Origin of the sequence: Streptomyces sp. NPDC058877, from assembly GCF_042742855.1 — a bacterium.
Taxonomy (GTDB): domain Bacteria; phylum Actinomycetota; class Actinomycetes; order Streptomycetales; family Streptomycetaceae; genus Streptomyces.
On record NZ_JBHYMF010000038.1, the window covers coordinates 1 to 49,749 of the forward strand.

41 protein-coding genes are annotated in these 49,749 nt (G+C 70.4%); 16 read left to right on the forward strand and 25 right to left on the reverse strand.

The genetic code is table 11. From position 1 onward, the window contains the following. Positions 1–91: 91 nt before the first annotated feature. From ACFW2Y_RS11985 to ACFW2Y_RS12040, 12 genes are all read right to left on the reverse strand, one after another. Positions 92–988 (reverse strand): alpha/beta hydrolase, encoded by an 897-nt coding sequence (locus ACFW2Y_RS11985; protein ID WP_384876821.1) that lies wholly within the window; start codon positions 986–988, stop codon positions 92–94. Further along, entirely contained in the window at positions 985–1,740 is a 756-nt protein-coding gene (locus ACFW2Y_RS11990) for an indole-3-glycerol-phosphate synthase (RefSeq protein WP_384876822.1), read from the reverse strand. The genes ACFW2Y_RS11985 and ACFW2Y_RS11990 overlap by 4 nt, the downstream gene beginning before the upstream one ends. A gap of 42 nt (positions 1,741–1,782) precedes the next feature. Next, complete coding sequence (locus ACFW2Y_RS11995; RefSeq protein ID WP_384876824.1) at positions 1,783–2,625, reverse strand: N-(5'-phosphoribosyl)anthranilate isomerase; 843 nt, start codon at positions 2,623–2,625, stop codon at positions 1,783–1,785. After that, positions 2,622–3,767: an acyl-CoA dehydrogenase family protein gene (locus ACFW2Y_RS12000; protein ID WP_384876898.1), complete on the reverse strand. Its 1,146-nt coding sequence runs from the start codon at positions 3,765–3,767 to the stop codon at positions 2,622–2,624. Before ACFW2Y_RS12000 ends, ACFW2Y_RS11995 begins: the two co-directional genes overlap by 4 nt. 92 nt (positions 3,768–3,859) lie before the next feature. Continuing rightward, positions 3,860–4,234: an ectoine synthase gene (locus tag ACFW2Y_RS12005; RefSeq protein WP_384876826.1), complete on the reverse strand. Its 375-nt coding sequence runs from the start codon at positions 4,232–4,234 to the stop codon at positions 3,860–3,862. Between the two features lie 59 nt (positions 4,235–4,293). Continuing rightward, on the reverse strand, positions 4,294–5,175 hold the full coding sequence (trpA, locus tag ACFW2Y_RS12010; RefSeq protein WP_384876828.1) for a tryptophan synthase subunit alpha: 882 nt from the start codon (positions 5,173–5,175) through the stop codon (positions 4,294–4,296). Then, the gene (locus ACFW2Y_RS12015; RefSeq protein ID WP_384876830.1) at positions 5,168–6,241 is read right to left on the reverse strand and encodes a hypothetical protein; all 1,074 of its coding nucleotides are present in this window, start codon (positions 6,239–6,241) and stop codon (positions 5,168–5,170) included. The genes trpA and ACFW2Y_RS12015 overlap by 8 nt, the downstream gene beginning before the upstream one ends. A gap of 151 nt (positions 6,242–6,392) precedes the next feature. Beyond that, the gene (locus ACFW2Y_RS12020) at positions 6,393–6,656 is read right to left on the reverse strand and encodes an acyl carrier protein (RefSeq protein WP_384876832.1); all 264 of its coding nucleotides are present in this window, start codon (positions 6,654–6,656) and stop codon (positions 6,393–6,395) included. Further along, positions 6,653–8,239, reverse strand: coding sequence for an AMP-binding protein (locus tag ACFW2Y_RS12025; RefSeq protein ID WP_384876834.1), 1,587 nt, complete (start codon positions 8,237–8,239; stop codon positions 6,653–6,655). The genes ACFW2Y_RS12020 and ACFW2Y_RS12025 overlap by 4 nt, the downstream gene beginning before the upstream one ends. Next, complete coding sequence (locus ACFW2Y_RS12030) at positions 8,236–9,099, reverse strand: MaoC/PaaZ C-terminal domain-containing protein (RefSeq protein ID WP_384876836.1); 864 nt, start codon at positions 9,097–9,099, stop codon at positions 8,236–8,238. The genes ACFW2Y_RS12025 and ACFW2Y_RS12030 overlap by 4 nt, the downstream gene beginning before the upstream one ends. After that, on the reverse strand, positions 9,096–10,352 hold the full coding sequence (locus ACFW2Y_RS12035) for a beta-ketoacyl-[acyl-carrier-protein] synthase family protein (RefSeq protein ID WP_384876838.1): 1,257 nt from the start codon (positions 10,350–10,352) through the stop codon (positions 9,096–9,098). Before ACFW2Y_RS12035 ends, ACFW2Y_RS12030 begins: the two co-directional genes overlap by 4 nt. Positions 10,353–10,389: 37 nt before the next feature. Beyond that, the gene (locus ACFW2Y_RS12040) at positions 10,390–11,601 is read right to left on the reverse strand and encodes an aminotransferase class I/II-fold pyridoxal phosphate-dependent enzyme (protein WP_384876840.1); all 1,212 of its coding nucleotides are present in this window, start codon (positions 11,599–11,601) and stop codon (positions 10,390–10,392) included. Positions 11,602–11,882: 281 nt separating this feature from the next. On the opposite strand from ACFW2Y_RS12040, the gene ACFW2Y_RS12045 reads away from it, so the two are divergent. Then, a complete protein-coding gene (locus ACFW2Y_RS12045; RefSeq protein WP_384876842.1) occupies positions 11,883–12,776 on the forward strand; it encodes a BTAD domain-containing putative transcriptional regulator in 894 nt (297 codons plus the stop codon). A 162-nt stretch (positions 12,777–12,938) separates the two neighbouring features. On the opposite strand, the gene ACFW2Y_RS12050 is transcribed toward ACFW2Y_RS12045, so the two are convergent. The 3 genes from ACFW2Y_RS12050 to ACFW2Y_RS12060 are packed head-to-tail and all read right to left on the reverse strand — an operon-like array spanning position 12,939 to position 14,938. Beyond that, entirely contained in the window at positions 12,939–13,691 is a 753-nt protein-coding gene (locus ACFW2Y_RS12050) for an SDR family NAD(P)-dependent oxidoreductase (RefSeq protein WP_384876844.1), read from the reverse strand. Next, positions 13,688–14,674, reverse strand: a complete 987-nt coding sequence (locus ACFW2Y_RS12055) for a 3-oxoacyl-ACP synthase III family protein (protein WP_384876846.1) — start codon at positions 14,672–14,674, stop codon at positions 13,688–13,690. The genes ACFW2Y_RS12050 and ACFW2Y_RS12055 overlap by 4 nt, the downstream gene beginning before the upstream one ends. Before the next feature lie 9 nt (positions 14,675–14,683). Further along, positions 14,684–14,938, reverse strand: coding sequence for a hypothetical protein (locus tag ACFW2Y_RS12060; RefSeq protein ID WP_384876848.1), 255 nt, complete (start codon positions 14,936–14,938; stop codon positions 14,684–14,686). Positions 14,939–15,329: 391 nt separating this feature from the next. Here ACFW2Y_RS12060 and ACFW2Y_RS12065 point away from each other — a divergent pair, with 391 nt between their 5' ends. The 6 genes from ACFW2Y_RS12065 to ACFW2Y_RS12090 all read left to right on the forward strand — a co-directional run bounded on the left by ACFW2Y_RS12065 (position 15,330) and on the right by ACFW2Y_RS12090 (position 21,733). Beyond that, complete coding sequence (locus tag ACFW2Y_RS12065) at positions 15,330–16,229, forward strand: class I SAM-dependent methyltransferase (RefSeq protein ID WP_384876849.1); 900 nt, start codon at positions 15,330–15,332, stop codon at positions 16,227–16,229. An 11-nt stretch (positions 16,230–16,240) separates the two neighbouring features. Beyond that, the gene (locus ACFW2Y_RS12070) at positions 16,241–17,806 is read left to right on the forward strand and encodes a flavin-containing monooxygenase (protein ID WP_384876851.1); all 1,566 of its coding nucleotides are present in this window, start codon (positions 16,241–16,243) and stop codon (positions 17,804–17,806) included. A gap of 267 nt (positions 17,807–18,073) precedes the next feature. After that, a complete protein-coding gene (locus ACFW2Y_RS12075; protein ID WP_384876853.1) occupies positions 18,074–19,591 on the forward strand; it encodes an FAD-binding protein in 1,518 nt (505 codons plus the stop codon). A gap of 92 nt (positions 19,592–19,683) precedes the next feature. Continuing rightward, the gene (locus tag ACFW2Y_RS12080) at positions 19,684–20,160 is read left to right on the forward strand and encodes an SRPBCC family protein (RefSeq protein ID WP_384876855.1); all 477 of its coding nucleotides are present in this window, start codon (positions 19,684–19,686) and stop codon (positions 20,158–20,160) included. Further along, on the forward strand, positions 20,157–20,999 hold the full coding sequence (locus tag ACFW2Y_RS12085; RefSeq protein ID WP_384876857.1) for an alpha/beta fold hydrolase: 843 nt from the start codon (positions 20,157–20,159) through the stop codon (positions 20,997–20,999). The genes ACFW2Y_RS12080 and ACFW2Y_RS12085 overlap by 4 nt, the downstream gene beginning before the upstream one ends. Further along, positions 20,996–21,733 (forward strand): 4'-phosphopantetheinyl transferase, encoded by a 738-nt coding sequence (locus ACFW2Y_RS12090; RefSeq protein WP_384876859.1) that lies wholly within the window; start codon positions 20,996–20,998, stop codon positions 21,731–21,733. The genes ACFW2Y_RS12085 and ACFW2Y_RS12090 overlap by 4 nt, the downstream gene beginning before the upstream one ends. A 39-nt stretch (positions 21,734–21,772) precedes the next feature. Here ACFW2Y_RS12090 and ACFW2Y_RS12095 read toward each other — a convergent pair whose 3' ends face one another. From ACFW2Y_RS12095 to ACFW2Y_RS12120, 6 genes are all read right to left on the reverse strand, one after another. Further along, positions 21,773–22,768: an AraC family transcriptional regulator gene (locus tag ACFW2Y_RS12095; RefSeq protein ID WP_384876861.1), complete on the reverse strand. Its 996-nt coding sequence runs from the start codon at positions 22,766–22,768 to the stop codon at positions 21,773–21,775. Positions 22,769–22,868: 100 nt separating this feature from the next. Next, positions 22,869–23,375 carry a DUF1772 domain-containing protein gene (locus ACFW2Y_RS12100; RefSeq protein WP_384876863.1) on the reverse strand — a complete coding sequence of 169 codons (507 nt, stop codon included), beginning with the start codon at positions 23,373–23,375 and terminating at the stop codon, positions 22,869–22,871. Next, on the reverse strand, positions 23,372–24,010 hold the full coding sequence (locus tag ACFW2Y_RS12105; RefSeq protein ID WP_384876865.1) for a hemerythrin domain-containing protein: 639 nt from the start codon (positions 24,008–24,010) through the stop codon (positions 23,372–23,374). The genes ACFW2Y_RS12100 and ACFW2Y_RS12105 overlap by 4 nt, the downstream gene beginning before the upstream one ends. 237 nt (positions 24,011–24,247) lie before the next feature. Further along, positions 24,248–25,084: an NAD(P)H-binding protein gene (locus ACFW2Y_RS12110; RefSeq protein ID WP_384876867.1), complete on the reverse strand. Its 837-nt coding sequence runs from the start codon at positions 25,082–25,084 to the stop codon at positions 24,248–24,250. A gap of 234 nt (positions 25,085–25,318) precedes the next feature. Next, positions 25,319–26,137 carry an SDR family NAD(P)-dependent oxidoreductase gene (locus ACFW2Y_RS12115; RefSeq protein WP_384876869.1) on the reverse strand — a complete coding sequence of 273 codons (819 nt, stop codon included), beginning with the start codon at positions 26,135–26,137 and terminating at the stop codon, positions 25,319–25,321. Between the two features lie 432 nt (positions 26,138–26,569). Then, positions 26,570–27,817 (reverse strand): cytochrome P450, encoded by a 1,248-nt coding sequence (locus ACFW2Y_RS12120; protein ID WP_384876870.1) that lies wholly within the window; start codon positions 27,815–27,817, stop codon positions 26,570–26,572. Positions 27,818–28,660: 843 nt separating this feature from the next. Here ACFW2Y_RS12120 and ACFW2Y_RS12125 point away from each other — a divergent pair. After that, on the forward strand, positions 28,661–29,431 hold the full coding sequence (locus ACFW2Y_RS12125) for an SDR family NAD(P)-dependent oxidoreductase (protein WP_384876872.1): 771 nt from the start codon (positions 28,661–28,663) through the stop codon (positions 29,429–29,431). Between the two features lie 170 nt (positions 29,432–29,601). Here ACFW2Y_RS12125 and ACFW2Y_RS12130 read toward each other — a convergent pair whose 3' ends face one another. The 3 genes from ACFW2Y_RS12130 to ACFW2Y_RS12140 form a co-directional block, all read right to left on the reverse strand. Next, a complete protein-coding gene (locus tag ACFW2Y_RS12130) occupies positions 29,602–30,609 on the reverse strand; it encodes a hypothetical protein (RefSeq protein WP_384876874.1) in 1,008 nt (335 codons plus the stop codon). 288 nt (positions 30,610–30,897) lie between these two features. Further along, positions 30,898–31,788 carry an aldo/keto reductase gene (locus ACFW2Y_RS12135; RefSeq protein WP_384876876.1) on the reverse strand — a complete coding sequence of 297 codons (891 nt, stop codon included), beginning with the start codon at positions 31,786–31,788 and terminating at the stop codon, positions 30,898–30,900. A gap of 509 nt (positions 31,789–32,297) precedes the next feature. After that, positions 32,298–33,002 (reverse strand): nitroreductase family protein, encoded by a 705-nt coding sequence (locus ACFW2Y_RS12140; RefSeq protein WP_384876878.1) that lies wholly within the window; start codon positions 33,000–33,002, stop codon positions 32,298–32,300. Positions 33,003–33,838: 836 nt separating this feature from the next. On the opposite strand from ACFW2Y_RS12140, the gene ACFW2Y_RS12145 reads away from it, so the two are divergent. From ACFW2Y_RS12145 to ACFW2Y_RS12175, 7 genes are all read left to right on the forward strand, one after another. Further along, positions 33,839–34,378 carry a 2'-5' RNA ligase family protein gene (locus ACFW2Y_RS12145; RefSeq protein ID WP_384876880.1) on the forward strand — a complete coding sequence of 180 codons (540 nt, stop codon included), beginning with the start codon at positions 33,839–33,841 and terminating at the stop codon, positions 34,376–34,378. Between the two features lie 100 nt (positions 34,379–34,478). Further along, positions 34,479–34,949: a hypothetical protein gene (locus ACFW2Y_RS12150; RefSeq protein WP_384876882.1), complete on the forward strand. Its 471-nt coding sequence runs from the start codon at positions 34,479–34,481 to the stop codon at positions 34,947–34,949. A 224-nt stretch (positions 34,950–35,173) separates the two neighbouring features. After that, positions 35,174–36,517, forward strand: coding sequence for an endonuclease domain-containing protein (locus ACFW2Y_RS12155; protein WP_384876884.1), 1,344 nt, complete (start codon positions 35,174–35,176; stop codon positions 36,515–36,517). 407 nt (positions 36,518–36,924) lie between these two features. Next, a complete protein-coding gene (locus tag ACFW2Y_RS12160; protein WP_384876886.1) occupies positions 36,925–37,272 on the forward strand; it encodes a hypothetical protein in 348 nt (115 codons plus the stop codon). A gap of 716 nt (positions 37,273–37,988) precedes the next feature. After that, a complete protein-coding gene (locus tag ACFW2Y_RS12165; protein ID WP_384876888.1) occupies positions 37,989–44,174 on the forward strand; it encodes a DNRLRE domain-containing protein in 6,186 nt (2,061 codons plus the stop codon). Positions 44,175–44,242: 68 nt separating this feature from the next. Then, positions 44,243–44,428 carry a hypothetical protein gene (locus ACFW2Y_RS12170; protein WP_384876890.1) on the forward strand — a complete coding sequence of 62 codons (186 nt, stop codon included), beginning with the start codon at positions 44,243–44,245 and terminating at the stop codon, positions 44,426–44,428. A 299-nt stretch (positions 44,429–44,727) separates the two neighbouring features. Beyond that, positions 44,728–44,892 (forward strand): hypothetical protein, encoded by a 165-nt coding sequence (locus ACFW2Y_RS12175; RefSeq protein ID WP_384876892.1) that lies wholly within the window; start codon positions 44,728–44,730, stop codon positions 44,890–44,892. A gap of 770 nt (positions 44,893–45,662) precedes the next feature. Here the strand turns inward: ACFW2Y_RS12175 and ACFW2Y_RS12180 are convergent. Then, positions 45,663–47,936, reverse strand: a complete 2,274-nt coding sequence (locus tag ACFW2Y_RS12180; protein WP_384876894.1) for an MMPL family transporter — start codon at positions 47,934–47,936, stop codon at positions 45,663–45,665. 312 nt (positions 47,937–48,248) lie between these two features. Between ACFW2Y_RS12180 and ACFW2Y_RS12185 the strand changes: the two genes are divergently transcribed. Beyond that, on the forward strand, positions 48,249–49,583 hold the full coding sequence (locus tag ACFW2Y_RS12185; protein WP_384876896.1) for a sensor histidine kinase: 1,335 nt from the start codon (positions 48,249–48,251) through the stop codon (positions 49,581–49,583). The last annotated feature ends 166 nt before the right edge of the window (positions 49,584–49,749 follow it).

Below are 49,749 nucleotides of genomic sequence, written 5' to 3' on the forward strand. Positions count from 1 at the left end.
CCGACCACTGCTCATCAGAAAGATCCCCACGCCCCACACCATGATCATCGCGGAATGGGAGCCAGAACCGGACCCCGACCTAAAACACGGCCTAGTAGCCAGGTGCCACCCCCGCGGCCGAGGCCAAGCACTCCTCCACGAAGGCCAAGACCCGCAGGTGATAAACGGCAGCGGTGCGCCCCAGGCTCACGTTGTGGCCCGCCGCCCGCAGATGCTCCACCGTCACCGAAGGCGCAGCGCTCAACAGCGAAGCCATCGTCCCCAACGTCTTTTCATCCCTGCACCACCAAGCCTCGTGCTCGGCAAAGGTGAACCGCACCGGAAGACGCACCCGCGGCGCCAACTCCTCGTACTGCACGGGCCACCACACGGTTTCCCCCGACTCGCGCACCGGAGTCTCACACAGCAGTGCTCGACTGGCCCGGAAGGTCCCCGGCGGATACAGCTGCAGCGGACCCCAGTTCAACCGGCTGGCGCCGCTCCCCAACGTCGAGGGGAAGTGCAGGGCGCCGGGATCGTAGCGGTAGCCGGTGCCGGAGGTGTCCAGACCCAGCAGCGGCACGTCACCACGATCGCCGGCCGCGGCGTGCAAGGCGGCCTTGCCGCCGTCGGAATGCCCCAGGAGGAACACCCCGGCACCGATGTCGTGCGTGCGCGCGTGTTCCTTCACGACCGCGTGCACGACCTCGGCCTGCTCGGCAAGGGGCAGCCCCTCGGGAAACGCCTGCGCGGAGGCGCCGTAACCGGGCCGGTCCACCGCCAAGACCGCATGGCCCTGAGCGGTGGCCAGATCGAGGAAGGAGTTCCAGTACGCAGCCCGCATCCCACGCCCGTGGACCGCCAAGACCGTACAGCGCGGGGCGACCCGGCCACCAGCAGGCGCCCAGATCGCCGAGAGCCCCACCCCACCGGCATCGACGTCCACCACGTGCGGGGCGTCGGCCCGCTGGACACCACCGGCACCGGCCACGCCCACCGGCGACCTCATCGAACCTCCCTTCCCGCACGCGCCGAGGCCATCTCGGCCACCCAGGTCGAAGGCGAACCCGAACGAAGCAGGGAAGCCCCCACCAGCAGCCCGCCGAACCCCGCGTCCAACAGTCGCGCCGCGCTGGCCGGACCGTCGATGGCGCTCGCACTGACCGGACACCGCGTTCCGGTGGCCCGCACCGCCGCCAGCAGACCCATGCTCCGCCCCAGATCACCCCGGTCGCGCTCACGCGCCTTGATGTCCTTGTTGTTGACGGCGATCACACACCGCTCGGGTTGCGAGATCCGCTCCAACTCGGCTTCCTCGGTCACCTCCACGAACGGGGTCAACCCCACCGACAACGCCTCCGTCACCAAGGTGTGCATCGACGAGGCGGGCAACAGGGCCGCCGTCAACAACACCGCCGAAGCACCCCACTCCTTGGCCGTGCGGATCTGGTCCTTGCGCGTGATGAAGTCCTTTTGCAACAACGGCAGATCGGTCATCGACGCCACGTCCCGCAACAACGCGGGCGAACCGCCGAACCACCGGCCGGTCACCACCGAAATGCACGGCGCACCCGCCGACTCGTACGCCGCCACGATCGCGGCCGGGGTACGCCCGCCCAGCAGGTCATAACCGTGGGCATCACGACGCTTGACCTCCATCACCACCGGGGTCGGCGAGGCCGACAAGGCATCCAAAAAAGAGGGTGGGGCACAGCAACCCGCAGTGCCGTGACTGTCACGGACGGGCTCGGAGGTGGTCATGACGACAACTCCCTCTCACGTATCGGGTCTCAAAAGTGCATGTCAACAACCGGGATGCGCCACGGACGGCGGGGAGCCCCCAAGGGCCACGGCATCAAAGGACGCCGGCGCACCACCAGAGACCCGGGTGCTCCCCAGCGCCGTGGCGCCCTCGAAAACCGTCGCCGGGCCGCGATCACCGCCCGTCTTCCACCCACGGACCAAAGCGGCGATCCGCGCGGAGTCAAAGCCCCCGCCCTGCGGGGCGCGGGCAGCGGTGTCCACGTCGATGCCCCGAAAACCCGGATGCCGCACCACCTCGTCGTACCTCGCCCGCGCCGTCGCCGTCAGCCCTCCCGCCAGCACGAACGGCCGGGACAAGCGCGGCAGCAAAGCAACGACGTCCACCGGATCCAGCAACTGCCCGGTGCTGCCGATCCGACCGTCGTCGGTGGCGGCGTCCAACAAGAACAGATCGGTACCGGCCCGCGCATACGCCCCGATCAGCGGACGCTCCACACACCTACCGCCCGCACCCACGTGCAGCACCTTCACGATGCCCACCGACCGCGGCAAAGCACGACGCAACTCACCCACCACAGAAGGAGGTTGATAGGCATGCAACTGCACCCACCCGACGTCGGCCTGCCGCGCGATGCTCACCAGCACGGCCGGATCGGCCAAGAACGTCACCCAGGCCGGCAACAGACCGGCTTGCCGCACCACCGCCGAAAGGCCCAAGAACGCCTGCCGGTCCAGCTCGCGAGGACCACCGGGCACACCGTGCCAAAGCCCCACGCAGTCCGCCCCGGCCGCTGCCGCGACCTCGACGTCCCACGCACCGGTGGCCCCGCACACCTTCAACAAGACCTGCGGCGAGGAAGGCCCCGACGGCGCGCCGCTCACTTGCCCAGCCCCATGGCCGAGGCGATGCGGTTGTACTGGATCTCGTTCGTACCGGAGTAGATGGTGCCGCCCACCGCGTTGCGCACCTCCTGCTCCAAACCGTACTCGGCCATGTAACCGTGCCCGCCGAAGATCTGAACGGCGGCGACACTGCTGGCCAAATTTCCCTGACTGGTCATCAGCTTGGCGATGGCGAGGTCAACGGTGACGTCCTCACCCGCCTGCAACTTGGCTCCCGTGTCGTAGAGCCACTTGCGGGCGGTCTCCCACTGGATCTTCATGTCGACGATCTTGTTCGCGATCGTCTGGTACGACCCGATCGCCTTCCCGAAGGACTGCCGCGTGCGGGCGAAGTCGACACAACGCTCCAGCCGGTGCTGCATCTCCCCGACGTTGACGATGAAGGAGAGCAAGATCTCCCGCTTCATCACGTAGTCCAAGACCAACAACCCGCCCCCGACCCGGCCCAGCACCGCCGAACGCGGCACCCGCACGTCATCGAGGAAGACCTCGCTCAGCGGCGCGGTCCGCAGCCCCATCTTCTTCAAGGGACGCCCACAACTCAGCCCCGCGGTGGCACGATCCACCAAGAACGCCGTCGTGCCCAGCGGCCCGCCCTCGGGATGGGTACGGGCATAGACCACCACCACATCGGCCACCGGCCCGTTGCTGACGAAAACCTTGCTGCCGTTGAGCACGAAGTCCTCGCCGTCCCGAACCGCCCGGGTGGACATCGCCATCGCATCCGACCCGCCGTCGGCCTCGGTGATCGCATGGGCACCGATCACCTCACCGGAACAGATCCCCGGCAACCACCGCTCCTTCTGCTGCGCAGTACCAAAACGCTGCAGCGGTATGCCGGTGGAGCACAGGGAGGTGGTGGCACAAAAACTCAACCCCGCATCCCGGTTGTGCTCGCCCAACCCCTCCCACACGTACATCGTGGTCAGCAGCGACTGCCCCAGCCCCCCGTACTCCTCCTCGAAGGGCAGCGCCAGCAGCCCGGTCTGCTGCACGAGCTTCCACTTGTCCCGAGGGAAGACGGACTGCTCGTCGAGGGCGATGTGGTCTGCGCTCAGCGCCTCGCCCCACCGGGCCAGCCCCTCACGCAGTTCGATCTGGTCGGCGTTCCAACGGATCACGATGGACCTCTTCGCATGGGTGATCGGGTCGGGCACGCGGCGGGGACGCCCCCCGCCGCGCACAACCGGGTTACGGCACGGCCGGTGCCGGGTCAGTAGGCAGAAGAACGCGCCGCGTCCAGGTCGTGCACCTCGTCCCCGCGCAGGGCCGGCGAGAACACACAGACCAGCCGCAGGTCCTCGTGCGGACTGGCCACGAGGAAATGCGCATCGTGCCGGTCCAGCGCGTACATCCGACCCGGCACGATCTCGTGCGAGGTGCCGTCCAGCTCGATGACCTGGCCCGACCCGGCGATGCAGTAGCAGGCCTCCAGATGGTTGACGTACTCCAAACGGGACTTGGTACCGGCGGAGACGACGGTGTCGGTGAGGGTGTAGCCCAGGCCGTCCTCGGCCAGCAGGAAGCGACGGCTGAGGCCATTGCCCCACTCGACGGTCTTCACGGACTCGATGTCGCGAACGATCATGGCACTCTCCCGTGTGTGCGATGGTGTGTGGGGTTGGGGATGTGGCGGGTGGAGCAGTCTCACTGCGGCACGGACCCCACGACAGAAGGGGGCCGTACGGAGCGGACGAACAAGCGGAAGGCGTCGATCACATCGCCCCCGCGGTCCTGCGCGGCCTCCACGGCGGCGACGGCAGCCGAACCGATGATCGCGGCATCGGCACCAGCAGCCCCCACGGCAGCCACGTCCTTGGCGGTGCTGACCCCGAAGCCAACGGCGATCGGGGACGTCGTGTGCGGCCGAAGCCCGGCAACCGTCCGCGCCAAAGCGGCATGGCCGGCCCCCGGAGCGGTGCCGCTGCGCCCGTAGTGGGCGACCAGATACAGATAGGCGGACGCCTGAGCAGCGGCCTGCTCCTGGGTGCTCGAAGCACTCTGGGCATAGCAGGTGGTGACCACCGGCAACCCGACCTGCGCGGCCGACCCCAGATGCTCCTCCCGCAGCCGCGGCGGCAGCGCGTGCACGAGCAGCCCGTCCACTCCGGCAGCGGCGACGTCCCCGGTGACGGCAGCCAGCTCACGGTCGGCCAGCGAGTAGCGCCAGTCGGCCAGCAGGGCGATCCGCGTGCGGGCCAACCGCGGCCGCACATCGGCGACGAAGCCGAGGACCTCCTCCAGCCCCACCCCGCCCCGCTCCAAGGCCCGCCGGGCCGACCGCCGCACGACCGGCCCGTCGGTGACCGAGTCCGGGAACGGGACGGCCAACTCCAGGCAGTCCACCCCCTCCTCGTCCAACATGAACACCAGCTCGCGCAACACCGCCAGCGGCGGATCACCCGCATTGAGGAACAGCGCCAGACCGGGCACCCCCCCGGCGCGCCGCGAAGCAAAGAACGGCGCCGGCGCCGCCACCGGCCCCGAGGCGGCAACACGACCCGCCGCCGGCACCACGGGCCTAGCCACGGGCCGTCACCCCCGCCAGCGCCGAACGGCGCTCCCGGCCGGCCGCAGCAAGCCGGTCGACCAGCTCCACCGCGGCCCCCGACCGCACCGCGCCCGTGGCCAACGCGACCGCGGACAGCCAGTCACGACGGGTGTCACCGGCCACCACGAGCGCCGCGGCGCCCAGGCACACCGTACGGGTGGCCACCTCGCCAGCCGTACCGGCGAGCACCGAACGAAAGTGCCCGACCGCCTCTGCCGCCTTTCCGGCGGGCCGCAGGTCGGCCAGACAACCGTCACCGGGCACCAGCTCACCGGGCCGAATGCTGCGCACCACCGCGCCCCCCGCCCCGTGCACGCCGTGACCGTGGACGGTGTTCGTCGCGAACGGCAGCAGCTCATCGGCCCCGGTGTCGTTGGCGACCAGCCAGATCCGCCGCCCGAGGGTGGACGCGGCCAACTCCCGCAAGGTGTCCAGCGGAGCAGCCGTCGACACACCGGTGACCTGCGCCGAGACCGGAAGGTCGGCGAGGAAGGGACCCAAGGCGTTGAGGAACCGGCCAAAGGGCTTCATGGCCAGCGGGGTGATCACCCGAGCCAGCCGGGTCAGCTGCGTCGGATAGACGAAGGGCCCGGCAAAGGCGATCCCGTGGGCGGCAAGGGTGTCCTCGGTCTCGGCCGGCGAAGACGTCAACCGCACCCCGAGCCGCTCCAACAAATCCACCGAGCCCAGCGAACCGGTGTAGGCACGCGACCCGGTCTTGACCACCTTCACCCCCGCCGCCGCCGCGACGAACGCCGAGGCGGTGGAGATGTTGAAGGTCCGCGGACCGCCACCGGTACCGACGACATTGACGGTGCCCTGCCACACCGGACCACCGGGCGCCGGCGCACGCCGCTCGGCCAGCGAGTCCAACAGGGCACGCAAGGTGTCGTGGTCGGGCAGTCTGCTGGTCAAGCAGGCCAGCAGGCCCACGACCTCGGCCCGGTCGAGTTTCCCCTCGCCGAGCTGGTCCCACCAGGACCGCCAGGTCTCGCGCCCGACCGGGGCCTGCTGCTGGAGCAGACCGGTGAGTGCGTCATGCACGGTCGTTCTCCCGTCCGTCTCGTCGTGCCCTGTCTCGTGATGCGACTGCGCCACCGCTCCCGCTGCCCGCCGCCACCGGCCGGGGTCGGGAAGGGAAGGCCGGGGCCGGCAGTTCGGGGTGCCGGCCCCAGCTCCTCCCGCGCGGCGGGCGTCAGGCAGCCGCCGAGCGGGCCTCGGTGATGAACGCGTCGATCGCCTCGACGCTGCGGAAGTTGTTCGGGTCCAAATCGGCGTCGCCCACGGCGAGCTCGAAGCGGTCCTCCACCCAGGCGATCAGCTTCAGCACGCCGAGGCTGTCGATGACCCCGTCGTTGAGCAGGTCGTGATCGACCGGGAGCTCCGCGGGGGAGGTGCCGGGCAGGAACTCGGAGACGACGAAGTTCTTGATGGTGTCGATGTTGCCGGTGCTGGTCATGAAGCCGTTCCTTCGGTGGAAGTGGTGAACAGGGAAGGCAGTCGGTCGAGCGCCTTGCGGTCGACCTTTCCGGTGGCGGTCTTCGGCAGCGCCGCATCGATCACGGTCAACTGCGCGGGAACCGCCGCCCGCGGCAGGCGTCGGGCGCAATGCGTGCGCAATTGCAGCCCGGTCACGCTCGACCCGGCGGCCCGCTGGACCCCGGCGACCAGGCGGCGCCCGGCGATCGGGTCCGGCACGGCGGCCACGCCCGCCTCCACGACGTCCGGATGTTCCTGGAGCACCCGCTCGACCTCGGCGGTGTTGACGGCGGTGCCCCGCACCTTGACCTGGAAATCGGTACGACCGGTCAGGTGCAACGTGCCCTCGGCGTCCCGCCGCACCAGATCACCGGTACGAAACCAGCGGCTCTCGTCCAAGCCCAGCGGATGGGCGGTGAACTTCTCCGCATGACGGGTGCGATCGAGGTACCCCAAGCTCTGGAAGGGCGTGCAGACGTACAACTCGCCCTCACCCGGCCCCTCCACGGGCGCACCGGTGTCCGGGTCGAGGACCACGGCCCGCACCCCGGGCAGCGGGCGCCCGATCGGCACCGGGCCGACGGGATCGGCCGGGTCGACCTCGTGGACGAAGCTGTCGTTGGTCTCGGTGCAGCCGTAGACGTTGTGCAGCCGGGCCTTGGGAAACAGCTCCGGCAGCGCGGCCAGCAGACGGTCGGGGATGGCGTCCCCGCTGAACATCACCTGCTCGACGCCCGGCAACACCACGCCCTGGTGCTCCGCCGCCTCCCGCAGCAACCCCAACGCCATCGGGACGGCCTGGATGACCTGGACCTCGTGCCGCACCACCAGGTCCAACAGGTGCCGGCCGTGCGCGGCGAGCGAGGGATCCACGACGACGACCCGACCACCACGGGCCAAGGTGGTCCACACGTCCAACAGACACAGGTCGAAGTTGAGCGGGGCATAGTTCAACACCGTCCGGTCCGGCCCGATCCCGAAGGCCGCCCCGGCCCACCGGACGAACCGGTCCACGGCCCCGCGACCCAACGGCACGATCTTGGGCAGGCTGGTGGAGCCCGAGGTGGTCAACATCAGCGCCACCTCCAACGCCTCCTCGACCGGCAGCGGCTGGGCCGCGACCGCGACGCTGGGCTCCACCCGACCCCGCTCCCCACCCGGAGCCAACACATGACGGCACCCGGCCTGGGCGAACAGGTCGGCCAACAGCCCCTCGGCAAGGGCCGGCGAAGGCAACAGCACCGGCCGACGCGCCAACAGACAAGCCAGGACCAAGGCGACCGCGCCGGGGGACTTGTCGGCCAGCACCCCCACCGGCTCGGCAGGCGCCAGCCCCAACCCGTCCAACCGGGCGCACTCCTGGACCGCCCGCTCATACAACTCGCGGTAGCTCCACTGCTCACCGTTGAACACCAACGCGACCGCATGCGGACGCGCCTGCACCTGGGCCAAGAACCCGTCGGTCAGCCCCGGGCCGTCCTCCGGGCCCGCCGCACCGTCGGGGAAACCCGCCGCCTGCCCGGCCGCACGAGCCTCTTGCGCAGCGGTCGTGGTCACGCTCATCGAGCCCCCTCACCGGTGCCCTGCGGCCCGTCCTGCGGCGCCAGCACGATCCAGCCCGACTTCACCGCGGCCCCCTTCGGCGTCCGGCAGGTGAACCGCACCACCTCGCCCGCCTCGTCCGGCTGCAAGGAGATCTCCAGCGGCACACCCGGCGCCACCGGTGCCGAAAAGCGGCACCCCAAGCCCCGCACCCGGGTGCTGTCCCCGCCCGCGAACCGGTCCACGGCCTCCTCCACCGCGAGGGCGACCACGCTCATGCCATGGGCGATCACCCCGTCGAAGCCGGCCCCGCGGGCCGCTTCCTCATCCAGATGAATCGCATTGAGGTCACCAGAAACATGGGCGTACGCACGGATCCACCCGGCCGTCAGCTCGTGGTGCGCCGTCTGCGCAACGCCCACGCCCTTCGCGGCCGGCACCGCCGGACCCCCGGCCACGTCACCGAACGACTCCAACCCCGTCGCGCCGACCAACAGCGCCGAGGTGACCAGCTCGGCGAACGGCTCGCGCTCCTGCCCGCCGGTCAACCGCACGCACAGCGCGATCCGTGCCCCGCGCGGCTCCCGCCGCACCCCACGCACCTCCAGCGCCACCGTCACCTGCTCGCCCGCCCGCACAGGACGTGCCAGACGAATGTCCTGCCCGAGATGGACCACCGAAACCGGACCCGGCTCGGCCGCCGTCAGCTCGCGCACCGTCTGCTCGGCAACCGTGTGGGCCAGCACGAAAGCGTGCACCGGAGAGCCCTGACCGGCCCGGGCCGGCGGCAAGCCACACCGGGCAGCAGCACGAAAACCCGTCACGTCCGACTCGGCCACGGCCACGGTGCGCACCGGCGCGGGAGGGGTGAACGTCGTCATGCCGGCATCACCACCACGGAGGCGTTGTGACCGCCGAACCCGAAGGAGTTCGTCAGCGCGGGTCCCGAGCGCACGGGGCGCGGGGCGCCGTGCACGACGTCGATGTCCATTCCTGGCTCCAACTGTTCGTGGTTGGCTGTGGGCGGCACCTCGCAGTACCGCATGGCTTGCACCGCGGCGATCAACTCGACGGCACCGGCCGCACCGATGAGGTGCCCGATGACCGACTTCGACGCGGTGACCGGCGGCTGCGCACCACCGAAAACCGTGTGCAAGGCGGCGGCCTCGGAGCGGTCGTTGTGCGGAGTGGAGGTGCCGTGGGCGTTGACGTGCACGATGTCCTCGGCAACCAGCCCGGCATCGGCGATCGCACCGGCCATGGCCGCAGCGGCACCCGCACCGTCCGCACGCGGCATCGCCAGATGATGGGCATCGGCCGTGGCGGCGTACCCGGCGACCAACCCGTACGTCCTGGCCCCCCGCGCCCTGGCGTCATCGAGCCGTTCCAGCACGACGAACCCGGCGCCCTCACCCATCACGAACCCGTCGCGGTCCACGTCGAACGGCCGCGAGGCACGCTCCGGCTCCTCGTTGCGCATCGACACCGCGTTGAGGTTCCCGAAGCCCGCCAAGGTGACCGGAGTCAGGGTGTGCTCGCAGCCGCCGGCCAGCACCACATCGGCGCGCCCCGTCTGCAACAGCATCAGCGCCTGCCCGATGGCGTCCGCACCCGAGGCGCAGGTGTTCGCCGCGGTCAAGGCAGGACCGGTCCAGCCCAACCGCATCGAGATCTGCGCGGCGGCGGCGTTCGGCATCGTCATCAGCGGCATCAGCGGATTGACCCGAGCCGGACCACCGGTGGTGAAGTGGGCGGACTCCCGGTCGCTGGTGGCCCGACCGCCGACCGCATTGCCCACGACCACGGCAGCACGACCCGGCTCGGCCGCCGGCGCCCCCGCATCCCGATGGGCGGCCAAAGCGGCAGCCGTCCCGTAGTGGGCGAAGGGATCCATCCGGCGGGCCTCCTTGGCGGGGACCAGACCGTCGACCGCTTCCAAACCCCGCACCCGACACCCGATACGCACCCGATGCCTACGGAGGTCGATGTGGGTGAGCTCAGCGGCGGTGGAACGCCCGGCGTACAGCGCCTTCCACAACTCCTCCGGGGTGCACCCGCCGGGAGTGACCACGCCCATGCCGGTGATGGCGACCGGCGGCTGCGCGGCACTGCCCCTGGACGATGATCCAGGCATGTCTGCTCCTTGTCCCCGCCCGCAGGCAGGTCGGCGATCAGATGATCCGGCACTCGCGCGCGGAGGCGATGAACGCCTCGGCCGCGAAATCGATGTCGGCCTTGGTGTGGGCGGCGGTGATCGCGATCCGCAGCCGCGCCAGGTCGTTGGGCACCGCCGGGGTGACCACCGGCAGTCCGATGACACCGTTCTTGCGGCACACCGTGGCGTAGTCGTACGCCGCCTCGTCCGAACCGGCGATGACCGGAACCACCGCGGTCTCGGAGTCGACCGTCGACATGCCGGCCTCGTGCAGCATGTCCCGGAAGCGGGCGGATTCGCGCTGGATGAACTCCACGCGCTCCGGCTCGCGCTGAAGGATGCGCAGCGACTCCAGCGCCGCGGCCGACTGGGCCGGCCCCAGCGCCGCGGAGAACAGGAAGGGACGGGCCGCGTACTTGAGGTGGTGGACGAGTTCGGCCGAACCGGCGACCCAACCACCCATGGACGGGATCGCCTTGGACAGGGTGCCGAGCTTGACGTCGACCTTCACCTCGTAGTCGAAGTGCTCCTCGATGCCGTGACCGGTGGCACCGATGACACCCAGCGCATGCGCCTCGTCGACCATCAGCAGCGCATTGTGCTCGTCGCACACCCGCCGCAGTTCCGGCAGCGGCGCGATGTCACCGTCCATGGAGTAGACGCTGTCGACGATCACCAGCCGCACACCCGCGTCGGGAGCAGCAGCCAGGCGACGCTCCAGGTGACCCACGTCGTTGTGACGGAAACGGGTGACCGTGGCCCCCGACAGCTTGCAGCCGTCGACGATGCTGGCATGGTCGTACTTGTCGATGAAGACGGTGTCACCGGGACCGACCAGCGCACCCACCGTACCGACGTTGGCGGCATACCCCGAGCCGAAGACCAAGGCCCGCTCCCGCCCGGCGAACTTGGCGACCTCGGCCTCCAACTCCTCGTGCAACGGAGTCGACCCCGCCAGGGCCCGCACCCCGTGGTTACCGGTACCGTAGCGGTCGACGGCCGCCTTGGCGGCACTCACCACCCGCTCGTCACCGGCCAGGCCCAGGTAGGAGTAGCCGGACATCATCAGCAACCGACGGCCGTCCTGGTCGGCGTAGGCGGAGTCCCGCTCCACGGTGTACGCGATGAAGCTGTTCTTGCGGACCGGCTCGTATTCCAATGCCTGCACCCGGTCCCGGAAATAGGCGAGTTTCGGCTCGAGACGGGCCCAGGCAGTGGATGCATTCACGTGCTTCTCCTCGTCGCGATCGTCCGGCGGCTCCGGAACTTCACCGTCGCCCCACCGCTTCTCCCGGCGGGCCTCAGTGGAATTTCATTAAGACGCACCAGGCGCAATGACGGCGCAAGAGGATTCCTGGTGGAGCGCAAGGGGCGCCCTGGAATCCTGGTTGAGCATCCTTCGCGTCGGGGCTGGGTTGTTGACACCGGAAGAAGCCCCGCAGGTATCTTCGAATCCGCACGGACCATGGGGGACACGGCCGGGAGCCGACCGTTTTCGGAGAGTGCATAGTGCTGATCAGACTCGTAGGTCTCGTCACGATCGAGCCGGACGGAGCTCCGCCGCAACACCTCTCCAGCGCACAGGCGCAGGTGGCGTTCGCGCGGCTGCTGTTGGAGCGCGCCTCCGGCACCGATCGCTGTCAACTGGCCGAAACCGTATGGCCCGAGGGCCTCCCGGACACCTGGGCCTCCGCCCTGCGCAGCGTGGTGAGCCGCGTCCGGACCTTCGTCACCACCCCCGGGGACCCCCCGGGCTCCACCCCCCTGGTCGCCCAGGGCGGTCGCTACGTCCTGCGGATACCCCAGGACGCGGCAGTGGACGTGGAATGCGCCGAGACGGCGGTCACGGAAGCCGCCGAGGCCTACGCCGAAGGCGGGTACGCGGTGGCGCAACAACTCGCCGCCGGCGCTGTCACCAATCTACGCGGGTCATTCCTCTCCTCGCACGAGGGCGAGTGGGTCAACGCCATGCGCGAGCAGCTCGAAGAGCTCCGCCTCAAGGCCCTGGAGACCGCCAGCCTCGCCTCGTCCGCGCTGGGCGACGAACACCACGCGCTGCGCTACGCCGAAGAGGCGGTGCGCCGGGCACCGTTCAGGGAGAGCGCCTACCGCTGCCGGATGACCGCACACACCCGGGCGGGCAACCGTGCCGAGGCGCTGCGCAGCTACCAGCAACTGCGGGAAGTACTGGCGGAAGAACTGGGCATCGACCCGGCCCCCGAGACCGAGGCCGCCTACCTCGAACTGCTCAGGACCCCCCAACCACACCCGGCGCCACGCCGGTACACCTATGTCGACCCGGTCTTGATGGGCATGTTCGAAGTGGCCCCCACCGCCACCCCCCAGCCCTGCTCGCTGGCGGACCGCGGCTGCGCCGTCCACGTGGCGCCCCGCTCGACCTGACCCCAGGCGCACCTCGGCCCCGACCGCCCGAGCAAGCAGGCGGCCGGGGCCGAGGCATAAAAAAAGGGGGGAAGGGCGGCGGCGCAACCGCGGCCGGCCCACACGCGCGACGACCCCGAAACCCGTGCACCTCTCGGCACGAGCCCCGGGGTCGTTGGTGGATCAGGTGATGCTGACACCGCTGTCGATGCTGATGACCTGACCCGTCATGCAGTCCTGGTCCAAGAAGAGCCCCATGCTGCGGGCCACCTCCTCCACCGTCACGAACCGCGGGATCGGCGCCTTGCCCTCCATGCCCTCCACGACACGGTCCGGCAGGTCCTTCGTCATGCCGGTGATCATGAAGCCGGGGGAGAGGGCGTTCACCGTGACCCCACGACGGCCGCACTCCGCCGCCAGGGTACGGGTGAAACCGATCAGGCCCGCCTTGGACGACGAGTACGCCGTCTGCCCGGCCGTGGCGATGATGCCCGAGGGAGAGACGATGTTGACCACCCGCCCCCACCGCCTGCGCAGCATGCCCGGCACCGCGGCCCGCGCCGTGTGGAAGGAACCGATCAGGTTGGTCTGGATGACCTGGGCCCAATCGGCCGGGTTCTGCATGGCCATCAAACTGTCCTTGCGGACGGCCCCGTTGTTGACGAGCACGTCCACCGGACCCAGCTCGTCCTCGATCTGCCCGTACAGGCCCTGCACCGCTTCCCAGGAACCGACGTCGCCGGTGACCAGGACCGAGGGGTGGGTGAGCTTGTCCTGCACCGCGGCGGCGGCGTCCCGGGAACTGTTGTAGTGGACCGCCACCCGGCAGCCCAGCGCATCCAGCTCCAGCGCCAGGGCCTGGCCCAGGCCGCCCGAAGCGCCGGTGACCAGCGCGACCGGGGACGCGGGCCGCTCACCCGCACCGTTCTTGCTCATGCTGCGACACCGCCCCACTCCATCAGGATCGAACCCCACGTCATACCGGCACCGAAGCCGGCCAGCAGGACCTTGTCGCCCGCCTTGATGCGACCCTCCTCCAGCGCCTCGGTGAGCGCGATCGGAACGGACGCCGAAGCCGTGTTGCCGTACTTGTGCAGATTGGTGATCAACGCCTCGGGGCGCAGACCGGTGTGCGAGAGGATCGAGTTGATGATCCGGATGTTCGCCTGGTGCGGGACGACGTGATCGACGTCCGCCGCCTCCACCTTGGCGCTCTCCAAGGTCTCGCGCACCGTCCGCACGGTGTAGCGCACCGCATTGAGATAGATCTCGTTGCCGTTGATCTGCGCGTAGTGCAGGCCCGCCTTGACGGTCTCCTCGGTGGTCGGCATGCGACTGCCGCCCGCGAGCACCTTCAAGGACCCGGCGCAAGAGCCGTCGGCCCCCAGGTTCCACGCCTTGACCCGGTTGTCCGGACCCGGCTGGAGCACGATCGCGCCGGCGCCGTCCCCGACCAGGATGGACAGGTCCCGATCGTCCGGGTTGGCCGTCAGGGTGTGGGTGTCGGAGCCCACGAGCAGGATCGGCCGCGGATCGATCGCGATCAGCGCCATCGCCGAAACCAGCCCGTAGACGAAGCCCGCGCACTCGGAATTCACATCGTGCGCGCTCCCTCCGATGCCCAACTCGTGATGGACGAAGGCGGAGGTCGCCGGGGACGGCTGCTCGGGCGTGGCGGTGGCGACGATCAGATGGGCGATGTCAGCGCCCTCCAGCCCCGCCTTCTCCAGCGCCCGCCGACCGGCCTCGACGGCCAGGGAGGCAGTGGTCTGCCCCGGGGAGACCGCTCGCCGCTCCCGGATCCCGCACCGGCTGACGATCCAGTGTTCGTCCACGCCGAAACGTTCCGCGAGCTCCGCGCTGGTGACAATGCGCTCGGGTACGGCCATGCCCCACCCGGTGATGTCGAAGCCGGTCATGGAACCTGCCTATGCCTGGGCCGGAACAAGGGCGGTGATCTTGGCGTACACGTCCCGCAGGGTGGTGGTGTCGTCCAGGTCGGCGAAGAGCGACTCATCGGCCGGAATGTGCGGGTACTGGTTCTGGAAGCCGTACAGCCACTCCATCAGGTCCAGCGAGTCGACGTCCGCGATGTGCTGGAGCGGGGCGTCGGGGCTGACCTCCGCGGCACCCGAAACGGCCTCGAGCTGGCTCGCCAGTTCTTCGATGGTCGGCAGCGACATGGGGTCGGTCCTCTCTCGGCGGTGCAACTCGGCAAAGCGTCGTTGTGTTGGAAGCGATGAAAACTCCGAACCCGCAAGGAAGACGCAACACGCCGCACGGCCCACGCCCACGCCCGCTTTCCCGCCGTCTTGCGCCCGCCTTGCGGCACCTCCTGTTTCCTCAGTCGCGAATTCGTGCCCCACCGAAGCAGAACAAGCAGCAGCAGAAGAAGCCACGCCGAGCCACGCCACGGAAGAGGTCACGGCAACGCCGAAAAGGAACGGCCCGATACGGGGACCGCGCACATTCAAGGGTCCCGCGTGCACGGGGACCCACCCGAATCAAGGGAACCGACCGATACGGCGCACCGTATGGCATCGCCCGAGCCGGACAGGAAAAGAGGACCACAGGATGACAACGGTCGCCCCCAAGTCGGTGGACCCCGAGGTCGACGCGATCAGGCACCACTACGAGGTCAGCAACGACTTCTACCGGCTGCTGCTGGGACCCACGATGATGTACTCCGGCGGCTACTGGCAGGAGGGCGAGGACCTCGTCGGCCACCTCGACCAGGCCCAGGAGCGCAAGCTGGACGCCTTCGCCGCCCTCGCCGGCGTGCAGGCCGGCAGCGACGCCAAGCGGGTGCTGGACATCGGCTGCGGCTGGGGCACCATGCTCAACCGCCTCACCACCGTCCACGGCGCCGAGGCCGGAGTGGGCCTGACCCTGTCGCGCACCCAGAAGGACTTCATCACCGCCCTGGGCAACGACAAGATCACCACCCTGGTGCAGAGCTGGGCGGACTACCAGGTCGCCGACGAGTCCGAGAAGTACGACGCGGCCTTCTGCATCAACGCGCTGGAGCACTTCGTCTCCTCCAACCTGCCGCCCAAGGAGCGCACCAAGCGCTACCGCTTCTTCTTCCAGCAGGTCGCCAACGCCCTCAAGCCCGGCGCCAAGTTCGTGCTGCACACCATGACCGCCGAGGCGCTGCCGATGAACCGCGCGCTGCTGGACGACCTGAAGTTCCTCCAGCGCTCCGAGTTCGAGGGCTGCCACATCCCGCACCTGAGCGAGCTCAGCGCCGCCGCCGAGGGCCTCTTCGCCGTCGACGAGATCGTCAACGAGCGCGAGTCCTTCGCCGTGGCCTGCCGCGCCTGGCTCAAGCTGCTGGCCGCCCGCCGCGACGAGGCCGTGGCCATGGAGGGCGAGGAAGTCGTCGCCCGCTTCGAGCGCTACCTGGACATCTTCGCCTACACGCTCGAAGACAAGTTCTTCAACAACTTCCGCGTCACCATCACGCGCCGCTGAGGAGAACCGACGTGACGAGCATTCTCGAACCGGCCAGGGACGGCGGCGCCCGTTCCACCGCCACCGACGAGGCATCCGCAGGCCGCGGCCCCACCCGGCACCTGCGGGTCGCGGTCATCGGCACCGGCTTCTCCGGCCTGGGCACCGCCATCCGACTGCTGCAGTCGGGCATCGACGACTTCCTCGTCTTCGAGCGGGCCGAGGAGGTCGGCGGCACCTGGCGCGACAACAGCTATCCGGGATGTGCCTGCGATGTCATGTCCCACCTGTACTCCTTCTCCTTCGCCAGGAACCCCCACTGGAAGTCCACCTTCGGCAAGCGCGACGAGCTGTACGCGTACCTGCGCGACACCGCCGACCGCTTCGGGGTGCGCCCGTACATCCGCTTCCAGCACGAGCTGCTGGCCGCCCGGTGGGACGAGGACGAGCGGCGCTGGCAGATCGACACCTCACAGGGTCGGTACACCGCCCAGGTGCTGGTGACCGGCACCGGCTACCTCAGCGAAGCCGCGGTCCCCGACATCAAGGGCCTGTCCGACTTCGAGGGCAAGGTCTTCCACTCCTCCCAGTGGGACCACGACCACGACCTGACCGGCCGCCGCGTCGCCGTCATCGGCACCGGTGCCAGCGCCATCCAGTTCGTGCCCAAGATCCAGCCCGAGGTCGGGCACCTGGACCTCTACCAGCGCACCCCTCCCTGGGTCGGCCCGAAGAACGACAAGCCCACCAGCAAGCTCCAGGGCGCACTGCTGCGCTCCCTGCCCGGCTACCAGCTCTTCCGCCGCAACTTCAACATGTGGGGCCGCGAGATCCTGGCCTTCGTCATGGCCCGCCCCAACGTCGCCGGCAAGATGCAGAAGATGGCCTCCGACCACCTCAAGAAGTCGGTGGCCGACGAGACGCTGCGCGCCAAGCTCACGCCCGACTACGTGATGGCGTGCAAGCGCCTGCTGTTCTCCAACACCTGGTACCCGGCGATCCAACAGCCCAACGTGGACATCGTCACCGACGGCATCGCCGAAGTCCGCGCCACCTCGGTCGTCTCCCAGGACGGCACCGAGCGCGAGGTCGACACCATCATCCTGGGCACCGGTTTCCAGGCCACCGACCGCCCCGTCGCCCGACGCATCTGGGGCCGCGACGGAGTGCAGCTGCGCGAGGCCTGGGACCGCGGCATGGCGGCGCACCGCGGCACCACCATCGCGGGCTTCCCCAACCTGTTCATGCTGCTGGGCCCGAACACCACCTTGGGGCACTCCTCCCAGACCGTGATGATCGAGGCGCAGATCCAGTACGTGCTGGACGCCCTGAAGAAGATGGACAAGCGCGGCCTGGCCAGCGTCGAGGTCCGCCAAGAGGCCCAGGACGCCTACAACGAGGCCCTGGACGCCAAGCTCGACGGCACCGTGTGGAACGCCGGCAACTGCAACAGCTGGTACCTGGACGCCAGCGGCCGCAACCCGTCGATCTGGCCGACCTACACCTGGCGCTTCCGCCGGGCCACCAAGCGCTTCGACCTGTCCGAGTACCAACTCGCGTCCCAGGTCACCAGCGCCCGACGGGCGGCGCACACCTAGGCCGTCGTCCGCACCCCCTCCTGGACCGCGACGCCCGGCCCGTCCGCCGCATCGCCGGAGCCATCGGTGCACCTCCCGTACGCCGATGCCCCTCCGTCCTGCGCCCGCACGCACCGAGCGCCGCAGGCCCCGCGCCCTTCCGGGCGCACGGAGCTGCTTTCGACGCCCCCCGGCCGCCGCCCGAAGCCGGCCGCCACGGCCCCGGGTTCGGACCGCGAGCCAAGAAACCAAATGAACAACGCCATGCGAATGGGGAGACCTACGCCGATGAGCACCACCCCGAGACCGGGCACCGCCCCGGCTCCCACCCGCCGCAGAGTACTGACCGGTCTCGCGGCCACCACCGTCGCCGTGGTCGGCTGGAACACCGTGGACCAAAGCTGGGCGACGGCCGCCCCGGCCACCGCCGCCGATGACGTCGTCCCCGTGCCGACGCTCACCGGCACCCTGGAGACCTCGCCGGACACCGTCAACGCCTTCGCCCACGACTTCGGCCACCTCTTCGACGGTGCCAAGCCCTGGGCGGTACTGCGGCCGGGCAACGTCAACGACATCATCGCCATCGTCAACTTCGCCCGCACCCACGGCATCAAGGTCGCCGTCAACGGCCAGGGCGGCACCGGAACCGACATCGAATCGCACTCGGTGTACGGCCAGGCCCGCGTCCCCGGCGGCATCTCCATCGACGCCAGGGCCATGTCCCAGATCATCTCCATCGGGCAGGACCACGCCGTGGTCGAAGCCGGAGCGACCTGGGGCCAGCTCACCGACGCCGCCATGGCCCGGGGCCTGACCCCGCCGGCGCTGCCGGACTACCTCTACATCTCCATCGGCGGCACCCTCAGCGTCGGCGGCATCGGTGGCACCGTGCACCGCCACGGACTGATGGTGGACACCGTCGCCTCCCTCGACATCGTCACCGGCGACGGCCGCCTGGTCACCGCCACCCCCTGGCAGCGCGCCGACCTGTTCAACGCGGCCCTGGCCGGCGGCGGTCAGGTCGGCATCATCGTGCGGGCCACCGTCAAGCTGGTCCCCGCGCCCGAGCGGGCCGTCATCTTCAGCCTGCTCTACGCCGACCTGGAGACCTACCTCGCCGACTTCGAACTGCTGCTGAAGAAGAACCGGTTCGACGTCCGCGCGGGAGAGATGCTCCAGCTGCCCGACGGCTCCGGCTGGGGCTACAAGATGGAGCTCGGCGCCACCTACGACACCACCCCGCCCAACCGCGAGGCGCTCCTCGACGGCCTGCACGACGTCCGCTCCCAGGCCGTCATCGAAGACGTCCCCTACCGCGACTACATGTTCCGGCTCGACGCCTACGAGGCCTACCTCAAGGAGTCCGGCCACTGGTACCAGCCCAAGCCCTGGCTCAGCCTCTTCCTGCCCGCCTCCAAGACCAAGGCGTTCATGAAGATCGTCGAGCGGGAGCTGAACGCCGACTCCCTCGGCGGCGGATTCCTCCTGTTCTACCCGTACTTCACCTCCCGCATCAGAAGGCCGCTGGCGGTCCAGCCCAACGAGTCCGTCGGCTACCTCTTCGACCTGCTCCGCTTCCCCAACCCCGGGGAGACCGGCATCCAGGCGATGCTGGAGCAAAACCGCCGCCTGTACGACATCGCCGTGTCCATGGGCGCCAAGCGCTACCTGGTGGGCTCCGTGCCGAACATGACGCAGGACGACTGGAAGACGCACTACGGCTGCCACTGGTCGGACTTCCTGCGGGCCAAGCGCCGCTACGACCCCGCCAACATCCTCACTCCCGGCCAGGGCATCTTCGCCTGACCGCGGCGACCCGCACGGCCACGGAGCCCCGGCGGCGGGGGAGGGGCACCCCACCCCACCCCCGCCGCACCATCCCCTGTGGAGGCCACACCATGACGACGTACGACCTGATCGACGAGGCGGTGATCGCCGCCCCGCCGGCCACCGTCTGGGACGCCCTGATCGCCGAGTTCCGCGGCGCGAAGAAGTGGTGGGTGCCCGCCAACACCTTCGCCACCCGCACCGGTTCGCCCGACGCCGTCGGAGGCGAGGTCGAGGTCACCGTACACACCAAGGGCGTCGACAAGGGCGGCCTCAAGCTCCGCTTCACCGCCCGCACCACCGCCGTGGAACCCGGACGCCGCCTGGACATCGAGTACGTCGACGGCAGCTTCCGCGGCCCGGCCAGCTTCACCCTGCAACCGCTGCCCGACGGACGCACCCGACTGGCGATGCACTTCGCCGCCCGCCCGCACGGCCCGCTCACCCTGCTCGCCAAGGTCGCCGACCTCGGCGCCGAACACTCCCGCGCCGCCCTGGCCGCCTTCGCCGCCCTGGACCGGCAGCTCTCCACGGAGGTGCCGGCATGACCACCACCTTCGAACGCACCCGGGAGACAACGGTCCGCACCGACGACGGAGCCGAACTCGCGGTGACCGTCCTGACCCCGCTGCGGGACACCGCCCCGGCCGGCGACGTGGTCCTCGTCCACGGCTGGGCGCACTCCCGCCGCGCCTGGGGAACGGTCGCCGACCGCCTCATCCGCCACGGACACCGGGTCGTCCTGTACGACCAGCGCGGCCACGGCGCCTCCACCCTCGGCCGCACCCCCGTCGACGTCCCCCGCCTGGGCGCCGACCTGGCCGCCGTGCTCGACCACACCGGCGCCCACCAGGCCGTGGTGGCCGGCCACTCCGGCGGCGGCTTCGCCGCCCTGTCCTACGCGGCCCTCGACGACCGGGCCGCCCACCTGTCCGGACTGGCACTGCTGGGGACCGCGGCACACGGGCAAGACACCCCCGACGGCGAAGTCAAGATGATGGGCAGCTCCCTGTTCAGCCGAGCCCTCGCCCGCCCCCCACTGGGCCGCCGCCTGCTGTCGTCCACCATGTCCAAGAACCCCGACCCCCACGCCCTGGAAATCAACCGACAACTGTTTTGCGCCACCGCTCCACGCGTACGCGCCGACTTCTTCCGCTGCACCCGGGGCTGGGACCTGCGCGACCGACTCGCCTCCGTCCACACCCCCGCCATCGTCCTGCACGGCGACCGCGACAAGGTCATCGACATCGACCTGGCCAAGACGCTCGCCGCGAAACTCCCCCGGGCCCGCTTCGACACGCTCCCGGGCGCCGGCCACATGCTGCCCCTGGAACACCCCGAGCAGGTCGTCAACGCCGTACGCGAACTCTCCACCCGCCGGCCGTGACCACCACCGCCCCCACCACGGCCGAACGGCCCCCGACCCGGACGGCGACGACCCCACCGGCCACCGGGGCGGCCCCACCCGGTACGCCCCTGATCGCCAGGCTCCTGCCCGCGGACGTCGCCTCCGCAGAAGCATTCGACGACACGGCCCCCGCCCCGCTCTTCCCCGCCGAAGCCGCCCTCATGGAAGGACGCCGGGCCCGCCGCCGCCAACAGTTCGCCACCGCCCGGGCCTGCGCCCGCCGCTGCCTGGCCGAACTGGGCCACCCCCCACAGCCGCTGCTCCCCGGCCGAGGCGGCGCCCCCCGCTGGCCGTCCGGCGTGACCGGCAGTCTCACCCACTGCGACGGCTACCGGGCCGCCGCCGCCGCCCGCACCCCCACCACCCTCGCCCTGGGCATCGACGCCGAGCCCGCCGAACCGCTGCCCATCGGCGTACTCGGACTGGTCACCTCACCGGCCGAACGCGCCCACCTGGCCGAACTGGCCGATGCGCATCCCGAAACCCCCTGGCCCAAACTGCTGTTCTCGGCCAAGGAATCCGTCTACAAGGCGTGGTACCCGATCACCGGCATGTGGCTCGGCTTCCGCGACGCCACCGTGCACCTCACCCCCGAAGGCACCTTCACCGCCGTGCTCCACCCGCCGTCACCGACGCCGACGGACCCGCGGTTCCAGGGCCACTGGCTCCGCGAAGGCCCCCTGCTGCTGACGGCGACCGTCCGACGGGGCTGACGCCGCCACCCGGCCCACGCCCCCGGTGCCCCGGCCCGCTCAGGCCGGCAGCACCACCGTGCCCCCGACCGTCCCGACCCCTTCCGGGACGGCCGGGACGGCGCCGCAACGAAACTCCTGGGGGCTGACCCCCCGCACCCGCTTGAACGCCGCCGAGAACGCGAACGCCGAGCTGTAACCCACCCGCCGGGCCACCGTCGTCACCGTGGCATCGGGCTCCCGCAACAGATCGGCAGCCAGCGCCAACCGCCAACCGGTGAGGTAGGCGATCGGGGGCTCACCCACCACATCGGTGAACCGCCGCGCCAAGGAAGCCCGTGACACCCCCGTCTTGACGGCGAGCTCCGCAACCGTCCAACCGTGTGCCGGATTGTCGTGCAACAGCCGCAGCGCCGGGCCGACCACCGGATCGCTCTGCGCCCGGTACCAGGCAGGAGAGCCGCTGCCCGGAGAAGCGAGCCAGGTCCGCAACACACCGATCAACAACAGGTCCAAAAGCCGGTCCAGCACTATCTCCTGGCCCGGCTCGTCCTTCCCGATCTCCAGCGCCAGCAACCTGATCAGCGTGCTGTCCGACGACTCCGCCGGCCGCACCACCAGCGTCGGCAGGGCGGACAGCAACCGACGGCCGATCTCACTGCGCCCCTGATAGGTGCCGCTGAGCATCACGGCCGCATCGCTGCTCTGGAAGCTGTCGCCCCACGTCCGCACGCCCAACGCCATGGCATGGGTGACGTCCTCCCCCTCCACGGTGCTGCACCGCTGCTCCGGCCCCACCGTGATCTGCACCGGCGTGCCGGGCGCGTCCGCCACCGTGTACGGATCCGGACCCCGCACCACGGCCACGTCCCCGGGACGGATGTGCACCGGCTGACTCTGGTCGGGCAACAACCACGCCTCGCCGCGCACCATGGTGACCACCGAGATCGGGGCGCGGTCCTCGACCCGCAACGACCAGGGAGGATTGAAGACGGACTTCAGCAGGAAGGCGCCGCGGGCCTTGGGCCCTTCCAGCAGACCGGTCAGTGTGTCCATGGGGCGTTGCGTCCTCTCCGGCGGTGGTACGGCGAAGTGCCCGCTCTCCCACGGGGGGACGAAGAGAGAGCGGGCACCCGTTCACGAGGGGCCGTGGTCCTCAGACCCGACCCGCAACCGCAGACCCCCGGCCGTGCAGGGTCAGCGCCCGGCCCAGTGCGGCGAGCGCGGCCGTGCAGGCCACGGTACGCACCAGGTTGCCGGTGTTCCACCGACTGCCGAAGCCGGCCCGGGCGACCGCCAGGTCGGGTCCGGCCTTCGCCAGCCGGTTGTTCAGCGGAATGTTGACGGCGGCCGTCACGATCAGCGACAGCCCGTACAGCGCGAAGGCGAGCCATCCCCACCGGGCGGCGTCCAAACGTCCACCGCGCTGCTGCTGCGCAGCGGCCAGGCCGGTGGCCACGAAGACCCCCAGGAACACCAGACCGAACAGGCCGTTGTCGATGGCCGTGTTGATGTTGCGCATCGCAGTGACGTAGGTGTGGTCGTCACCGCGGCCCAACCCCGGCATGACCGAAATGTCGAAGGCGAAGTACAGCCCGGCCATCAAGCCGGTGCCGACGGTCGCCGCGACCAGGGTCACGGACTGGGTCGTCGTACTGGTCACGTCAGGAGTCCTTTCAGCGTGCGCTCGTACCGGCTGCGCAACAGCGTCGCACCGATCAACCGGACAGGAGGCGGAATCGTCGCGGAAACACGGGCGACCGAGGCGGACGGCGCCCCGTCGAACATCCACGGCTGAAGGTACGTCATCACCCGGGCCGGCGCCGTGCGGATCAGCGCCCGCTCCTCGGCGAGATAGGCACGCTCCCCGAGCCGGTCGAAGACCGGAAAGACGATCCCCTCCTCGTCCCGCAGGTGCTCCCGCAGCACCTCCTCGAAGCGGGCGGCAGCCGCCACCAACCCGTCGCCGCCCCGCTCGATCGCAACGGACACCGCATCCATCGCCGCATCCAACGCGCGGTGATCCTCCTGGAGTTCACCCGCCTGCGCGTCGAAGTCGGCGTCGCGGCGGCGCAACGAGGGCCACAACACGTCGTCCTCGCTGGTGTGGTGCCAGACGATGACCTCCCGCAACCGCTGCCACCACGGCGCACCGGAAGCGCGCCAGGTCGGTGCAGCGGCCCGCAACCGGGCCGCGTCGCGTCTCATGGCGACGTGCATCAAGGCGAAGCCGTGGAAGTGGGCGGGCAACGAAGCCAGACCGTGTTCGCTGGAGAAGGGCTGCTGGGGGGTGGGCATCGGACCTCCTGCAAATCGGTGCGCCGGCGTGCGATCAGCGGTGCCGAGCACGTACGGCGCGGTGGTGCCCCGCACGGTTCCACTCCGACGGTACGCACGCGCCCCGAGGGGCCCGCCCTACCGCTTCCACTCCGTCCTACCGCACGCCACTGGAGTGCCGGTGGTGTGCGTGCTGCGTGCCGGGGCGACCGGGGCGGCGCCGAAGCACCGCCCCGGGCCCCTGGGGCGATGCGGCCCTCACGCGTTCCAGACGCCGCTGGCAGCAGCCGCACGGGCGAAGTCGGAGAAGTCCTTGGGCTTGCGGCCCAGGGCTTCTTCCACGCCGTGGACCAGATGGGCGTTGCGCCCGTCCAGGATCATCGCGAACAGGTCGGCGAAGTCCTCGGGAAGACCGTTCTCCCGAAGCACCGCCCGGTACTGCTCATGGGTGACCGAGACGTAGGAGATCTCACGGCCGGTGGCCTTGGACAGCTCGGCGGCCACGTCGGAGAAGCTGAGCAGACGCGGACCGGACAGCTCGTAGGTCTTGCCGATGTGCCGGTCGTCGGTGAGCGCGGCGACCACCACGTCGGCGATGTCGTCGGTGTCGACGAAGGCCTCCACGGCGTCCCCGGTCGGCAGCGCGATCTCACCGGCCAGCACGGGCTCCAGGAAGAAGCTCTCGCTGAAGTTCTGGTTGAACCAGCTGGAACGGACGATCGTCCACTCGGCACCGGTCTTCTTCACGCACTCCTCCCCGGCCTGAGCGGCCTCCTCACCACGACCGGAGAGCAGCACCAGCCGGCGCGCTCCGCGGGCCACAGCTAAACGCGAGAAGGCATCGATCTGCTCCGTGGCCCCGGGGAAGGCCAGGTCGGGGTAGTAGGTGATGTACACCCGGTCGACCCCTTCGAGCGCCGCCTCCCAGGTCTCGGGGTCCTGCCAGTCGAAGCCGGGCTCGGCGCTGCGCGATCCGACGCGCACCGGACGACCCAGGGAGGTGAGCCGCTCGACGACTCTGCGTCCGGTCTTGCCGGTACCTCCGATGACGAGGGTGATCTGGTCGTTCTGCGTGGTCTGCGTGTTCTGCGTCATGAGTACAGTCAATGCCATTTCGGCGAGACGAGCCATAGCTGCAAAGCTCATCTGCATACGCGTGCGTCCACCGAAGCTCGCTCATCCGGTCGAACGACGCACCGCGGTACGCCACCGGACCCCAGGCGGTACCGGCCCCTCCTGCCCGGCCGGCGGGCCCGTGACCGCACCGCCGGCCCGGACCCCCGACACCCCCGGGCGCAGCACGGCCGGCAAGCCCGCGCACCCGACCCGTCAGAAGTTCCCCAGGCCACCGCACACGTTCAGCGCCTGCGCGGTGACCGACGAAGCCAGATCGGTGGTCAGGTAACCGACGAAGCCGGCGACCTCCTCCGCGGTGGAGTACCGACCGAGCGGGATCTGCGCCTCGAACTGCCCCTGGACGTACTCCTCCGTGGTGCCCCACGCCGCCGCATAGCCACTGCGCACCCGTGCGGCCATCGGCGTCTCCACATAGCCGGGACAGACCGCGTTGACCGTGACGCCCGTGGGAGCGAGCTCCTTGCCCAGGGCCTTGGTGAAGCCGACCACGGCATGCTTCGACGCCGAGTACGGCGCCCCCAGCAGCACCCCCTGCTTGCCCGCGGTGGAAGCGATGTTCACGATCCGCCCCCACGAGGCCTCCGAAAGCCCCCCGGCGTTGAGCACCTCGCGCGTCAACATGAACACGCCGTTGAGATTGGTGTCGATGACCTCGTGCCACAGCTCATCGGTGATGCTCGCGGTCGCCCCGCCGCCGCTGCGCCCCGCATTGTTCACCAGGATGCTCACCGGCGCACCGTAGGTCGCCACCGCCGACGCGACCAGGGCGGCGACGTCCGCGCGCTTGCGCACGTCGGCGACCATGCCGTCGACCGTCAGCCCCTCGGCGCGCAGCTTCGCGACCGTCCGCGTCACCGCAGCCCCGGTGCGCGCACAGAGGAACACCCGATGGCCGCGCCCCCCCAGGTCACGGGCGACGGCCAGACCGATGCCCCGCGTGGCGCCGGTGATCAAAGCCACCGGCCGCTCGGGAGCCTTGCGCGCCGCTGCCTTCGTCGGCTGTGCTGTCATCTCGAAAGGCCCTCCTGCCTGCCGCACGTCAACCCCTCGGAGCGTGTCCGACCCCGCTGGGAGCCCACTGGAAAACCGTTGGTGCACCAATCTTGGAATCACCCGCTGCGCACGGTCGTCACGCAGCTGACCGTCCGCAGCGCAATCGACGTGCCGTTCGCCGACGGTCGGCCCGCCCGCCTCCGCACACCCGCGCCGCCCCGACGGCAGCAGCCCGGTCGAGACCGTCGAAGCCCCCCCGCACCCCACGGGCATGCCACCCGCACCGGCGCACCGCGCCCCCAACCGGTCGGGCGGCCCTGTTGACCACCAAGGGACGCCCCCCGCCGAAGGACACCGGGTGCGCGCAAAGCGCTCCGCGCACCCGGTGCCGACGTCACCACCCCTTCGCGCCGGCCACGGGACCCCGGCACCGGTGAACGCGCCGGCCGGTCACCGTCCCAGTCGCACCGGAAGTTCCTGCGGCCCGTTGGAGATGAACGACTCCACCCGGCGCAGGCTCGCCGGCTCCACGGCCAACTCCAGCCCCGGGAACCTCTCGAAGAGCCGCTGCACCCCCACCACGGCCTCCAGCCGAGCCAGGGTCGCACCCAGGCAGTAGTGCGTTCCGAACCCGAAGGACAGGTGCTCGCCGCGGGTCGCCCGAGTGACGTCGAACCGGTCGGCGGCAGGTCCATGGACCTTCGGGTCGCGTCCCGCCGAGGCGAACGACACCACGATCGGATCGCCGCGGGGAATCACCACCTCGCCGACCTCGATGTCCTCCACCGCGAACCGCATCACCGCGTAGGCGGCGGGCGGCTCCAGCCGCAGCGCCTCCTCGACCGCGTCCTCCCAGGAAGCGAGCCCCTCCCGGATCAGGCGCAACTGCTCCGGATGGCGCAGCAGTTCCAGCACACAGGTGCAAATCAGGTTGACCGAGGTCTCGTACCCGGCGGTGAACAGCAGGATCAGATTGTCGATCAGTTCCTTCTCGCTCAGCCCCGCCCCGGCCCCGCCGCGCTCCGTCCCGGTCTCGTCCCGCGCCGCGATGAGCGCGGTGGTCAGGTCGTCACCGGGGGTTCGTCTTCGAAAGGCGACCAGATCCGCCATGGTGGAGTAGAGCAGGTCGGCGTTGGCCCGGGCGTCCTCCGCGGTGATCGCCGTGTCGAAGAACCCCTTGATGACCTTGTGCAGGGGAGCCCAGGAATGCTCCGGTATCCCGAAGACGTCGAAGACGATGCGGGTGGGCAGTTCGTGCGCGAACCCCGCCCGCAGGTCGACCGGCGTCTTTGCGGCCGTCTCCGCGAGCTGCTCCAGCAGGGTCTCGGTCACCTGCTCGATCCTCGGCCGCATCCCGGCGACCCGACGCGAACCGAACGCGGCGGCCACCGGCCTGCGCAACCGCGTGTGCTCCGCCCCGTAAGCGGTGATCATGTTCTGTACCGAGACCCATATGGCCAGCGGCCACTCGGCGCCCACCTCGCCATTGGCCCACGCCGGCCAGTGCCGGTACGCATCCTTCGACACCCGGGGATCCACCAGCAGGCGGCGTATGGTCTCCGCTCCACTGACCACCCAGCCCGTCACCCCACCAGGCAGTACCACCCGGGTTGCCGGGCCCTTCTTGAGCAGATGTGCTGCCTCGGCATGAATGTTCGTGCCGGTGGGATCGATGGTGAACGGACACTGGCGTGTCATCAGGATCTCCATGGTCTGGGCGAGGTCTGCGACAAGGCACGTCGGGCAAACAAGGGGCGGTGCTTCGGCAGCGGGCTCCCGCGCACGGGTGGAAACCGCCCGTCCGATGTGATCTCACCAGCGACGGCCCGGGCGCGGCACCAGCACCTGCCGTCCGTCAACGGCGTGTGATCACCCCCCCTTTTCACGGGAGGCGACCCTAGCCCCCGACGCCATCCGGGAGATGCTAATACCCCGACGGATCGGCAAAGAGGAAAGGAAGCGAAGGACCCTCCGGGGCGGTGCGCGCCCCGGCACCCGATGGCCCCGACCGGAAGCCGGCCCCGCCGATCGCCCGTCGAAGTCCCGCGCCTTCCGGCCGCCGCGGGCCGTGGGCGGCGCCCCCCCCGATCCGCTGGCGTGCCGAGCCCGAGGTCCCGAGGGCACGGCCCCCCACGGCCGCCCGCCGGCGCACCACACCACCACGGCCTCCCCGTTGCTCCCCGCACACCCGTAGGTTTCCCTGTCCGTGCCCGGCGTCGCCAGACCTTCCCCCGGCGTGGCGGCCACCACCTCCCGCGCCGTCACCGGTCCCCCCCGCCCGCCCGACTGCCGCACCGTCCCGTTCGCCCCCACCGAAGGACCGGCGCTCCTGCCCCACTGCCGCCCCGTGGCGCTGGACGGCCAGCACGTCGGCTCCGACGAACCCTGCCCACGGAAAACCCGATCAAGCCGGCCCCGCCCCCGTCCGTCACCCACCCCGCGACCTGCCTCCTTTTCCTGCCGCCGGCAGGCTGACTTATCGTCACAACTGCCTCCGGACAGCCACTTCGACCCCCCATCACCTTGTGTTACGGTCACGCCGTGACGACAGCGAGCAACCCCTTACTTGTCGGGAAATCAGCACTCATAACCGGTGCCAGCACCGGTATCGGTGCCGCAGCGGCCCGGGTTTTTTGCCGAGAGGGCGCCGCCATCACGCTCGTTGCCCGTCGTGAATCCCAACTGGCTGACATTACGAGCCAGTTGCGTGCAGAAGGGCACCAGGCGCAGTACGTGGTGGCGGACGTCACCCGCAGTGAGGAAGTCGCGCGCGCCGTCTCGGCCGCAGTGACCGCCTACGGCCGCCTCGACGTCGCCTTCAACAACGCAGGCGTCGGAGCCGAACCCAAACCGCTGCACCTGCTCGACGAAGAGGTCTACGACACCGTCATGGACACCAACGTCAGGGGCGTGTGGAACTGCATGCGCCACGAGATCCGCGCGATGCTTCCCCGGGGCGGCACCATCGTCAACAACAGCAGCACCGCCGGCCTCGTCGCCACACCGGTCACCGCCGCCTACATCGCCTCCAAGCACGCGGTCCTGGGCCTGACCAAGGCCGCTGCCACCGAATACGCCGCCCAGGGCATCCGGGTCAACGCCCTCGCCCCGGGATCCACCCGCAGCGAGATGGTCGACACCTGGCTCCGCGACAACCCCGACATGGAGCAGCACCTCCTGCAGTCCGCCCTCGTCCCGCGCATCGCGGAACCCGACGAGATCGCCGAAGCCGCCGCATGGCTCTGCAGCGACCGTGCCTCCTTCGTCGTCGGCACCACCCTTTCCGTCGACGGCGGCTGGACCACGCGCTGAGCCACCAGGGCATCCCAACCCCGGCCAGGACGGCCAGGACGGCCTGAACGGCCCGCACCACACGCGCCCCGGGCCACCACACCTCTTCCCCGGCAGCACCGGTCAGCACCGGTCAGCACCCGAGCACGCAAGGCCGCCGCCCCCACACCCCGCAGCCGCTCGACCCCGGGTCAGCCCCCGGCCTGCGTCACCCGCAGTTGCCGCAGCAGACCACCGTAGTCTTCGTCGTCGTCACTGATGAAGAGGGGAAAGGCACCCGAGACCAACGCCACGCCTTCGACCTTGAGCCCCGAGCTCCGGGCGAGCATCTGCGGCGGCTCGACCGCAACCAGTTCCGCGCCCAGGGGCCCACCCCGCTCGACCGTGGCCGCGCGGTAGACGGCGCTGTCGAAGGGACCGAGGTCACCGGGGTCGTATGCGGACGAGACGTACACATCTCCCTTCGCGTCGATGTCGAGACCCGAAGCGGGACGCGCCCCCGGCGGCTCGGGCGCGGTGAACGACACCGACGTCCACTTCCGGCCGAAGGCCAGCGCACCGCTCTTGCCGACCGTCAAGCGCGTCATGTGGATGCGGGTGGTGTCGCTTCCCTGCGCCCGTTCGGCATACACGAAGTAGTCCCGCCCCCCGACCGTTGCGACCGCCGTCGCCTCGACGTTGGTGAGCGGCTCGGGCGTCTTCGGCCACGGAGCCGAGCCCACGACCTCCACGTCGAGGTCCTTGTCCCACCGCGCCAGATAGATGGTGGGATCGAGGTCATCCCCATCAGCGCCGCTTTCGACCAGCAGGGCCTCGTCCCGGCCGGGAAGCCGGGCGATGCTTTCCAGGTCGTTCGGCACGCTGGGGAAGTCCACGCGAAGCTCCTTGACGGCGATCCCGTCGGTGTCGACGGGCGTCCACACGATCGCAAGGCGCGGCAGGTCGCGTTCCGCGTCGTTGTCCCTGGCGTCGTGGCAGACCAAGAAGACCTCCCGTGACTCCGCATCGCGTCCGGGACCGACGAACCCGCGCTCAGTGGCGAGCCAAGCGATGCCGCTGAACTCACGCGGCGCCCGGTACCGGCTCCCCCCGGGAGACGACACCTCGGTGGCCCTTTCAACGCCGCACGCGGCCAACACGAGGAGGTTCAGTCCGACGACGGCGGACAACAGGCCGCGCGTCAACAACCGACGTCCCATCAGGTGTCCCTTCATCGCCCGGTACGCACCGTCATGCATTCCGGCCCGTTCGGGACGCTAGGGCAGAGGACGCCCGGTTCCCACCAGGCGCCGCCGCAACATCACCGGTCTGGCCGCGAGGAGCCGCCACGTGAGACTCCCCACGGACCCGACGACCGGCGCCGGCGGACCGGATCGCCCCCACGGCGAACGCGAAGGGGAAGCAGAACCGCTGGGACTTCTGCCTCCCCTTCCCGAAGGTCGTTCGCTACGGATCGAGCAACGCGAAACGGGACTTCGCGCGGAGCATCACTCGAACGCCGGCGGCGCACCGTCGAGCTCGGCGAGGTCTTGGGCGGTCAGCTCCAGGCGCGCCGCTTGGACATTGGCCCGCAGGTACGACAAGCGGGTGGTGCCGGGAATGGGGATGACGTGCTCTCCCTGAGCGAGGGTCCAGGCGAGCGCCACCTGCGCCATGGTGGCGTCGTGGCGCTCTGCCACCGTGCGCAGGGGAGCGAGGACCCGTTGGTTCGCGGTGCGCGCCGGAGAGGTGAAGCGGGGGTGGCGGGCGCGCAGGTCGCTGGCGGGGAAGGAGGTGTCCGGGGTGATGGTGCCGGTGAGGAATCCGCGCCCCAAGGGTGAGAAGGGGACGAACAGGGCGTCGTTGCGGGCGCACCAGCCGACGATGTCCTCCTCGTGCGCCTGCTTGCCCAGCGACTGACGCGACCACAGGGAGAGTTCGGACTGGACGGCGGCGACGGGGTGGATCCGATGCGCCCGCTCGGCCTCCTGGACCCGGACCTCCGAAAGGCCGAGATGGCCGATCTTGCCCTCCGCCACCATCGCGGCGAGGGCACCCCAACTGTCCTCCAGGGGGACGGTCGGATCGACGCGGTGCAAGTAGCACAGATCCACGGTGTCGGTGCGCAGCCGGCGCAGGCTCGCCTCCACCGCGTTGCGCAGCTGGGCCGGTCTGCCGTCGCGGTGCAGCGTCATGGTGGCGAGGTCGTCCACGACCAGACCGACCTTGGTGGCGAGGAACACCTCGTGACGACGAGGTGTGACGGCCTGCCCGAGCAGCGTCTCGTTGTGCCCCTCCCCGTACACGCCGGCGGTGTCCAAGAGCGTGATGCCGAGGTCGACGGCCGCGTTTAACAGCGAGGCCCATGCCCGGTCGTCACCGTGCGGACGGGTATACATCCAAGGACTCAATCCGGCACAACCCAGGCCCACTGATCCCAGTTGCCGTCCGGTCGGCCGGAAGAGCCTGGTCCGTGCGCTCATCAGTTGCTCGCCACTGTTTCGCACCACGCCACAACACCCACTCATGATCGTTCCGAACGAATCGGAACCACCCTAGCCACGTGAAGACGGCCCTTCGGGGCGTCGTTTGGCCGCAGTGGTGCCCTGCGGGGGAGCGGCGGCAGGGCAGACCCCGTCCGGTTGCCGGTGCCGCACCCCGATTGACCTGGCGACGGGTGCGCACGGACCGTGGCGCACCGGCACCGGGAAGCGGGTGGCGAAAAGCCGTGACGGCCTCGAACAGACCGTCACCTTCCCCGCCCGTACGCGGGGTGGCAGGTCGCACGGAACCGAGGAACCGACGTGCCCCACGGACGCCCCCGCACCCGCCCCCGTCCTCGGCCGAGGACCGAGGACCGAGGACGAAGGGCCCGTGTGCCCGGACCTGCGGTCACCGCACGGGCCGGTCAGACCTCCACCATCACCTGATCCAGCGCCTTCCGCTTCAGGTCCGGCACCTGACAGTCCTCCGCCGGATAGCCGACCGGGATCACCGCGAAGGCCTTCTCGTTCTCGGGCCGCCCCAGCACCTGGGAGAGGAAACGCATCGGGCTCGGCGTGTGGACCAGCGCGGCCAGGCCCGACAGGTGCAGGGCGGACAGCAGCATGCCGACCGCGATGCCCACGGACTCGTCCACGTAGTAGTGCTTGCGCTTGGCGCCGTCCTCACCCAGCCAGTACCGCTGCTGGAAGACCACGATCAGCGCCGGGGCGTCCGTCAGGTGCGTCTTCACCGCATCCGTGCCCAGCGGGCGCAGGGCGGCGAGCCATTCCTCGCCGAGCCTGCCGTCGTAAGAGAGCTGCTCCTCACGCTCGGCCTCCTCGCGGATGCGCCTGCGGATCTCCGGGTCCCGGACCACGACGAAGGTCCAGGGCTGCTGGTGGGCACCGGACGGTGCCGTGGCCGCGCAGGCGATGGCGTCCCGCACGACCTGCTCCGGCACGGCGTCGCAGGAGAACCGGCGCACCGTGCGCCGCTGCCCCATCCGGTCGCGCAACTCTGCCGAGCGACTGAGGGACTCCGCCGGCTCCATGCGCTCAGGACGGTAGGGGACCGGCTGGTACGGGGCGCCGTGGGTGGGCTCCCAGCGCTCTTCGGTGGTGACTGTCATGGGGGAGAGTCTGGTGTCCCCGGCCCCCGGTTCCAAGAGTGGGGACGCACCGGAAACGGCACCCGTGGTTCCGTGGGCACCGCCCGGACGGCGCACCTTCGGCCCCCGCGTCCCTGACCGATCCGAGCCGCGCGAAGACGATCACCACACCCACCCCCACGGGCGACTGCACCCCCTCGAAGACGGAGCCACCGTCTTGCGCACGGCCGGTAGGCAGGTCCTGACGACGAGGAACGCCACGTGCGGATCGACCACGGCGCCCAAGAGGTCCTGCACCACGAAACGCGCGACCTTCCGACCCGTACCCGAACCAGCCGAAGCATCGATGAAAACAGCGGGGCGGGGACACCACCGATCTGGCGCGGCTGCCCCAGCGGAATCCAGCGGGCTACCCCGATCCAGGGCCCTCGTCCGTCTGGGCATGCAGCGGCACAGGTCACCCCTCTGCCGTGCCGCGGCCCGGCGCGCTGCCTCGTCCCGGGTGCGCAGCCACGGACGAACGCGAGGGAACACACGTCCCGGACGCGCAAGGAAACTCCACGGCCGAGCCGAGCACCGGCAAGCCCCTTCCAGCACGCCATGCCGGCGACCGAGGCGCTCGGACACACGCCGCCGCCGACCGCCGCGCAGCGAGCCGGACCAACGGCTGCGCCGCCACTCTGCGCAGTCGATCGACGCCGCGCTGGCGGGGGACCGTGCAGCGCCTGGTTGCGCTCGTCGCCGCTCACTGACCGGGCGTGGCGGTTGTGCCGGCCGTCCGCACCGATCTGCCCTCCCGATCAGCAGGCGCACACAAAGAACGGTGCCGGCGGATTTCGCGCGGGCATCATGCTGTCATGACGGACGACAGCACCAATGGCTTTCATGCGGGGCAGACCTGCCTCATCGTCAAGGCGCCGGAGGCGGAGCCGGCGGTCCGCGTTTGGCGCGAACGGTTTGACCCGTCGGCCCGGGCAGGCGTGCCGGCACACATCACGGTCCTCTTCCCGTTCCTCGACGACAGCCGCATCGACGCGTCCGTCCACTCCACCCTCACGGACGTGCTCGGCAGCCACCGTGCCTTCGACCTGCGGTTCGAAAGCTGCGGCCGGTTTCCCGGAGTGCTGTATCTCGATCCTGAGCCAGACGCGCAGCTGCGACGGCTTACCGAGGTGATCGCAGAGCGGTGGCCCGAAGCCCCTCCCTACGGCGGCCGGTTCACCGAGATCGTGCCCCACCTGACCATCGCCGAAGGCCACCAGGACGCGGTTCTCGAGCAGATCGAGTCCGAGCTGCTCGACAGACTCCCCCTGACGACCCGCGTGTCATCGGTCGACCTCATGGCCTACGACGGCACGCAGTGGCGAGAGCGGGCCTCGTACGCCCTCCGTGAATGAGCTCCACGGGCACGGGCGCCCGTCACCCCGCAGACCAAAGCGTGAAGAGGCCCGACCCCACCGGCCCGTGATACCGCTCCACCCCACGAGGAGAACCGGCGTGCCCAACAGGCCGCACCCCAAGGACGCCCTCGACCACCTGCGTGCCGAGCTGGCGGCCGGAGGGGCGACGACGACCGAAAACACCACTCGGGACGCATGGCTCGCCTTCATGCGCTTCGGGCGCACACGCTTTCACACGGCACCCACGGCCGACTCCGACGGCCTGCTCCTTCAGTACGGCACGTACGCCTTCAGCGGGCGCCCGATGTTCGCCGTGAACCTCACCAGACAGATCAACATCAGTGACGACGGCGAGCACGACCGCCATGTGCAAGTCCACTGCGAGCTCCGCTACACACCAGCAGCGGATGTGGACGCCTGGGGAAGTTTCCACTCCTGGTTCTTCCACGACAGCGATTCCGACCGCGACGGTTGGTCCGCCGCCATGGAGGAGCGCCTCATCCCGCTCTTCGGCCGCCGGCCCGCCGACCTCGACCGGTACGAGGAACCGACATGGCCGTTCCCCTGACGCAAGCCCGCACCCCAGAACGTGCTCGGCCCACCGGTGCCGCTCAGCGCGAAGGACCAGCCCGGAAAACCTGCCCGGCCCGTGCCGTCATCCCCGCACGACCGTCCCTCGAAAGGCCCGTGCCGCGTCAACGACCCGGCACACTCCGCACGCAGAACACGACGCCCCGTCCGACCCACGCCCTCCACGAGGAAGAACCCCGCCGCCCGGTTAGCCTTGTCCGCATGTCAGAGCGTGTCATGCCCGGCCGCACGGACGGCCTGATCACCCTGGGTGCCGCGGACGCCCTGTGGACTGGTCTGACGGCCGACGGCGCCGTACCCACGGCTTCCACGGCGCTCACCTCCCCTTCCGCCCGCGCCCGGAAGGGATACGTCCTGCTCGGCGCCGATGTGGTGACGACGGTGAGGACGGACGACGGCCGGTGGAACGTTTTCGAGGCGGAGGTGCGCCGGGCGGCTGCCCGACTGAACGCCGTCCCAATGAACCGACAGGACCTGGTCCGCATCGGCCCGTTCGGCAAGTCACCCAAGCAGGACTTCGCCGAGGAAACACCACTGCGCTGGCGCCAACGCATCATGGCCGAACTGCAACAGCACCGCGACCCCCCGCAGCCGGCACACCATCCAGCCGACCGACCGCACCCCCTGGCGGGGATCGACTGGCGACAGACGCTCGTGGAGCAGACCCGCAACACGACACAACGAACCTGGTGGCTGCCGCGCGCCGTGGTCAGGCTGCTGGACGCAGCCGAACACGCCGAAACGCAGTGGGCACGCGCCACACGGCCCCACCGGACGATCACCACCGCCCCCGAGCCTCCCCCTCACCCCCGACCGGCCCACGTCCCCGACCGCCGGCAGACCACGAGCCCCGAGGACACCACCACCACACCGCGCCCCTACGGCGCAGAACTGGAAGGCCAGCTGTACTCGGTGCTCAGCAGGAAGCCCGGCACCTCCCGCAGGGTGGCCGGCTGGGCGTGCGCCGTCTGCCGCACCTCGCCCGCCACCGTCCTCGACCACTGCCACGAACACGGCTACGTCCGCGCCCCCCTCTGCCAGTCCTGCAACACCCAAGAACGCCCCGACCACCTGTACGCCAACGACATCCGCGTGGCGAACCGCTACAACCGCCTCTTCCACACCCACACCGACGCCTGGCTCCGCCACTGGCACCGCTGCCCCGGCTGCCGTGCACGCACCACCCTGCCGTTGCCGCACCTCGCCGCATGGACCGCCCACATAGCCTGCCGATCGCTGCGCCCGACCCACCGAGCCCCCCGCGGGCGCAAGCCCTGCGGGCTCCTGCGCGTGTCCTGGACGGGCAGCCAGAACACGCCCCGTTCCTGCCTGCTCACCGTCACCGTCGACTCCTGCCCCTCCGGCGAGCACCGTGTCCTGGCGCGAGTGCCCTACCGCGAAGCCACCGAACGGTTTCGCACCTGGCTGGCCGACACGGCCCCCGCCGTGGCCGCCGCGGCCGGCCCCGATCGCTTGGACGACCTTCCCGCCCAGGCCCGACCGGTCATCGCGGACACCAGCGGCGAAGGCCTGGCCCTGTTCTGAGGGGCAGGGCGACTCCAGGCAGCAGTCGGGCCGTCCGGTCCGGCCGACTCCACACGGCTCGAAGGTCGAGCCCGCCGCTGCCCAGGCCACGCGGACGGCCGGGATCGAACAGCCCCAGGAGGGGTGGTCCACCACATCGTGGAGACGGACCGCACGGCGAGCGTTCTTCAACCTGCCCGTCAAATCGGTCAGTTGAGACCAAGGAGCCCCGAGGCCCGCCGACGGAGTCAATGGTGAGGACGGACGACTTCGCTATGAGCACGCGGGGATCAGCGAGGGGCGCGTCCTTTGCGGGAGGGACCGTAGGGCTGCCCCGCCGACGTCCAGTGCCACACTGATGCACGACCGGCTGCTGGACGGCAGCAACGACCTCGAGGCCGACCGGGCCCCAGCCCGAAGGAGGAACCATGGGACTGCAGTCCGTGATCGAGCACCGGGGAACGCTGGGACGCACCGAGTTCAGCGTCGTCCGCACCGACGGGGTACGGAAGTTGACCATCGGGGACTGGTCGACCACGCTCACTCCCGAAACCCAACTGCGCCACCGCAACCGGTGGCTTTGCATGGAGATTCGGGTCGCCCAACCGGGCCGCCCGGAGTTCGTGCACCGCTACCACATCAACTGGTTCCTCCAGCTCCACAGTCCCTTCGAGTGGGACTACTTGACTGCTGAAATGGACGACCCGGGGCTGGAGTTGGTGGAGTCGCTGGGCGGAGTCACGGACTGGATCCGAGCCGAGAGCACCTCCTGCTGAGGTTGAACCCGTGAGGTCGTCCGGTCGGGCCTGAGGGGCGGGCCGGCCCCGCCCGCGTGCCTCTGTTTCTCGCGAACGGGCAGGTCGCGTTCCGGCGAACCCGCAGGCCGTGCCGTCTGCTGCCCGCGCCCGAGAGGACGAGGTCTGACGTCATCGGCGTCGGCACCACCGTCCGCAATCCCTCCTACCGCCACCGCGAACCCCCCGAGCGCCAGCAGCAGTTCGACCGCGACCGACTCAGGACGAAAAGGGCTCATCGACCCGGGCCCGCAACCAGCGGGAGCGAACTCGTTCGGCAAGCCGCCGTTCGTTCCCCTGTCCGCGGGGGAAGCGGCCCGACGATGCTGAACCAACGGCAGGATTCCCGCGCTTCCGCATTCACGGCCGTCCGGCACGAGAAACAGATATTAAATTCAAATGGAAGGTGTACTTCGGGAGAATGTTCGACATCGCGAGAACGTTCGCTAACTCACCTTCACTGCGAAGGTGACGCACTCCACATGAATGTGCCTGAGTGCCTCTCCTTTTTTGGGGATCTTGAGTCTGTATTGCAGTCTTTTATCCCTCGGTAATTTCACGGTTGTGTCACAGGTGTGACGCACTGGGATGTAAGAGACCGAGGAATCATGATGGTTCACATACCCGCCCCGAAGGGGCGTGGGCGGCTCTGGTCCGGGGGGAGACTTCGCCTCGTCTCGGGGGCTCTTTCTCTGGCCTTGGCCGTGGGGCTGGTCGGGGGCAGCGAGGCGCTGGCCTCGCCCCGCGAGCAGGCCGCCGGAGAGCTGCAGCCGACTGCTGTCACTCAGACTGCTGACATCGCCTCAGCTCGCGTGGCGGCCCGGCTGTCGGGCAAGCGCGTCGAGGCCCTCTCGGAGCGCACGGAGACGTCGACAACGTGGGTGAACAAGGACGGTTCGCTTACGACGGAGCTGACCGCCGGCCCGGTCCGGTTCCAGGATCCGGTCACGGGCGACTGGCGTGACGTCGACGTCGAACTCACAGCCGCCGCGGATGGCTCTGTCGTGTCGAAGGCCCACCCGCAAGGGCTGAAGCTCGCGGGTGAATCCGGTACCAAGGCCGCCTCGCTGCGTGCCGCGCAGTCCGCTCCCGCCACGGATCTGGTGACCCTGGGCAGCGGTGAGGAGGCGATCACCCTGCAGTGGCGCGGCGGTCTGCCCGCGCCGAAGCTGGACGGCACCCGCGCCACGTACCGGGACGCGGTACCGGGCGCGGATGTGGTCGTGGAGGCCACGCGCACCGGCTTCGAGCAGTTCGTCGAGGTGAAGGCGAAGCCTGCCACCGGATTCTCGTACACGCTGCCCTTGAGGACCAAGGGGCTGAAGGTGGAGCAGCAGCCGGACGGCAGCGTGCTGTTCACCGACAAGAAGTCGAAGAAGACCGCGGTGATGCCCGCCCCGGTGATGTGGGACGCGACGGTCGACCCCGTCTCCGGCGAGCACACCCGCCGGGTCCCGGTCGCGATGAAGGTCGTCAAGGCCAAGGGCGGCGTCGATCTCGTCGTCACCCCGGACGCCGAATTCCTCGCCGCCTCGGAGACGAAGTACCCGGTCACCGTTGACCCGTCAACCTCATCGCTGGGCAACCTCTTCGACACCTACGTCCAGCGGGGAGAGACGGTCGACTGGTCGGCCGACACCGAGCTGGACCTGGGCAACCCGGGGACGAAGAACGCCGACGGCACCTACCGCACCGCGCGCTCGTTCATCACCTGGAACACGGCGCCGGTCGCGGACGCGCTGATCGCCGACGCGACGCTGTCCCTGTGGAACTTCCACTCGGGCAACGCGCCGGGCTGCGCGACCCAACCGTGGGAGGTGTGGACGGCGAACAACGCCTCCACCTCGTCGCGGTGGGCGAACCAGCCGGCGATGGTCACCAAGATGGCCACCTCGACCGAAACCAAGGGCAACGCGTCCTGCACGGCGGACGGCTGGATCAACGCCGACGTCACCAACCTCGTCCAGCACTGGGCCAACAACAAGTGGCCCTACTCCGGGATGGGACTGCGCGCCTCGGACGAGAGCATCGTGGCGCAGTGGAAGCGCGTGAACTCCGCGAACGCCGCCTCGAACCCGCCGAAACTGACCGTCACCTACAACTACCGGCCCCGTACGGGCACGAAGCAGGAGGCGGGCGCCCCCTTCTTCTCCTACGGCGGCGCGTACGTCGTCAACACCACGACGCCCGTCCTACGCGACACCTTCGTCGACGCCAACGGCGACAAGGTCAACGGCACGTTCCAGATCTTCGACTCCGCCACCAACGCCCAGGTCGGCAACGTCATCGTCTCCCCCTGGGTGAACTCCGGACAGGTCGCCTCCGTGACCGTTCCCGCCGGTGTCCTCACCAACGGCAAGACGTACAAGTTCCGCACCTCCCCCTACGACGGCACGCACTACAACCTGGGCTGGTCGGAGTGGAAGACCTTCACGGTCGACACCACCGCCCCCTCCGCCCCCACCGCCATCACCTCCACGGACTACCCGTCCACCTCGTGGGTCAAGGGAGCCGGCCAGGCGGGCACCTTCAACGTGACCCCGCCGTCCGGCACGGACCACAACTGGCTCGAGTGGTCCCTGGACGGCGTGACCTGGACCAAGGTCACCACCGGGGGCGCCTCCGGCGCCAAGGCCATCTCCATCACCCCGCCCAAGGACGGCACCCACACCCTCCAGGTCCGTGCGGTCGACAAGGCGGACAACAAGTCCGAGGCGATCGACTACACCTTCCACGCCGGCCCCGGCGGCTTCGTCCAGCCGGCCGACGGCGAGCGCACCGCGCGCCGCCTCCCGCTCCTGGCCGAGGCCGACGGCTCCACGTACGACAAGGTGTCCTTCTCCTGGCGCCGCTCCGAAGCCGACGCGTGGGTGCAGATCCCCGTGGGCGACGTCACCTCCGGCGGTGCGCCGCTGGCCGCGTGGCCGGTGCCGATGACGGCCGGCAAGAACGCCGCCCTGGTCTGGAACGCCACCGACACCGTCGACCCCGACGGCACGGTCCAGATCAAGGCCGACTTCACCGGGCCCGGCGGTTCGGGTTCGACCCAGCCTCTCTCCGTCGTCGTCGACCGCAACGCCTCCGGCGCGGCCACGGACGAGATCGGCCCGGGCTCGGTGAACCTGCTCACCGGTGACTACTCCCTTTCCGCGCAAGACGCCTCCGCGTTCGGTCTGTCGGTCTCGCGTACCGCCTCCTCCCGCACCCCGGACAAGGGGGGCAAGCAGGAAGGCCAGGCGCCGATCTTCGGCAAGGAGTGGGTCTCCGGAACGACCGCCGAGGCCACGCAGTCGGACTTCTCGCACATCCGGCGGATCTCCGACACCGCCATCGCGGTCGTCGACTCCGAGGGCGAGGAGACGCACTTCACCGCGAACGCGGCAATGAACGGCTGGGTCCCCGAGACCGGCGCCGAAGGCCTGACCCTCACCGGCAGCGTCACCGGCTCGTTCACCCTGTCCGACACCGAGGGCACGGTGACCGAGTTCACCAAACCGGACACGGCTGCCACCACCTGGCAGGTCTCCTCGACCCTGCTGGACGGACTCGCGGACACCACGACCACCGTGGTCTCGGAGCTGGTGACCGTGGACGGCAAGAAGCTGGCCCGGCCCAAGCGGATCACCGCCCCGACCTCGGCCACGTCGGCTGCCACGTGCACGGCGACGCCGTCCACCAAGGGCTGTCGTGCTCTGGAGTTCGTCTACGCCGTCTCCACCACCGCCACCGACCTCGTCTTCGGGTATTTCGCCGGCCAGGTGAAGGAGATCCGACTGTGGTCCACCGAGCCGGGCGCCGCAGCGGCCACCGCCAAGGCCGTGCAGACCTACGCCTACGACGCGTCCGGCCGCCTGCGCCAGGCGTGGAATCCGCAGATCAGCCCGGCACTGAAGACCGAATACTCCTACGACACGGCAGGCCGGGTCACCGACCTGACTCCCGCTGGGGAACTGCCCTGGACCTTCACCTACGGAAAGGCCGGCGCCGCCGCCACCGCCGGTGACGGCATGCTCCTCACGGCATCCCGTCCCGGCCTCCAGCAGGGCACCGAGGACGTCGAGTCCGGCACCGCGTCCACCTCGATCGTGTACGACGTACCGCTGACCGGCACCACCGCCCCGTACGCGATGGGTGCGGCGGACGTGAAGGCGTGGGGGCAGTTGGACGCCCCGACCGACGCGACCGCCGTTTTCCCCGCCGACGCGGTCCCGGCCTCGAACGCCGGCAACGGCCTGACGGCAGGCTCCTACACGCGCGCCACGATCAACTACATGGGCGTCTCCGGGCGTTCGGTCAACAAAGCCACCCCCGGCGGCCACATCTCCACCACCGAGTACGACCGCTTCGGCAACACGGTGCGCGAACTGTCCGCCGGCAACCGCGAGGCCGCCCTGGGCATCAGCGCCGCCGACAGGGCCGTCCAGGCCGACCTCGGCATCGGCCAGCTCACCACAGCCGAGCGTGCTGACCTTCTGGCCACCAAGTCGGTCCACAACGAGACGGGCACCCGTGAAATCGAGGAGTTCGGCCCACTGCGGTGGATCGACCTCACTGCCGATCTGAAGTCCGGAACCACGACCCTGGTGTCCTCCGGAACGTCGGTGACGGGCCGCTCGTGGACGGTCAACGAGTACGACACCGGACGTCCCACCGACGGCACGGCCAAGGTCAAGGACCAGATCACCAAGGTCACCACCGGTGTCGAAGTTCGTGAACACCCCGGCATCCAGGGCGAGACCCGCGTGGTGCAGACGGTGTACGACTGGGCCAAGGGGCTGGCCACGCAGACCGTCAAGGACCCGGGTGGCCTGGCGATCACCGCCACCACCGAGTACGACTCCCTGGGCCGCGTCGCGAAGCAGCGGCTTCCCGGAGCCACCGGCACTGATGCCGCCACCCGGGTGACCACCTACTGGTCCGCGACCGGCACCGGCACCTGCCAAGGCCGCCCCGAGTGGGCCGACCTGGTCTGCTCCACCGGCCCGGCCGGCGCCATCACCGGCGGCGGCAGCAACCCGGCCCAGTTGCCGACCACCACCACCGAGTACAACTGGTGGGGAGGCCCGGCCAAGGTCACCGAGACCGCGAACGGCGTCACCCGCACCACCACGACCACCTACGACGACGCCGGCCGCACCACCAAGGTCGCCATCACCGGCGGAGCCGGCCAGGCGGTCCCGGAGACGACGACCGAGTACGACCCGGCCACCGGCCGCGCCGTCAAGACGGTCTCCCCGACCGGGGGCACCCTCACCAAGACCTTCGACGAGCTCGGCCGCCAGACGTCCTACACGGACGCCGACGGCGGTGTCACCAGCACCGAGTACGACCTGCTCGACCGACCGGTCAAAGTCACGGACAACACCCCCTCAACCGTCACGTACACCTACGACCACGCGGCCGAGCCACGCGGCTTGGCCACGAAGACCACGGACTCCGTCGCCGGTGTCTTCCAGGCCACCTACGACGCGGACGGCTCCGTGGCGAGCGAGAAGCTGCCCGGCGGCTACACCGTCACCACCAGCGAGGACACCACCGGCGCCGCCCTGAAGCGCACCTACACCCGTGACGGCGACGGCACCGTGATCTACGCGGACACCGTGACCGAGTCCGTCCACGGCCAGGTCACCACACATGCGGGCTGGTCCGACCAGAAGTACGGCTACGACGCGACCGGCCGCCTCGTCACCGTCGAAGACACCGCCGACACGATCTGCACCAAGCGGACCTACGCCTTCGACAACCGCACCAACCGCACCTCGCTCACCGCCGCGGCCGGCGCTCCAGGCGCCGACTGCCCCACCACCGGAGCCACGACCACCAGCCACGCTTACGACAGCGCCGACCGCCTCGTCGACTCCGGCCACGTCTACGACGCGTTCGGACGCACCACCACCGTCCCCGGCCACGGCACGCTCGCTTACTACGGCAACGACCTGGCCTACCAGCAGACCGCGAACGGCCAGCGCCAGACCTGGCAGCTCGACGCCGCCCACCGCTTCCGCTCCTTCACGACCGAAACCGGCAGCGGATCCACATGGAGCCAGACCGGATCCAAGGTCAACCACTACGACGACGGAGGTGACAACCCCCGTTGGATCACGGAGGACAGTGCCACGGGCGCTTTGACGCGCAACGTCGAGTCCGCCTCGGGTGACCTGGCCGCCACCACCAGCAAGACCGGCAACACCGTCCTCCAGTTCACCACCATCCACGGCGACGTGGCCCTCCAGCTCCCCCTGGACACTTCCCAGGCCCCCGTCGCCCTCGACACCGACGAATACGGCAACCCCCGGGCCGGTCAGACGGCCACCCGCTACAACTGGCTCGGCGCCAAGCAACGCTCCACCGAGACCCTCACCGGGCTCACCCTCATGGGCGTCCGCCTCTACAACCCCGGCACCGGCCGCTTCCTGTCCACCGACCCCGTCTACGGCGGGGGCGACAACCGCTACGGCTACCCCGGCGACCCCGTCAACCAGTTCGACCTCGACGGGAAGAACTGGTTCAAGAAGAAGTGGAGGAGCTTCAAGAAGAGCAAGTTCGTCCGCTGGAGGGGCTGGCGCACCGTCTGGAAGGTCGGCGCCATCGGCGTCGGTGTGGCCGCAGCCCTCGGATGCGGCGTCTCCATCGTCTGCGGCATAGCAGCCGGAGCCGCCGTCGGAGCCATGGGCTACTGGGGCAGTTCGGGCAGGAAGACCTGGCGGGGCACGCTCTCGGCTGCCGGCTGGGGCGCTGCCGGCGGCTTCTTCGGCCGCACCTGGACCAACGCCATCAAGGTAGGACGATCCGGTAAGTTCGCTGGCGCCGCGTACTCGCGGGTGAGGACGTACCGCGGCTGGCGTTCCTACAGGAACATGCGCTTGTGGCGGACCATGAACTGAGCATCCGAAGGGTGGGGGCGCGCCCCCACCCTTCCCCGCGCCATCCACGGCACCAAACAGGAGCAACCATGAACAGATGGACGGCATACGGAGCCATCATCGCGGGCGTAGTGCTTCTCGCCCTCTACGTGTCCGACACCATCACCACGACCCCCTACTCGACCTTCGCCATCCTCGCCGGCACCGGCCTCGTCGTTGACGGGATTCGAAGGCTGTACCACCTCCGACGTTCGAGGAATCCCCAGAACCCGTAACAGTCGATGCGGGAGGGCCCGTCAGTTCGCTGACGGGCCCTCCTTGAGTCGTCACACCCCAGCGACCGTTCGCTGCATCGCGCCACCGCCCAGTTCGACGCGGGAGGCCGCCCCTCCCGACAGGACGCCGTCGCCCGCCTGTTCGTCGCCGCCTTCGCGATCGTCGAGCCCGCCGCGGGAAGCGAGGCCCGGGAGGTCCAGCGGTGAACCGCGAGGAGGAAGGAACGGGCGGTTTTGCACGGTCCGCGCCGTGGGGGCCCACCCGCATACGGGTCGCATGCGGGTGGGCGCTCGCCTTCGTGGGGCTGCACCTTTCCTGGGGTCTCGGCGGCGATGCGGGGCTGAGCGTCTTCGCCGGCCCGCTGGCCACCGAGCGCCCGCTGTGGTTCGTCGTCGCTGGCCTGTGGGGCGTGGGCGGGCGCTGCCTACTCGGCGCCGCTCACACGGCTGCTCACCCGGCCTGATCTGCGGAGGACGCCCGCTGCATGGGCGAGGTGGCTGGGATGGGGCGTCAGCGCGGTCCTGCTGAGACGCGTCATCGGCATCGAAGTGATGCCGCTGACGGGCACCGTGCACGTGGACGCCTCCGTGAGCGAACAGCAGCGGGCCTGGACACTGGCCCTGTGGACCCCCTGGTCCATCGCTGGAGGACTGGCCTTCGGCCTCGCCACCCTTCGCGCCAGCAGGCATACCGGCGCAGAACCGCCACTTGCCTCCTCGCCAGGCTGAACGCGGCCGGCGAGCTGGATTGGTCCAGAACCCGTGCGGACGGCTCCCGCGTCCATGCGAAAAAGAGGGGGAGCCAACACCGGCTCGTCGCCGGTCGACCAGCGACGAGCCGGGCGGCAAGCACCACGTGGGCAGCGACGGCCGGGGCACTCCGCTCAAGGCCATCACGACCACGGCCAACGTTAACGACGTCACCCAGCCCCTTGCCCTGGTCGATGGCGTCCCGCCCGTCGCCGGACGCCCAGACCACCCCGTCGACACCCCCGGGCTCTGCTCGGCGACAAGGGATGCGACTTCGATCCCACCGTCGTGAGCTGCCCGCACGCCGGATCCTGCAGGTCGTCTCCCGCAGAGGTGCCCCAACCATCGACAGCCCGGGCAAACTTCGCTATGCCGTCGAGCAGACCTTTGCGCTGCTCCACCGCTTCAAACGACTCGCCGTCCAACGGGAACGCCGCACCGAACCCCACGATGCCTTCGTCTCCCTCGCCCGCAGCCCCATCTGTTACCGACGGCCCAAGAGAGCTGCCGCTCCATGATCGCAGGAGCCCTCATGGCGGCAACGTCCCTCGCAGAGGGGGGCAGGTGCCCCCGGGCACCCGCCACGCCCCGTTCCGTCCTCGTCGTCGACCGGGCGGCGCAGGACCGGCCACCACAGGGAGCGGCCCAGGAGGGCGGCCAGCGCCGGGACCAGGGCGAGGGAGAGGACGAAGGCGGAGAGCAGGATGCCCAGGGCCGTCGCGAAACCGACCTGCTGCGTGGCCGGGGCCGGGTTCACCGCGAGGCCCGCGAAGGAGGCGGCCAGGACCAGGCCCGCCGATGCGATCGCCGGGGCGGTGTGCCGGACGGCCCGCGCCACGGCCGCCCGGGCCGGGCCCGGGCGGGCCATCTCCTCGCGGATCCGGTCCGTCACCAGGATGTTGTAGTCGGTGCCCAGGGCCACCACGAACAAGAACAGCACCAACGGCAGCGTGAAGTCCACGCCGGCCCGTCCCAGTCCGTGCTGGAAGACCAGCGTCGAGGCTCCCAGGGTGGCCGCGAAGCCCAGGCCCACCGCCAGCATCAGCACCACGGGCGCCAGCAGGCTGCGCAGCAGCAGGAACAGGATCACCGCGATGAGCGCCGCCGCCACCGGGAACACCACCTTCAGGTCCTTGCCGACGGCCACCGCCACGTCGGCGAACACCGCCGCCGTACCGCCCACATGCACCTCCGTACCCGCCGGCCGGTTGGCCGCGACCGCGTCCCGCACCGGACCCGACACCACGTCACGGGCCTCCTGCCCCAGCGGGTCCGCGTCGAGGAAGAGGTCGATGCGCACGGCCCGCCCGTCCCCGCTCAGCACGGGCGGGGCCACCTGCCCGACGCCCTCCACCGCACCGAGCGCCCGGACCAGCCCGTCCAGCCCGGCCACGTCCACCGGCCCGCCGCCGACCGCGGTGACGAACACCCCGGCCGGGCCCGACACGCCCGCGGGCAGGCTCTGGGCGATCTCCGCGGCGGTTTGCGCGGCGGCCGTCCGCTCCTCCCCGGCCGCCCGGCCGCCGTAGTCCATCCGCATCCCGGCCGTCCCCGCGGCCAGCGCCCCCAGCACCGCCACGCACACCAGGACCAGCGCCGCGGGCCGCCGCACCGTCCACGCACCGGTCCGGGCCGCGGCCCCGCCCCGGGCCGGCCGGTCCAGGGAACGCGAGGGCCAGAACATCCGCCGCCCGCACACCGCCAGCAGCGCCGGCAGCAGCGTCAGGCTGCCCAGCAGCATCACCAGCACCGAGACCGCGATCGCCGGACCCAGCACCCGGAACTGGCCGAAGGCGGCCACGCCGAGCGTCGCGAACGCCGCGACGATCGTCAGCGCCGCCGAGGTGATCGCCGTACCCACCCGGCCCGCGACCACCGCGGCCGCCTCCCGCCCCGACTGCCCCGGATACGCGCGCAACTGCTCACGGAACCGGAAGAGGAGAAACAGGAAGTAGTCCACACCGATCCCGACTAGCACGACGTTGATCAGCCCGGGGGTGGAGGGCGCCAGCCGGATCCCGCTCAGCAGGGCCCCGAGCACCACCGTTCCCATGGCGGCCCCGCCGATCACCGTGACCGCGACCAACGGCAGCAGCGCGGCCAGCACGCTCCGGAAGACCAGCACGTGCAGCAGCACGATCACCCCGACCATCACCAGGCCCACCACCATGGAGCGGATCTTCTCCGCGTCCTGGTCGTCCACCGTCGACGCCAAACCCCCGGTGAACCCGGTCCGCAACCCTGCCACCTCGAACTCGGACCGAGCCTCGTCCCGAAACGCCCGGTACGTGGACTGCACCCCCGGGTCGGCGGGGTTGCCCTTCAACTCCACGGACAACAAGCGCAGCTTGCGGTCCGGTGACGTCAGCGCGGGCGTCACGTGCGGCCGCTGCGAATGGTCCTCGGCCAGCACCGGCGGGGTGTCCTCGTCCCGCGGCATCGTGATCCACCGGCGGGACAACGCCGCCGCCAGACCGTCGATGCGGCGCTCGTCGGCGGCGGTCAGCGCCGCCCCGTCCCGACGGGCCACCAGCACGGTCAACGGCTCCACGTCCGGCCGCGCCCCGAAGTGCCGTTCGGCCACCTCCAGAGCCGCCGCCGAGTCGTACCGCTCGGGCAGGAAACCCCCCGTGCCGGGCTGCGAGGCCCGGAACACGAACGCCTGCCCCAAGATCGTCAGGGCGATGCCGAGCACCGCCCACAGGGCGATGACCTTCCACGGACTTCGCGTCGAGAAGCCGGTCAGGGCGCGGACCACAGAACCTCCGTACGCACGTTCCACCCGCCGGACCGGCAGGCGGCTCCGGGCACTTCCCGGACTGCTCCCAGACCATCAGCGGGCAGGCCCCGGATCATCGGCGCGCAGGAGGAGCCCGGGTACGGGACTCCGGTCCGCGGCACCCCTTTCGACCAGGACCAAAGTACTGCTCGGCCCTCCGCCCCCGGGAGGACACACCTCCCGCCCCACCAGGGAGAATGGAAGCTTCCGCCCCCGCCGCGCGTCCCTCCGGGCACCCACGAGGGGGCCGGGACAACGGGTGGACACCAGCGCGGGACGGAGCAGACGGGCATGCCGATACGGGGCAGGAGCACGAGCGGGGACGCGGACGCGAGCGAAGGCACGGGGACGAGCAGGCCAGCGAGATCCGGCACCAGCACCATCACCAGCACGGGTACGGGCACGGGAAGGGGAACCGACGACACCCCCACCCCCCTCTCCGCTCCCGCCCCCGAGCGGCTGGCCTGGGACCGCGGAGACGCCCTGGTCGCCATCGGCACGGCGGCCGTCGACCTGATCGGCTACTCGCTGGGCGCCGCCGACCAGGGGCGGCCCCTGACCCTGGCCGGCTGCGCCCTGCTGGTCCTGGCGGCCCTGTGCCTCGTCCTCCGCCGCACCCGCCCGCTCACCGCCCTGACCGGAGTGCTCGGCCTCGGCACGGTCCTCAACTTCGCGACCACGCTCCAAGGACACTTCACCGCCGCCCTCGCCGTCGCCCTGTACACCGTGGCCCGGCAGCTCCCGCTGCGCCGATCGCTCCCCGCGGCGGCCGTGACCGTACCCGCCTCCCTGGTCGGCCTGTCGGGCGGGCTCTTCGATCCGGCGGTCCTCGGCAACCTGGTGGCGGCGGCCCTGGTCACCGGCGCGGGCGTACTGATGCGCCGCCGGGCGCAGGAGGCCGCCGCGCACCGGCTGCTGCTGGCCGAGGCCGCCGTGGCCGCCGAACGCCGCCGCATCGCCCGCGAGCTGCACGACATCGTGGCCCACCACATCACCACCATGCAGCTGATGGCCGGCGGCGCCCGCGTCAACCTCGCCCGGGACCCGCAAGCCGCCCGCCAGGCCTTGGTCACCCTGGAGGGCTCGGGTCGGATGGCGCTGCGCGAGATGCGGCAGCTCCTGGACGTCCTGCGCGCCGGGGAGGAGCCCGAGACCGGCCCGCCCGCCGCACCCCAGCCCGGCACCGCCGACCTCGAACGGCTCGTCGCGGAGGCCCGGCAGTCCGGCACGGACACGCGACTCACCGTGGACGGGCCGGTCCGCGACCTGCCGCCGAGCGTCGGCCTGACCGCCTTCCGCGTGGTCCAGGAAGCCCTCACCAACACCCGCAAGCACGCGGCGGGCGGCGCCCGCGTCCGGGTCCGACTGGCCTACGGGGCCAAACACCTCACCATCGAGGTCCACGACGACGGCGCCGGACGCACCACCGACCGCGGCCCCGCCGCCCCCGGCCCCTCCGTCCGTCCTTCCAAGACCCCGGGATACGGTCTGATCGGAATGCGCGAACGCGTCGCCCTGCTCGGCGGCACCCTGGAGACGGGCCCGGACGGCACCGGCGGCTACCGGGTCACCGCCCGCCTCCCGGCCGCCGCCGACGAAGACGACGCGGGCCCCAAGGCCGCCTGACCCCGACCAGGGGGCAGGACCCGCACCGCGACGCCCACCGCACCCGACCATTCCACCGGAACCGGAAGGACCCCCGTTATGTTCTTCGCGGTCCTGCAAGAGGGCCGCTGGCCTCCGGGCCCGGCATGACTGTGTCCCCCTGTCGAACGGATGACCTGGGGGGTGG

Bases quoted from the DNA above. Each gene is read 5' to 3' on its own strand.
- ACFW2Y_RS12140 (WP_384876878.1), bottom strand. From the start codon at position 33,002: ATGACAGTCACCACCGAAGAGCGCTGGGAGCCCACCCACGGCGCCCCG.
- ACFW2Y_RS12035 (WP_384876838.1), bottom strand. From the start codon at position 10,352: ATGCCTGGATCATCGTCCAGGGGCAGTGCCGCGCAGCCGCCGGTCGCC.
- ACFW2Y_RS12170 (WP_384876890.1), top strand. From the start codon at position 44,243: ATGAACAGATGGACGGCATACGGAGCCATCATCGCGGGCGTAGTGCTT.
- ACFW2Y_RS12030 (WP_384876836.1), bottom strand. From the start codon at position 9,099: ATGACGACGTTCACCCCTCCCGCGCCGGTGCGCACCGTGGCCGTGGCC.
- ACFW2Y_RS12185 (WP_384876896.1), top strand. From the start codon at position 48,249: ATGCCGATACGGGGCAGGAGCACGAGCGGGGACGCGGACGCGAGCGAA.
- ACFW2Y_RS12110 (WP_384876867.1), bottom strand. From the start codon at position 25,084: ATGACGCAGAACACGCAGACCACGCAGAACGACCAGATCACCCTCGTC.
- ACFW2Y_RS12085 (WP_384876857.1), top strand. From the start codon at position 20,157: ATGACCACCACCTTCGAACGCACCCGGGAGACAACGGTCCGCACCGAC.
- ACFW2Y_RS12020 (WP_384876832.1), bottom strand. From the start codon at position 6,656: ATGACCAGCACCGGCAACATCGACACCATCAAGAACTTCGTCGTCTCC.
- ACFW2Y_RS12135 (WP_384876876.1), bottom strand. From the start codon at position 31,788: ATGTATACCCGTCCGCACGGTGACGACCGGGCATGGGCCTCGCTGTTA.
- ACFW2Y_RS12155 (WP_384876884.1), top strand. From the start codon at position 35,174: ATGTCAGAGCGTGTCATGCCCGGCCGCACGGACGGCCTGATCACCCTG.
- ACFW2Y_RS12115 (WP_384876869.1), bottom strand. From the start codon at position 26,137: ATGACAGCACAGCCGACGAAGGCAGCGGCGCGCAAGGCTCCCGAGCGG.
- ACFW2Y_RS12145 (WP_384876880.1), top strand. From the start codon at position 33,839: ATGACGGACGACAGCACCAATGGCTTTCATGCGGGGCAGACCTGCCTC.
- ACFW2Y_RS12105 (WP_384876865.1), bottom strand. From the start codon at position 24,010: ATGCCCACCCCCCAGCAGCCCTTCTCCAGCGAACACGGTCTGGCTTCG.
- ACFW2Y_RS12130 (WP_384876874.1), bottom strand. From the start codon at position 30,609: ATGGGACGTCGGTTGTTGACGCGCGGCCTGTTGTCCGCCGTCGTCGGA.
- ACFW2Y_RS12075 (WP_384876853.1), top strand. From the start codon at position 18,074: ATGAGCACCACCCCGAGACCGGGCACCGCCCCGGCTCCCACCCGCCGC.
- ACFW2Y_RS12050 (WP_384876844.1), bottom strand. From the start codon at position 13,691: ATGAGCAAGAACGGTGCGGGTGAGCGGCCCGCGTCCCCGGTCGCGCTG.
- ACFW2Y_RS11985 (WP_384876821.1), bottom strand. From the start codon at position 988: ATGAGGTCGCCGGTGGGCGTGGCCGGTGCCGGTGGTGTCCAGCGGGCC.
- ACFW2Y_RS12060 (WP_384876848.1), bottom strand. From the start codon at position 14,938: ATGTCGCTGCCGACCATCGAAGAACTGGCGAGCCAGCTCGAGGCCGTT.
- ACFW2Y_RS12120 (WP_384876870.1), bottom strand. From the start codon at position 27,817: ATGACACGCCAGTGTCCGTTCACCATCGATCCCACCGGCACGAACATT.
- ACFW2Y_RS12080 (WP_384876855.1), top strand. From the start codon at position 19,684: ATGACGACGTACGACCTGATCGACGAGGCGGTGATCGCCGCCCCGCCG.
- ACFW2Y_RS12055 (WP_384876846.1), bottom strand. From the start codon at position 14,674: ATGACCGGCTTCGACATCACCGGGTGGGGCATGGCCGTACCCGAGCGC.
- ACFW2Y_RS12005 (WP_384876826.1), bottom strand. From the start codon at position 4,234: ATGATCGTTCGCGACATCGAGTCCGTGAAGACCGTCGAGTGGGGCAAT.
- ACFW2Y_RS12025 (WP_384876834.1), bottom strand. From the start codon at position 8,239: ATGAGCGTGACCACGACCGCTGCGCAAGAGGCTCGTGCGGCCGGGCAG.
- ACFW2Y_RS12095 (WP_384876861.1), bottom strand. From the start codon at position 22,768: ATGGACACACTGACCGGTCTGCTGGAAGGGCCCAAGGCCCGCGGCGCC.
- ACFW2Y_RS12065 (WP_384876849.1), top strand. From the start codon at position 15,330: ATGACAACGGTCGCCCCCAAGTCGGTGGACCCCGAGGTCGACGCGATC.
- ACFW2Y_RS11990 (WP_384876822.1), bottom strand. From the start codon at position 1,740: ATGACCACCTCCGAGCCCGTCCGTGACAGTCACGGCACTGCGGGTTGC.
- ACFW2Y_RS12160 (WP_384876886.1), top strand. From the start codon at position 36,925: ATGGGACTGCAGTCCGTGATCGAGCACCGGGGAACGCTGGGACGCACC.